Annotated in this window: 46 protein-coding genes and 1 pseudogene (1 of these 47 running past the window's edge); 19 read left to right on the forward strand and 28 right to left on the reverse strand. The window is 66.2% G+C overall.

All coding sequences use genetic code 11. The annotated features are described in order from the left end of the window. The 3 genes from ASE28_RS01310 to ASE28_RS01320 all read left to right on the forward strand — a co-directional run. Positions 1-1,075 carry the 3' portion of an RDD family protein gene (locus ASE28_RS01310; RefSeq protein WP_057264348.1) on the forward strand. The gene continues 53 nt to the left of window position 1, outside the view, so the window shows 1,075 of its 1,128 coding nt (coding positions 54-1,128); its start codon lies off the left edge, out of view; it ends in the stop codon at positions 1,073-1,075. Positions 1,076-1,168: 93 nt separating this feature from the next. Then, the gene (locus ASE28_RS01315; protein WP_057263975.1) at positions 1,169-2,299 is read left to right on the forward strand and encodes a DNA topoisomerase IB; all 1,131 of its coding nucleotides are present in this window, start codon (positions 1,169-1,171) and stop codon (positions 2,297-2,299) included. A 140-nt stretch (positions 2,300-2,439) separates the two neighbouring features. Further along, positions 2,440-3,237 (forward strand): Crp/Fnr family transcriptional regulator, encoded by a 798-nt coding sequence (locus ASE28_RS01320; RefSeq protein WP_057263977.1) that lies wholly within the window; start codon positions 2,440-2,442, stop codon positions 3,235-3,237. Positions 3,238-3,291: 54 nt separating this feature from the next. Here the strand turns inward: ASE28_RS01320 and fumC are convergent, their stop codons facing one another. Next, entirely contained in the window at positions 3,292-4,677 is a 1,386-nt protein-coding gene (gene fumC / locus ASE28_RS01325) for a class II fumarate hydratase (protein WP_057206498.1), read from the reverse strand. A gap of 623 nt (positions 4,678-5,300) precedes the next feature. Between fumC and ASE28_RS01330 the strand changes: the two genes are divergently transcribed. Together ASE28_RS01330 and ASE28_RS01335 are read left to right on the forward strand one after the other, a co-directional pair. Then, positions 5,301-7,454 (forward strand): bifunctional diguanylate cyclase/phosphodiesterase, encoded by a 2,154-nt coding sequence (locus ASE28_RS01330; RefSeq protein ID WP_057264350.1) that lies wholly within the window; start codon positions 5,301-5,303, stop codon positions 7,452-7,454. Positions 7,455-7,635: 181 nt separating this feature from the next. Continuing rightward, positions 7,636-7,992 carry a hypothetical protein gene (locus tag ASE28_RS01335; RefSeq protein ID WP_057206499.1) on the forward strand — a complete coding sequence of 119 codons (357 nt, stop codon included), beginning with the start codon at positions 7,636-7,638 and terminating at the stop codon, positions 7,990-7,992. A gap of 18 nt (positions 7,993-8,010) precedes the next feature. Here ASE28_RS01335 and ASE28_RS01340 read toward each other — a convergent pair whose 3' ends face one another. Next, positions 8,011-8,835: an inositol monophosphatase gene (locus tag ASE28_RS01340; RefSeq protein WP_057263979.1), complete on the reverse strand. Its 825-nt coding sequence runs from the start codon at positions 8,833-8,835 to the stop codon at positions 8,011-8,013. 184 nt (positions 8,836-9,019) lie between these two features. Between ASE28_RS01340 and ASE28_RS01345 the strand changes: the two genes are divergently transcribed. From ASE28_RS01345 to ASE28_RS01355, 3 genes are all read left to right on the forward strand, one after another. Continuing rightward, positions 9,020-10,573, forward strand: coding sequence for a fumarate hydratase (locus tag ASE28_RS01345; protein ID WP_057263981.1), 1,554 nt, complete (start codon positions 9,020-9,022; stop codon positions 10,571-10,573). 189 nt (positions 10,574-10,762) lie between these two features. Continuing rightward, entirely contained in the window at positions 10,763-11,641 is an 879-nt protein-coding gene (gene murI, locus ASE28_RS01350; RefSeq protein ID WP_057263983.1) for a glutamate racemase, read from the forward strand. A 41-nt stretch (positions 11,642-11,682) separates the two neighbouring features. Further along, entirely contained in the window at positions 11,683-12,342 is a 660-nt protein-coding gene (locus ASE28_RS01355; protein ID WP_057263985.1) for a TonB family protein, read from the forward strand. Positions 12,343-12,499: 157 nt separating this feature from the next. Here ASE28_RS01355 and ASE28_RS01360 read toward each other — a convergent pair whose 3' ends face one another. Beyond that, positions 12,500-13,036, reverse strand: a complete 537-nt coding sequence (locus ASE28_RS01360) for a M48 family metallopeptidase (RefSeq protein WP_057263987.1) — start codon at positions 13,034-13,036, stop codon at positions 12,500-12,502. Between the two features lie 61 nt (positions 13,037-13,097). After that, entirely contained in the window at positions 13,098-13,739 is a 642-nt protein-coding gene (locus ASE28_RS01365; protein WP_057200943.1) for a DUF6806 family protein, read from the reverse strand. Positions 13,740-14,106: 367 nt separating this feature from the next. Between ASE28_RS01365 and ASE28_RS33400 the strand changes: the two genes are divergently transcribed. Then, positions 14,107-15,447, forward strand: coding sequence for a PAS domain-containing methyl-accepting chemotaxis protein (locus ASE28_RS33400; RefSeq protein WP_157421796.1), 1,341 nt, complete (start codon positions 14,107-14,109; stop codon positions 15,445-15,447). A gap of 212 nt (positions 15,448-15,659) precedes the next feature. Here the strand turns inward: ASE28_RS33400 and ASE28_RS01375 are convergent, their stop codons facing one another. Both ASE28_RS01375 and ASE28_RS01380 read right to left on the reverse strand, forming a co-directional pair. After that, a complete protein-coding gene (locus tag ASE28_RS01375) occupies positions 15,660-17,174 on the reverse strand; it encodes a tripartite tricarboxylate transporter permease (RefSeq protein WP_057263991.1) in 1,515 nt (504 codons plus the stop codon). 7 nt (positions 17,175-17,181) lie between these two features. Beyond that, positions 17,182-17,604, reverse strand: coding sequence for a tripartite tricarboxylate transporter TctB family protein (locus ASE28_RS01380; protein ID WP_057263993.1), 423 nt, complete (start codon positions 17,602-17,604; stop codon positions 17,182-17,184). Between the two features lie 148 nt (positions 17,605-17,752). Between ASE28_RS01380 and ASE28_RS01385 the strand changes: the two genes are divergently transcribed. From ASE28_RS01385 to ASE28_RS01400, 4 genes are all read left to right on the forward strand, one after another. Continuing rightward, entirely contained in the window at positions 17,753-18,454 is a 702-nt protein-coding gene (locus ASE28_RS01385; RefSeq protein ID WP_057263995.1) for a response regulator transcription factor, read from the forward strand. Further along, complete coding sequence (locus ASE28_RS01390) at positions 18,435-19,868, forward strand: sensor histidine kinase (RefSeq protein ID WP_057263997.1); 1,434 nt, start codon at positions 18,435-18,437, stop codon at positions 19,866-19,868. Before ASE28_RS01385 ends, ASE28_RS01390 begins: the two co-directional genes overlap by 20 nt. Before the next feature lie 296 nt (positions 19,869-20,164). Further along, on the forward strand, positions 20,165-20,443 hold the full coding sequence (locus tag ASE28_RS01395) for a hypothetical protein (RefSeq protein ID WP_057263999.1): 279 nt from the start codon (positions 20,165-20,167) through the stop codon (positions 20,441-20,443). Continuing rightward, on the forward strand, positions 20,440-20,727 hold the full coding sequence (locus ASE28_RS01400) for a phage protein NinX family protein (RefSeq protein WP_057264001.1): 288 nt from the start codon (positions 20,440-20,442) through the stop codon (positions 20,725-20,727). The genes ASE28_RS01395 and ASE28_RS01400 overlap by 4 nt, the downstream gene beginning before the upstream one ends. Before the next feature lie 240 nt (positions 20,728-20,967). On the opposite strand, the gene ASE28_RS01405 is transcribed toward ASE28_RS01400, so the two are convergent. Beyond that, positions 20,968-21,258 (reverse strand): hypothetical protein, encoded by a 291-nt coding sequence (locus ASE28_RS01405; RefSeq protein ID WP_057264352.1) that lies wholly within the window; start codon positions 21,256-21,258, stop codon positions 20,968-20,970. A 108-nt stretch (positions 21,259-21,366) separates the two neighbouring features. Between ASE28_RS01405 and ASE28_RS01410 the strand changes: the two genes are divergently transcribed. Both ASE28_RS01410 and ASE28_RS01415 read left to right on the forward strand, forming a co-directional pair. After that, positions 21,367-21,582: a hypothetical protein gene (locus ASE28_RS01410; RefSeq protein ID WP_057264003.1), complete on the forward strand. Its 216-nt coding sequence runs from the start codon at positions 21,367-21,369 to the stop codon at positions 21,580-21,582. Between the two features lie 360 nt (positions 21,583-21,942). After that, the gene (locus ASE28_RS01415; protein ID WP_057264005.1) at positions 21,943-22,701 is read left to right on the forward strand and encodes a hypothetical protein; all 759 of its coding nucleotides are present in this window, start codon (positions 21,943-21,945) and stop codon (positions 22,699-22,701) included. Positions 22,702-23,317: 616 nt separating this feature from the next. On the opposite strand, the gene ASE28_RS01420 is transcribed toward ASE28_RS01415, so the two are convergent. From ASE28_RS01420 to ASE28_RS01490, 15 genes are all read right to left on the reverse strand, one after another. Continuing rightward, positions 23,318-23,614, reverse strand: a complete 297-nt coding sequence (locus ASE28_RS01420; RefSeq protein WP_057264007.1) for a hypothetical protein — start codon at positions 23,612-23,614, stop codon at positions 23,318-23,320. After that, the gene (locus ASE28_RS01425; RefSeq protein ID WP_057264009.1) at positions 23,611-23,955 is read right to left on the reverse strand and encodes a hypothetical protein; all 345 of its coding nucleotides are present in this window, start codon (positions 23,953-23,955) and stop codon (positions 23,611-23,613) included. The genes ASE28_RS01420 and ASE28_RS01425 overlap by 4 nt, the downstream gene beginning before the upstream one ends. Next, positions 23,952-24,281: a hypothetical protein gene (locus ASE28_RS01430; protein WP_057264011.1), complete on the reverse strand. Its 330-nt coding sequence runs from the start codon at positions 24,279-24,281 to the stop codon at positions 23,952-23,954. The genes ASE28_RS01425 and ASE28_RS01430 overlap by 4 nt, the downstream gene beginning before the upstream one ends. Continuing rightward, complete coding sequence (locus ASE28_RS01435; protein WP_057264013.1) at positions 24,278-24,844, reverse strand: lysozyme; 567 nt, start codon at positions 24,842-24,844, stop codon at positions 24,278-24,280. The genes ASE28_RS01430 and ASE28_RS01435 overlap by 4 nt, the downstream gene beginning before the upstream one ends. Further along, the gene (locus ASE28_RS01440) at positions 24,837-25,109 is read right to left on the reverse strand and encodes a holin (protein WP_057264015.1); all 273 of its coding nucleotides are present in this window, start codon (positions 25,107-25,109) and stop codon (positions 24,837-24,839) included. The genes ASE28_RS01435 and ASE28_RS01440 overlap by 8 nt, the downstream gene beginning before the upstream one ends. After that, positions 25,106-25,552, reverse strand: a complete 447-nt coding sequence (locus ASE28_RS01445) for a hypothetical protein (protein WP_057264017.1) — start codon at positions 25,550-25,552, stop codon at positions 25,106-25,108. The genes ASE28_RS01440 and ASE28_RS01445 overlap by 4 nt, the downstream gene beginning before the upstream one ends. Further along, a complete protein-coding gene (locus ASE28_RS01450; RefSeq protein ID WP_157421797.1) occupies positions 25,552-26,079 on the reverse strand; it encodes a hypothetical protein in 528 nt (175 codons plus the stop codon). The genes ASE28_RS01445 and ASE28_RS01450 overlap by 1 nt, the downstream gene beginning before the upstream one ends. A gap of 5 nt (positions 26,080-26,084) precedes the next feature. Continuing rightward, positions 26,085-27,689: a hypothetical protein gene (locus ASE28_RS01455; protein WP_057264020.1), complete on the reverse strand. Its 1,605-nt coding sequence runs from the start codon at positions 27,687-27,689 to the stop codon at positions 26,085-26,087. Positions 27,690-27,691: 2 nt separating this feature from the next. Continuing rightward, positions 27,692-28,003, reverse strand: a complete 312-nt coding sequence (locus tag ASE28_RS01460) for a hypothetical protein (RefSeq protein WP_057264022.1) — start codon at positions 28,001-28,003, stop codon at positions 27,692-27,694. A gap of 5 nt (positions 28,004-28,008) precedes the next feature. Then, the gene (locus tag ASE28_RS01465; protein ID WP_057264024.1) at positions 28,009-28,452 is read right to left on the reverse strand and encodes a hypothetical protein; all 444 of its coding nucleotides are present in this window, start codon (positions 28,450-28,452) and stop codon (positions 28,009-28,011) included. Positions 28,453-28,455: 3 nt separating this feature from the next. Continuing rightward, positions 28,456-30,498 (reverse strand): hypothetical protein, encoded by a 2,043-nt coding sequence (locus ASE28_RS01470; RefSeq protein ID WP_157421798.1) that lies wholly within the window; start codon positions 30,496-30,498, stop codon positions 28,456-28,458. Further along, on the reverse strand, positions 30,495-31,187 hold the full coding sequence (locus ASE28_RS01475) for a hypothetical protein (RefSeq protein WP_057264029.1): 693 nt from the start codon (positions 31,185-31,187) through the stop codon (positions 30,495-30,497). The genes ASE28_RS01470 and ASE28_RS01475 overlap by 4 nt, the downstream gene beginning before the upstream one ends. Positions 31,188-31,202: 15 nt before the next feature. After that, positions 31,203-31,550 carry a hypothetical protein gene (locus tag ASE28_RS01480; protein WP_057264031.1) on the reverse strand — a complete coding sequence of 116 codons (348 nt, stop codon included), beginning with the start codon at positions 31,548-31,550 and terminating at the stop codon, positions 31,203-31,205. A 68-nt stretch (positions 31,551-31,618) separates the two neighbouring features. After that, on the reverse strand, positions 31,619-32,611 hold the full coding sequence (locus ASE28_RS01485; protein WP_057264033.1) for a N4-gp56 family major capsid protein: 993 nt from the start codon (positions 32,609-32,611) through the stop codon (positions 31,619-31,621). A gap of 26 nt (positions 32,612-32,637) precedes the next feature. Then, the gene (locus ASE28_RS01490) at positions 32,638-33,660 is read right to left on the reverse strand and encodes a hypothetical protein (protein WP_157421799.1); all 1,023 of its coding nucleotides are present in this window, start codon (positions 33,658-33,660) and stop codon (positions 32,638-32,640) included. A gap of 179 nt (positions 33,661-33,839) precedes the next feature. On the opposite strand from ASE28_RS01490, the gene ASE28_RS01495 reads away from it, so the two are divergent. From ASE28_RS01495 to ASE28_RS01505, 4 genes are all read left to right on the forward strand, one after another. After that, positions 33,840-34,655 carry a hypothetical protein gene (locus ASE28_RS01495; protein ID WP_057264037.1) on the forward strand — a complete coding sequence of 272 codons (816 nt, stop codon included), beginning with the start codon at positions 33,840-33,842 and terminating at the stop codon, positions 34,653-34,655. A gap of 11 nt (positions 34,656-34,666) precedes the next feature. Then, positions 34,667-34,873 carry a hypothetical protein gene (locus tag ASE28_RS31760; RefSeq protein ID WP_157421800.1) on the forward strand — a complete coding sequence of 69 codons (207 nt, stop codon included), beginning with the start codon at positions 34,667-34,669 and terminating at the stop codon, positions 34,871-34,873. 165 nt (positions 34,874-35,038) lie between these two features. Next, a complete protein-coding gene (locus ASE28_RS01500; protein ID WP_157421801.1) occupies positions 35,039-35,773 on the forward strand; it encodes a hypothetical protein in 735 nt (244 codons plus the stop codon). 15 nt (positions 35,774-35,788) lie between these two features. After that, complete coding sequence (locus tag ASE28_RS01505) at positions 35,789-36,067, forward strand: hypothetical protein (RefSeq protein WP_057264041.1); 279 nt, start codon at positions 35,789-35,791, stop codon at positions 36,065-36,067. On the opposite strand, the gene ASE28_RS33475 is transcribed toward ASE28_RS01505, so the two are convergent. From ASE28_RS33475 to ASE28_RS01535, 6 genes and pseudogenes are all read right to left on the reverse strand, one after another. Continuing rightward, the gene (locus tag ASE28_RS33475; protein ID WP_369818109.1) at positions 36,068-43,414 is read right to left on the reverse strand and encodes an LPD38 domain-containing protein; all 7,347 of its coding nucleotides are present in this window, start codon (positions 43,412-43,414) and stop codon (positions 36,068-36,070) included. A gap of 198 nt (positions 43,415-43,612) precedes the next feature. Next, positions 43,613-44,021 (reverse strand): annotated as a pseudogene (locus ASE28_RS33480) (transglycosylase SLT domain-containing protein); the annotation flags it as partial. Further along, positions 44,018-45,070: a hypothetical protein gene (locus ASE28_RS01520; protein WP_057264048.1), complete on the reverse strand. Its 1,053-nt coding sequence runs from the start codon at positions 45,068-45,070 to the stop codon at positions 44,018-44,020. The pseudogene ASE28_RS33480 and the gene ASE28_RS01520, both read right to left, overlap by 4 nt. Beyond that, positions 45,067-45,621, reverse strand: a complete 555-nt coding sequence (locus ASE28_RS01525) for a hypothetical protein (RefSeq protein WP_057264049.1) — start codon at positions 45,619-45,621, stop codon at positions 45,067-45,069. Before ASE28_RS01525 ends, ASE28_RS01520 begins: the two co-directional genes overlap by 4 nt. A 9-nt stretch (positions 45,622-45,630) precedes the next feature. Beyond that, a complete protein-coding gene (locus ASE28_RS01530) occupies positions 45,631-46,578 on the reverse strand; it encodes a hypothetical protein (protein WP_057264051.1) in 948 nt (315 codons plus the stop codon). A gap of 3 nt (positions 46,579-46,581) precedes the next feature. Beyond that, positions 46,582-46,843 (reverse strand): hypothetical protein (locus ASE28_RS01535; RefSeq protein ID WP_162262227.1); only part of this gene is annotated, 262 nt, incomplete at its 5' end.

Here is a 46,843-nt window from a genome sequence, read left to right on the forward strand (position 1 = left end):
CAGCTGCCAGGCGCCGCTGCCGGTGGCTGGCGCGCAGACAGGTGCAGCCCCTCTTTCCTCTTTCCCCACCGCCAACGCCCCTGCGCCGCCCCCCAAGCCCGCGCAAAAGCAGGCATACCAGGCTGAATTGGTCGAGGTGTTTCCCGGCACCCTGCCACGCCTGGGCGCCACACTGATCGACGGGTTCCTCATGCTGGTCCTGCCCATCGCGATGGTGCTGGCCTGGGTGTTCGCCCGCCCCGCCTTCGACGGGGCGCCCAACGCCGCCTACCCGGCCGCACTGGCGCTGGCCGTGCTGGGCCTGTTCTCGCCCGCGCTGATGGACGCCATGGGCCGGGGCTCGCCGGGCAAGCGCCTGCTGGGCATGCGCGTGGCCACGCGCACGGGTGAGCGCCCTGGCGTGGCGCGGTCGATGCTGCGGCATTTCCTCAAGTACACGCTGACCCTGGGGCTCACGCTGGCCGTGCCCTTTTTGCTGCACCGCGTGCTCACGGCCCTGTTCGGCGAGCGCGGCCTGCACGGCTCGATGACGGGCACCTTCGTCGTTTCCAGCCGCGCCAGCGACACCGCCATCCAGAAGGCCGTGGCCCTGGAGCGCGGGCCGGGCTGGTTCCTCAAGGCGATGGTGGTACTGGGAGCGCTGTCGGCCTTCAGCTTCGCGACCATGGTCGCCGTGGCCCTGTGGAACCAGGGCGACGAACCCGCCAACCCGCACCGCGAGCAGGTGCGCCAGCTCGACAAGGCCGCGCGCCCCGTGCTGCAGCTGGTGGAGAACCACTACCGCAACACCGGCAACTTCCCCGCCAACGCGGCGGCCATCGGCCTGGCCCAGGCCGGGCAGTTGCCGGCAGGCTTCAAGGCCCTGGCCATCGAGCCCGCCAATGGCGTGGTGCGCCTGACCATTGCCGACGGCGCGGGCAAGCCACTGGACGGCAAGCACCTGGTCTACCTGCCCACGATGAAGAAGCGCAAGGGCCAGAGCGACCTGGGCAAATGGCAGTGCGGCAGCGACGACATTGCGCGCGAGAACCTGTCCTTCGGCTGCCGGCACGCGGTGGCGGGCGCAGCGAAATAGCGCGAGCGACCCCGACTGGCTGCGGCGCCGTCCCACGCCGGTGTCGAGCGGGCTCCTACGGCCGTCCCCGACGGGCCGCGGTGTGATCGGGGCATGCCTTCGCCCGCCTCCTCCCCACGCAAGACCGCCTCCTCCCGCCCCCGCCTGCACGGCGGCCTGCGCTATGTCAGCACCGAGATGCCAGGCCTCACGCGCGTGAGGCGCGGCAAGGCCTTTCGCTACCGCAGCCCCGACGGGCAGTGGGTGGTGGACCCCGGCGAGGTGGCGCGCATCAACCAACTGGCGATCCCCCCGGCCTACACCAGCGTGTGGATCTGCCCGCTGCCCAATGGCCACCTGCAGGCCACGGGGCTGGACGTGCGCGGCCGGCTGCAGTACCGCTACCACCCCGACTGGCGGCTGCAGCGCGACGAGCACAAGTTCGACCGCATGCAGGCCTTTGGCCGCGCGCTGCCGCGCATCCGTGCGCGCGTGGCGCGAGACCTGAAGGAAGGCATGCGCGGCAAGTCTCTCTCGCGCACCCTGGTGCTGGCGACGCTGGTGCGCCTGCTGGACACCACCTACGTGCGCGTGGGCAATGAGGAGTACGCCAGCAGCAACAACTCCTTCGGCCTGACCACGCTGCGCACACGGCACGCCAAGCTGCACGGCAGCAAGCTCACACTGAGCTTCAGAGGCAAGAGCGGCGTGCCGCAGCAGGCCGCCCTGGACGACCCGCGCGTGGCCCGCGTGGTGCGCCGCTGCCAGCAACTGCCCGGGCAGGAGCTGTTCCAGTACGAAGGCGACGACGGCCAGCCCCGCGCAGTGGGCTCGGGCGACGTGAACGACTACCTGGCCGATATCACTGGTGCCGACCAGGCCGGCGCCGATGCCATGCGCTTTACCGCCAAGGACTTCCGCACCTGGCACGGCACGGTGCAGGCGCTGGAACTCACGCGCCTGGCGTGCGCGGGCCCGGCGGGGCCACAGGCCTACAGCGCCAAGGACATCCTGGCCGAGGTGGCGCGCCAGCTGGGCAACACGCCCGCCGTGTGCAAGAAGTCGTACGTGCACCCGGCGGTGCTGGAGCTGGGCTCGCGCCTGGCGTCCGACGCGGGGCCGGGCATGCAGTCGGTGTGGGAGCGCATCGGCGGCGCGGCATCGCCCCGGGGCCTGAGCGCGGCGGAGCGGCGGCTGCTGGCCTTTCTGCACAGGCCGCGCGGCAAGGCGGCGGCAAAAGCCTGAGTCCGTGTCGCCAAGGTGCCGCGCCGGGCCTCGGTTGGGGTGGTGGGTGGCTAAAATTGCTGCGGCGCGGCATAAACAGCGGTCCCTCCTGCCGCCATCGGCACATCCATCGACATCGCCCCCACGAGCAGCCCATCACCATGCTGGAATCCCTGAGCAACGGCGCGGACCGCAACGCGCAGCAGCGCCCCTTCCTGAGCCTGGAAGAGCGCGACGCCATCAACCGCGGCCGCTGGTTCGCGGCGCTCACGCCCTCGCTCAGGCACGACATCCTGCGCCTGGGCCGCGTCACGCGCTACGCGCACGGCAAGATGATCGTCGAGCAGGGCAAGCCGGCAACGGACTGGTTCACCTGCGCCAGTGGCGCCATCCGCTTTCGGCGCACCACGCCCTCGGGCAAGCAGGTCACGCTGGCCTATGTGGAGCCAGGCATCTGGGTCGGCGAGGCCGAGGTGCTGCACCAGGGCGCCAACACCTACGACGCCCACGCCCACGGCCCCACCACGGTGCTGAGCGTGGCCGAAGCGGTGTTCCGCCAGCTGCTGCGCGAGCACCCGCAGTTCGGAGAAGCCCTGCTCACCCTGCAGGCGCGGCGCATGCGCTACCTGTACTGGATGATGGAAGACATGGCCACCCTGCCCCTGCGCGCACGGCTGGCCAAGCAGCTGTTGCACATGCTGCGCCGCTTCGGCGAGCGCGCCGCCGTGCCCGGCACACGCGGTGCCATCGGCCTGTCGCTGGTGCAGGACGAACTGGCGCAGTTGCTGGGCGGCTCGCGCCAGCGCATCAACATGGAGCTCAAGTGGATGGAGCGCGAGGGCATCATCGGCATCCACCAGCGCGATATCGTGGTGCACAACCTGGCGCAGCTCGAAGCGCTGGCGCAGCAGGAGTCGCTGGCGTCGGGCGAGCCAGTGGGATCACAACGCGGCGCGTGAGCGTCCAGCGCAGCGGGCGCCAGGATCGAGCGCCCCCTGCTGCCCCTGCTGCGCTCAGCGGCCGACCATGTTGCCCGGCACCACCCACTGGTCGAACTGCTCGCCCGTCACATGGCCCGAGGCCACAGCGGCTTCGCGCAGGCTGGTGCCTTCCTTGTGCGCCTTCTTGGCAATGAAAGCGGCCTTGTCGTAGCCGATGTGGGTGTTGAGCGCCGTCACCAGCATCAGCGAGCGGTCCACCAGCTCGGTGATGCGCTCGCGGTTGGGCTCGATGCCCACGGCGCACTGGTCGTTGAAGCTGACCATGCCGTCGGCCAAGAGGCGCACGCTCTGCAGAAAGTTGTGCGCCACCATCGGGCGGAACACGTTGAGCTCGAAGTTGCCCGAGGCGCCGCCGAAATTGATGGCCACGTCGTTGCCGAACACCTGTGCGGCCAGCATGGTCACGGCCTCGCTCTGCGTGGGGTTGACCTTGCCGGGCATGATGGACGAGCCGGGCTCGTTCTCGGGGATGCTCAGCTCGCCGATGCCGCTGCGCGGGCCGCTGGCCAGCCAGCGCACGTCGTTGGCGATCTTCATCATGCTGGCGGCCAGGGTCTTCAGGGCTCCATGGGCGTGCACCAGGCCATCGACCGAGGCCAGGGCCTCGAACTTGTTGGGTGCGGTGACGAAAGGCAGGCCCGTGAGGCGCGCCAGCTCGGCGGCCGACTGCTCGGCATAGCCCTTGGGGGCGTTCAGGCCCGTGCCCACCGCCGTGCCGCCCAGGGCCAGCTCGTACAGGTGGGGCAGCGCGGCGCGCACGTGGCGCTCGCCATGGTCGAGCTGGGCCACGTAGCCCGAGAACTCCTGGCCCAGCGTGAGCGGGGTGGCGTCCTGCAGGTGGGTGCGGCCGATCTTGACGATGCCGTCGAAATCCCTGGCCTTCTTGTCCAGCGTGGCGCGCAGCTTGGCGATGGCGGGCAAGAGCTTGTGGGTAAGGGCTTCCACGGCGGCCACGTGCATGGCCGTGGGGAACACGTCGTTGCTCGACTGGCTGCGGTTCACGTCGTCGTTGGGGTGTACCAGACGGCCTTCGCCGCGCTCGCCGCCCAGAATCTCGCTGGCGCGGTTGGCCAGCACCTCGTTGACGTTCATGTTGGTCTGCGTGCCCGAGCCGGTCTGCCACACCACCAGCGGGAACTCGCCCGCGTGCTTGCCTGCGATGACTTCATCGGCGGCGGCGACGATGGCGTCGGTCTTCTTGGCGTCCTGCAGGCCCAGGGCCTGGTTCACCACGGCCGAGGCGCGCTTGACCTGGGCCAGCGCCTTGATGATCTCGCGCGGCTGCTGCTCGCCCGAGATGTCGAAGTTCTGCAGCGAGCGCTGCGTCTGCGCGCCCCACAGCTTGTCGGCCGGCACCTCAATGGGGCCAAAGGTGTCGCGTTCGGTACGGGAGGTCATGGAAAACGGTACTCCAGGGTAAACAACGGTCAGCACGGCCCGCTGCGGCAGCGGCGGGCCGAAAAAAGGGCTGCCAGGGGGAACCCGGCGCGCTCGGGAGCATAAGGCAAAACCGAACAATTCTCATTTACCAACCCAGAGACATGACCCAGAGTCAGGGAAATCGGACCGCCTGATGGCACGCGCACCCTCATTGGATTGTGCCGCCACTCCCACCCCGTGGCACATGGCCTGAAAGCCCGCGCTGCCGTGAAAGCCTAGAGCCCACACCTCAACAATTTTCGCTACAAATTGGTACACTTTGCCCAGAAAGAACCTGTTCACGGTCTTTTTCGGTACCGTTCTGGGCGCACCAAGCCCCCATGGACCCCAGGCAGCGGCGCTGCAGATGCCACCAACCGGCAGCTGGAGCAGCACCGCCGCCCCTCCCCTTCTTGCGCTGGGCATGCATGCCCTGGTTGGCCCCTGGGGCCTGCAATCGGGCGTGGCTGCGGCCTGCGCGCGCCGCTGAGAAAGACCGTGAACAGGCTCCGCTCCCCCCGCACAGGCACGCCCTCTTGACGGCGCGCCGGTGCTGGCGCAACCTGCCTATCCACAACCGCCTTTTTCTCCTGCTCCATTCCATGAACACGTTCATGCCTTTCAGCTACAACCTGTTCGTGGTGGCCGCCTCCTTTGCCATTGCCATGCTGGCCTCCTACGTCACGCTGGACCTGGCGCGGCGGGTGCGCACGGCGCAGCGCAGCGTGGGCCTGGCCTGGTGGGCCGCAGGCTCCATCGTCATGGGCACCGGCATCTGGTCCATGCACTTCCTGGGCATGCAGGCGTTCAAGCTGCCCATCGAGATCGGTTTCTCCGGCGGCGCCACCCTGCTGTCCTGGCTGGCGGCCGTGGCGGCGTCGGGCGTGGCGCTGGAGCTGGCCAGCCGCGAGCACTTCGGCAACACGCAGCTCACACTGGGGGCCCTGGTGATGGGTGCCGGCATCAGCGGCATGCACTACATCGGCATGGCGGCAATGGACATGAACCCCGGCATCGTCTGGGACTACCGGGTGGTCGTCCTGTCGGTGCTGATCGCGGTGCTGGCCTCGGCCTCGGCGCTGCTCATCTTCAAGCTGCTGCGCCGCGTGCGGCCCAGCCAGCGCGTGGGCTACCAGTTGGCCGCCTCGTTCGTGATGGCAGTGGCCATCTGCGGCATGCACTACACCGGCATGGCAGCGGCCCGCTTTGCGGTGGGCGCCGTGTGCCTGAGCGCGGGCGAGCTCGGTGGCCCGGGCATGACGGCGATGGTGCTCATCGCCACCGGCATGCTGCTGGTGAGCACGCTGTTCACCTCCATCCTGGACGCGCGGCTGCAGAGCACGGCGCAGCAGCTCACCCAATCGCTGCAGGAGAGCAACACCCGCCTGCAGGCCGCCAACGACGAACTGCAGCAGCGCGCCTTTGCCGACGCACTCACCGGCCTGCCCAACCGCCTGCTGTTCGAGGACCGCCTCATCCACGCCCTGCTGCGCCTCGATCGCACCAACCACCTGCGCGTGGAAGACCGGCTGGCCGTGCTGTTCGTGGACCTCGACGGCTTCAAGCCCATCAACGACTCGTTCGGCCATGCGGCCGGCGACGTGATTCTGCGCAGCGCAGCGGACCGGCTGCGCCAGGAGGCGCGCGAGAGCGACACGGTGGCCCGCGTGGGCGGAGACGAGTTCCTGATCCTGCTGGAAGATGTGACCGACGTGGCCGCCTGCGTCAGCATGGCCAACCGCGTGCTCGAATCGCTGTCACGGCCCTTCGAGGTGTCTGGCAAGAAGGTGCAGATCGCCTGCTCCATCGGCATCGTGGTGCACCCCGACCATGGCGATCGCAACAAGCTGGTGGCCAACGCCGATGCGGCCATGTACGCCGCCAAGCGTGCAGGCGGTGGCTGCTACGCGCTGTTCGAGCCCCACATGGGCTCGGACGCATCGGAACAACTGGAGCTGCTGAACGACCTGCGCCAGGCGCTGGACCGGGGCGAGCTGGCCCTGCACTACCAGCCCAAGATCGACGGCACGCGCGGCCAGATCAGCGGCGTGGAAGCCCTGCTGCGCTGGAGCCACCCCAAGCACGGCATGGTGCCCCCCATGGTGTTCATCACCCTGGCCGAGCGCTTTGGCCTGATCGGGCGCCTGGGCGCCTGGGTCATCAACGAGGCCTGCCGCCAGACGGCCGAATGGGCCCGCAGCGGCATGCGCATGCGCGTGGCCATCAACCTGTCGGTGCACCAGTTGCGCGAAAGCGGCCTGGCCGAGCGTATCGAGCATGCGCTGCAGTTCCACGGCCTGGATGCCTCGCAGCTGCTGTGCGAGATCACCGAGTCGGTGGCCATGGAGGACATCAAGGCCACGCAGCGCACCTTCGACGGGCTGGCACGCATTGGCGTGTTTTTGTCCATCGATGATTTCGGCACCGGCTACTCCAGCCTCAACTACCTGCGCCAACTGCCCGCGCAGCAGCTCAAGATCGACCGCAGCTTCGTCAACGACCTGGAAGACAGCGAGGACGCCCGCGCCGTGGTCAGCGCCGTGGTGAGCCTGGCGCACGCGCTGGGCCTGCGCGTGGTGGCCGAGGGCGTGGAAACCATCGGCCAGCGCGACATCCTGCTGGCCATGGACTGCGATGAACTGCAAGGCTTCTTCTTTGCCCGCCCCATGCCGGCGGATTCGCTCCTGGCCTGGTCGCAGGGCGAAAAGCCGGACGGTGCCGTGGACTTCACGCCGTCCGTGATCGGAAGTTTGTAAGAGCGCGGCAGCTGACAAAAAGCCCAGCGCAGCGGTCCCCGTGACCATCGGTAGCAATCGTCGGCATGTTCTTACACCGCGCAGCGCAGGGCGCGCGCACCATGGCACCACAGTGGCCGCACCGCCATTGCCGTGCCGACTCCCGTTGACCGGTGCGCACCCAGCCAGATCGGAGACTTCCATGGCCAACAGCAGCCTGCTCGGCATCGACGCCGACAACCTCCCGCCCACCCACAGCGCCACCGGCAATGACAGCATGGGCCCCAGCGATGCGTCCGACTCGGGCAGCGACAGCGCTGGCGTCTACAGCGCCGACCCGGAGATGGACACCGACCGCTACGGCACCGGCGAGCGCGCCAGCGTGGAGCCCGGCCTGCACCGCGAAGCGCGCGACATCCTGCCCGACCACATGGAATCCCTCGCATCCGCAGACGACACGGACGGCGACCTGCCCGCAGAGCCCCTGGTGGACGTGGATGCGGACATGTACCCAGAAGAAGACAGCGAAGAGCCCGGTACCGAGGACGAGCCCGCCTGATCCCGCCCCGCCAGCAGGCTATGCCAGCAAGGCCGCGCGCAGGGCGTCGAAGCTGCGCTGGTCGCTCGCACAGACCAGCCCGCCGGTCGTGTGGGATGCCAGGTAGCCACTGCCATCGAAGTGGCCCGCATACCCGCCCGCCTCACGGTGCAGTAGCCAGCCGGCGGCATGGTCCCAGGGCATGAGCCGGTTGTAGAACAGGGCGTGCACATGGCCGGCCGCCGCCAGCCGGTACTCGTGCGCCGCGCAGCGCAACCAGGTGCTCATGCCCAGGCGCGACAGCCGGGAGTTGACCTCTGTGCGCAGCGGCTCCGGCAGGAAGTTGGTGCCCACCACGCATTCCATCTGGCCCACCGGCACCGGCGGCGCCACCTGCAGCACTGTGGGCTCGCCGCCTGCCGATTGCATCCACGCGCCGCCGTCCTTGATGGCAAAGGCCGTATCCGCGCGCACGGGGTCGTGAATGGCCGCGGCGACCACCTCCCCCGCCACGGTCACGGCCGCCATCACGCCGAACAGCGGCAGGCCCGAGGCGAAGTTCTTGGTACCGTCCAGCGGATCGATGATGAATGCCAGATCGGCCGTGGCGATGGTGGCGAGCAGCGACGGATCGCGCCCGGCGGACTCCTCGCCGATGAAGGACGCGCCTGCGTACCGTGCCCTCAGGGCGGACAGGATGGCGGCCTCTGCGGCTTCATCCGCCTCCGTCACGATATCGAAGGCCGAGGTCTTTTGCCGGCGGTCCACCGCAGACAGGCGCGTGAAGCGGGGCATGATTTCCTCACGCGCTGCGGCCGCCAGAAGGGCACCGAGAAACTCAAGCTCTGTCGAGGCGTAGACCATGGGTGAAGGCGCCAGATGGTGAAGTTGCGCCATCCTATCTTTTGCGCCGCGGCTCAGCGAATGCGGGTCATTTCCCGTGCCAGTCCCCTGTCAGCACGCGGGTGGGATAATTGTGCCCGGCGCCGTCCCAGGCGGCAGCCAGCGTGCACAGACACGCACCCGTTCCGCCCACGACAGAAACACGATGACCACCACGATCAAGTACGACGATCTCGTCGAGTCCGTTGCTGCTGCGCTGCAGTACATCTCCTACTACCACCCCAGCGACTACATCGCCCACCTGGCGCGCGCCTACGAGCGCGAGCAGAGCGCCGCGGCCAAGGACGCCATCGCCCAGATCCTGACCAACAGCAAGATGAGCGCCACCGGCCAGCGCCCCATCTGCCAGGACACCGGCATCGTCAACGTGTTTTTGAAGGTGGGCATGGACGTGCGCTGGGAAGGCTTCCCCGGCGGCCTGGAAGACGCCATCAACGAAGGCGTGCGCCGTGGCTACAACCACCCCGACAACACCTTGCGCGCCAGCGTGGTGGCCGACCCCGAGTTCGACCGCAAGAACACCAAGGACAACACGCCTGCGGTGATCTTCGCGCAGATCGTGCCGGGGAGCAGCCTGGACATCACCGTCGCGGCCAAGGGCGGCGGCAGCGAGAACAAGAGCAAGATGATCATGCTCAACCCCGGCGACAGCGTCATCGACTGGGTGCTCAAGACCGTGCCCACCATGGGCGCCGGCTGGTGCCCGCCGGGCATGCTCGGCATCGGCATCGGCGGCACGGCCGAGAAGGCGGTGCTGCTGGCCAAGGAAAGCCTGATGGACGACCTCGATATGTACGAGCTGCAGGCCAAGTCCTCGCGCGGCGAGAAGCTCGACAAGGTCGAGGAAATGCGCCTGGAGCTGTACCACAGGGTCAATGCCCTGGGTATCGGTGCGCAGGGCCTGGGCGGGCTGACCACGGTGCTGGACGTGAAGATCAAGATGTACCCCACGCACGCGGCCAGCAAGCCCGTGGCCATGATCCCCAACTGCGCGGCCACGCGCCATGCGCACTTCGTGATGGATGGCTCGGGCCCGGTGTACATGACCCCGCCCTCGCTGGACCTGTGGCCCAACGTGAACTGGGCACCCGACTACAACAAGAGCAAGAAGGTCAACCTGGACACCCTGACCAAGGAAGAAGTGGCCAGTTGGAAGCCCGGCGACACCCTGCTGCTCAACGGCAAGATGCTCACCGGCCGCGATGCCGCGCACAAGCGCATCAAGGACATGCTGGCCAAGGGCGAGAAGCTGCCTGTGGACTTCACCAACCGCGTGATCTACTACGTGGGCCCGGTGGACCCGGTGCGTGACGAAGCCGTGGGCCCCGCCGGACCGACCACCGCCACGCGCATGGACGGTTTTACCGAGATGATGCTGGGCGAGACCGGCCTGATCGCGATGATCGGCAAGTCCGAACGCGGCCCGGTGGCCATCGAGGCGATCAAGAAGCACCAGAGTGCTTACCTGATGGCCGTGGGGGGCGCCGCCTACCTGGTGAGCAAGGCCATCAAGACCGCCAAGGTGCTGGGCTTTGCGGACCTGGGAATGGAAGCGATCTACGAATTCGACGTGGTGGACATGCCGGTGACAGTGGCGGTGGATGCGGGGGGGACGAGTGCCCACATCACCGGGCCGGCGGAGTGGCAAAAGCGGATTGCGACCGGTGAGTTCCGCGGTATCGAGGTAGCGGCGGCCTGACCGGCTGACGGCGCCGGCTGAAGAGCCCGGCCAAGACCACGATCCCCCGCAGTGCATCAGGCATGGCCGGGGGATTTTTCTTGGCACGCAACAGGTTTTCCTACCAGCGCCCGTGCGCCGCAGGCGCGGTGGAGTTACATTGCTCGGCACGCTTTTCTTTTCCACCGCCCGCCCCGTCCCATCCCGCCAATGACCTCCCCGAATTCCCAGCCCATCGGCGTCTTTGACAGCGGCGTGGGCGGCCTCAGCGTGCTGCGGGCGCTGCGCGCCGAGTTGCCGCACGAGCGCTTCGTCTACCTGGCCGACAGCGCGCATGCCCCCTATGGCGAGCGCGGCGATGCCTATGTGGGTGCGCGCACGCATGCCATCACGCGCCACCTGCTGGAGCAGCATGGCATCAAGGCGCTGGTGGTGGCCTGCAACACGGCCACGGCAGCGGCCATCCACGAGGTGCGCAGCCGCTACCCGGCGCTGCCGCTGGTGGGGCTGGAGCCGGCCATCAAGCCCGCCCTGGCCGTGACGCAGACCGGGCGGGTGGGCGTGATCGGCACGCGCGGCACCCTGACCAGCGCCAAGTTCGGCAAGCTGCTGGCCAGCCTGCAGGGCCAGGCCGAGTTCGTGGTGCAGCCCTGCGATGGCCTGGCCCACGCCATCGAACGCAGCGTGGACCGCCCCGTGCCCGCAAGCCCCCAGGGCACCGAGACCTGGGAACTGTGCGAACGCTATATCGACGCCATGGGCGCCTTCGGCACCGGCGCCGGTGCCATCGACACGCTGGTGCTGGGCTGCACGCACTACATCTTTGCCGAGCGCGACCTGCGCACGCTGGTGGGCCCTGCGGTGCGCTTCATCGAGACTGGCGAGCCCGTGGCGCGCCAGACGCGGCGCCTACTCGAAAGCGCCGGCCTGCTGGCAGCCGCCAGCACGGGGGCGCCGCAGGCGCAGCTCTTCACCACCGGCGGCCTGCCCCAGTTGCAGGCGGCGGCACAGCGCTGGCTGGACCTGCCCGCCGACCGCTGCCAGACGGTGGCGATTGCATCTCACACCACCGAACACAGCGCAGCCTAGGCGCGCTGGCTTTTTTGGCGCTTCTTGACGACCGACCCGGCATGACCACCTCCATGCGAGCCCTACGGCTCATCACCCTCGTGCCGCTGCTGGCAGTCGCCTGCGCCGTGGCGCAGACGGCCCCTCCTTCCGCACCCTCGCCACAGGACCTGGCACAGGAACAGATCGCGGAGCTTGAAAAAGCCCAGCGCGCGATGATCCAGGACCTCAAGCGCCAGTTGGCGGAGATGCCGGAGACCGTGCGCAAGCAGCGGCTGCGCGCCCGCATCGCGGAGATCGAAGGCCGCGCCAACCTTCCCCGGGATCTGTACATATCACCGAGCGCGAAGATGAGCGCGCCCATGAAGACCTACTACGAGCGCATGAAGATGCGCATCGAAGATTGCGGCACGCGCTATTTCCCGAGCCAGGACGGGCGCAAGCTGTACGGCCAGGGCGTGGTGGGCGTCACCCTGGGCAACGACGGCTCGGTGATCCAGGCAGACGTGCTGCAGTCATCGCAGGACAAGGCGCTGGATGAGCACATGCTCAAGCTGGTGCACGCCTCGGCCCCGTTCGGCACACCACCGGCCAGGCCCATGGCCAATGGTTCGCCGGTCTACCGCCGCCTGGTGGTGATCACCGGCTTCGATTTCAACCGCGACAGCGAGAAACCCGCGCCCGAGCCCGTGCCGGCCCAGGAGCGCTGCAAGTGGGGATGAGCTGATACGGATTTGCCTTTAACCGTATAGCGTCGTTGGTTCGCCTTGCCGTGCTACAGCACTGTCTGCGGCTCCCGCCTAGCTATACGATCAAATGCAAATCCGTATGAGCCCCGCCAGCGCTCGGCAACCCACCCCCTCGCTTTCGCCCACATCGTTACGCAGGCGCCCCACCCCACAGCCGCTCGCCCGAGTGCTCGACATGCGTGAGGTACAGGCGCAGATCGAACTCGTACTGGTGGTACTGCGGCTCCATGTGCTGGCACAGCTGGTAGAAGGCCTTGCCGTGGTCCTTCTCGCGCAGGTGCGCGAGTTCGTGCACGACGATCATGCGCAAGAATTCATCGGGCCCTTGCTTGAACATCGCGGCGATGCGGATTTCATGTTTGGTGGCGAGGCGATTGCCCTGCACCCGTGACACGGTGGTGTGCAGCCCCAGGGCATGCCGCACCACGTGGATCTTGTTGTCGAAGATAACTTTGTTGATGGTGCCCGCATTGCGCAGGTGGCGGCTTTTCAGCTCCTGCGCATAGTCGTACAGCGCCTTGTCGCTGCGCACGGCATGGGCCTCGGGGTACTTCTTGAGCAGTGCCACACCCAGCCGGCCCTGGGCGAGCAGGTCGCGGGCCTGCTGCTGCAAGGGGGCGGGGTAGGACTGCAGGTAGGGCAGCAGCGCCGGGGCGGTCGTCGTCATGCGTCACGCTCCCCACTTCCCTGAAGGGCCGTTGGGAGACTGATGCTGGGGAACCGAAGGATCAGTGCAGGTGGCGCGGACGGCGCCCGCCGCCACCATGGCCGCTGCCGCCCGAACCGCCGCCACCGGGGCCGCGCGGGGGCTTGCCGATCTCCAGCGAGTTCACCAGGGCATCGAAGCGCTGGCTGAACAGCTTGTCGATCTCGGCCACCACACCACCCAGCTCGGCACCGTCGAAATGGCGTTCCATCATGTTCACCACATCCTGCACCAGCAGGTCGCGCTGCACCTGCATGATGGCGGCCGGCGTGGGGCCCACGAAGAGCATCAGGAAGTCGTCGCGCGACTCGGCGCCCTCTTCGCCGTCTTCGTCTTCATCGAAGTCGGCGTCGTAGAAGGTGACCTCGATGGCAGCGCCCAGCTCGGACAGCTCGTTGAGACTCATGCACATCTCATCCAGCGACTGGCGGAAGTCCTCATCGCCGCGCACGGTCCAGCACATCTGCAGCAAATGCTCCTGCGCGTCGAACTTGATGCCCGGCTCTTCTTCATAGGCACTGGCGGCGCCATCGGCCAGCGAACGCGCGCCAGCATACTTCCACAAGGGCTTCAAGGCCTCCTGGATCTGGTCGAAGCTGGCATCGGCGCGCAGTTGGACCTGGCCGTGGACGTGGATTTCGAAGGGTGCGTTGTAACTTGACATGACTGGATCGTAATAGTGCCCGTAACCGGGGTCGGCAAGCCTCATGCCTGCTGGCTTGCCCTGGAATGGGGGAAAGATGGAGCCTTGTCGGCGCTGGTGCAGCCTTTCAGCCCCACGATAGCGCTATTTTCTCATGGCGCCAAGGCCATTTGGATGGCGTGGCGCAGAAGCCATTGCACATAGCCCCGCGCAGGGGGCACACGGCACAAGCTGCACGCCATCAATGGGGCAGGCCCATCCGATCGTAGTGTTGGCGCAAAGGCGCGACTACCGGCAAAAGCGTGCAGCCAGACGGCGCAATTGACTACAGAGAAGATGCAACCGCGCAAATACTCTATCGCCTCCAGAAGTGCAACCAGGTGTTTCCATGAGAAAGTCCATTCCCTCGGGGTTCTTGCGAACCGTCTTTGGCAGCCGCATGATGCGGCGCCAGCTCCGCGCCTTGTACGGGAATCAAGCTGTCATCGAATTCACTCCCGAGGGCGTGATCCTGGCCGCAAACGACAATTTCCTGCACGCGATGGGCTATGCATTGAAAGACATTGCCGGCCAGCCCCACCGGATTTTTGTGGATCCCCAGGAAGCGCAATCCGCCGAGTATTCGGACTTCTGGAAGAAGCTCAAGCGGGGCGAGGCTTTCATTGGCCGCTGCCGGCGCCTGCGCGGTGATGGCCGCGACATTTGGCTGCAAGCCAACTACAGCCCCGTGGTGCGCGAGGACGGTACGGTCCTCAAGGTCGTGAAGTACGCGATGGACATCACCGCACAGGCACTGGGAGATGCCGAAGCACAAAGCCAGTTGATGGCAATCAACCGTGCACAGGCCGTCATCGAGTTCGGACTGGACGGGACCATCATGCGAGCCAACCGCAACTTTCTCGACGCCATGGGGTATCGGGACGAGCGCGAGATCGTAGGGCAGCACCATCGCATATTCGTGCCCCCAGAACAGCGCAATACGTCCGACTACCTGGCCTTCTGGCACCGCCTTGGTTCTGGCAATGTCCATTCAGGCCAATTCCAGCGGGTGGGCAAGAACGGGCAATCGGTATGGATCGAAGCGAGCTACAACCCGGTCATGGACAGCACGGGCCGGCCATTCAAGGTCGTCAAGTACGCGACCGACATCACGGCGCGCTTCGAAGCCACCCATACCCTGCAGATCGCGTTCGAGCAGCTCAATGCACTGGTGTCCGAGAGCGCCAGCAAGGCCAACGAAGCGCACCAGCAAACCCAGAAAATGCTGCAGGTGGCCCACGCTGGAACCAGCGCCACCGCCGACGCAGTAGAGACGATGGGTGCCATACGCAGTGACTCGCAGCGCATTGCAGAGATCGTCGGCTTGATAGACGGCATTGCGTTCCAGACCAACCTGCTGGCACTCAATGCGGCGGTGGAAGCTGCACGTGCCGGCGACCAGGGAAGAGGCTTCGCCGTGGTGGCCAACGAGGTCCGCGGCCTGGCCCAGAGAAGCGCTGGCGCTGCCCAGGAGATCAAGACCTTGATTGCGGCATCGTCCCAGCGGGTGCGCGATGGCGACGCCCACGTGCAGGCCACAGGCAGCATCATGGACGTCATTCAGGCATCGGCCACGCACGCTTCGAATGCCATGGGCGACATCGTGCAAGCAGCCCACGCCCAAAGCAAACGGATGGGTGCCGTGCACAAAGCGATGGGATTGCTGGAAACAGCTGTTTCTCGCCACTAATGCGGCTTTGCCTTCAAACGTATAAAGTCATTCGGTCGCCTTGCCGTGCGAAAGCACTGTCTGCGGCTCCCCGCCTGGCTATCCGATTGAATGCAAATCCGCATGAAAACACGGAGCGCGAAGTGACCGAACGCCATCATCCACAAGACGCGAAAAACAAGGGCTGGCCGCATGGCGGCCAGCCCTTGCCTTCACCAAGCGGGGGGTGAAGCTCAGGTGACCGCTGGCTCTATAGCCAACGGCTTGGCATTGGCGCCGCGCTGACGGAAGAAAGCCACCGTCTGCCACAGGATGAAAGCAGCGATGAGGCCCAGCAGCGTGCCGCTGATCGGGCGGCTCACGAACACATCGAAGCTGCCGCGCGACAGCAGCATGGATCGGCGGAAGTTCTCCTCCAGCATGGGGCCCAGGATGAAGCCCAGCATCAGCGGTGAAGGGTCCATCGCCAGCCGCATGAAGAGGTAGCCCAGCGCGCCGAAGGCCACGGTGATGAACACGTCGTCCAGGTTGTTGTTGATGCTGTAGGTGCCGATGCAGCAAAAGAACAGGATGGCCGGGAACAGCACGTTGTACGGGATCTTGAACACCGACAGCCAGTAGCGCACCAGCGGCACGTTCAGGATCAGCAAAAAGCAGTTGCCAACCCACATGCTGGCCACCAGGCCCCAGAAGAGCTCGGGATGGCCGGCGATCATGTTCGGGCCGGGCTGGATGCCCTTGATGATGAAGGCGGCCATCATCAGTGCCATCACGGCGTTCTCGGGGATGCCGATGCTCATCAGCGGGATGAAGCTGGTGCGCGCGGCGGCCTCGTCGGCAGCGGCCTGGCCGGCCACGCCCTCGATGCAGCCGGTACCGATCTCGTGGCGGTACTTGCTGACCTTCTTGTCCAGCGCATAGGCCGCAAACTGTGCAATCACCGGCCCGCCACCGGGCAGAATGCCCAGGATGGAGCCCACCACGCTGCCACGCAGGGCGCTGGGGATGATGCGCTTGAACTCGGGCCAGGTGGGCATCAGCTTGATCTTGCCGTTGAAGGGCGAACGCTCTTCGCGCGCATCCAGGTTCTTGGTGATCTCGGCAATGCCGAAGCAGCCGAGCGCAATGCTCACGATGCCCACGCCGTCTGCCAGGAAGGGCATGTCGAAGGTGAAGCGCGCCAGGCCGCTGCTGACGTCGGTGCCGATCGAGCCCAGCAGCACGCCCACCATGCACATGGCCAGGCCATTGAGCAGGCTGCCGGTGGTGACGAAGCTCACGCACACGAAGCCGACCAGCATCAGCGCACAGTAGTCCGCAGGGCCAAACAGAAAGGCCACTTCGCCCAGGCTGGGGGCCAGGAACGCCAGCACCACAATGGCCACCGTGCCGCCGATGAAGCTGGAGACCCCCGCCGTGAACAGCGCCAGGCCCGTCTTGCCCTTCAAGGTCATCTGGTACCCGTCGATGCACGCCACGATCGAGCTGGCGTGCGGGATCTTCATGGTGATGGCGCTCACGCTGTCGCCGTACTGCGCTCCGTAGTAGATGCCGGCCAGCATGATCAGCGCGCCGGTCGTGTCGATGGAATAGGTCAGCGGCAGCAGCAGGCTGATGGTGGCCAGCGGGCCCAGGCCTGGCAACAGGCCCACCAGGGTGCCCACGGTGCAGCCCAGGGCGCAGAACATCAGGTTCTGCAGTGTCAGTGCGTGGCTGAAGCCGAACGCGAGGTTGTGAAGAACGTCCATGGCGACCTCAGTACAGCGGCAGGTTGACGCCCAGAAGCTTCTGGAACATGAAGGCGATGCCGACCAGCACCGCGGCGATCTTGAGGTTGCGCACCACCGAGTACGACGTGCCGGCAAACCCCGAGCAGAACACCAGGAAGACGATGCCCGCAATCATGTTCACGAAGTGCGACAGGGCCGCAAAGCCGCACAGGCTGCCCAGGATGATGCCGATGTTGCGCACCTGGAAATCCATCGGCACCGGCGCCACCAGGCGCGCGCGCACCACGGTGATGACCCCGATGGCGAACAGCATGCAGCTGACGATGAACGGGAACAGCCCCGGGCCGGCACGGCTGAGCTGGCCCAGCGAGTAACCCATCGACGGCAGGCCGAAGCCCAGCGCCAGGGCCATGAGGGCAAAGCCCCGGACCATATTGCGGTTGACCATGAAATTTGTCTCCATGAAGATTTTTGGGATACCCCAGATGGCCTGTCGATGCCGCACAGGGCTGGGGTATGCTGGTGAGGACTATCTCCATCGAACCTGATCGCAGGCTGATCCCGGCCATGCGTAATTCCACGTAGCCCCTCCTCCCATGCGCCTCCTCCTGGTGGAAGACGACCCCGTGCTGAGCCGCACCATGGCCCGGGGCCTTGAGAACGCGGGCCACCGCGTCGAGCTGGCCCACACCGTGGAAGACGCCCAGCACTGGTGGGCCGTGCAGGCCTTCGATGCCGTGCTGCTGGACCTGAACCTGCCCCATGCGGCGCACGCCCGCAGTGGCCTGGGCAGCGGGCTCACCGCCCTGCGCAGCGCCCGCGCGCGCGGTGACCGCACCCCCGTGCTGGTGCTCAGCGCACGCGACAGCACCGAGGAACGCATCGCCGGGCTGGACGCCGGGGCCGACGACTACCTGGGCAAGCCCTACGAACTGAAAGAGGTCGAGGCCCGCCTGCGCGCCCTGCTGCGGCGCGCCAGCGGCACGGCCGACTTGGTCTCCGTGGGCCGGCTGGCGCTGGACCGGCAGGCGCGCCGCGTCAGCGTGGCCGGGCAGCCGCTGGAGCTGCCTGCGCGCGAGTTCGATCTGCTGTGGGAGCTGATGACGCCCCCTGGCCGCGTGCTGAGCAAGGGCGACCTTTCCGCGCGCCTGTCGGATGCGGGCGAGGCGGTGGGCGACAACGCACTGGAAGCCTCCTTCTCGCGCCTGCGGCGCAGGATTGCGGGCAGCGGCGCTGCCATACGCACCTTGCGCGGGCTGGGCTACGTGCTGGAGGACGATGCCACTGGCCCCGCATAGCCACCGCCCGCCCGCGCTGCGCCAGCGCATCGGGCGCCGCGTGCTGCTGTCGCTGCTGCTGATCTGGGGGCTGGGCAGCGCCGTGGTGCTGGGCGTGGGCAACCACTTCGTGGCGCAGGCCTTTGACCGCGCCCTGCTGGACGACGCCCATGCGCTGGCGGCGCTGGTGCACGGCGGCGGCCACAACGACCGCAGCGGCCAGGGCGCCGGCACGCTGCGGATCGACCTGACGCCCCGCGAGGTGGACCTGCTGCGCTTCGACCAGAGCGAGACGGTGTGGTTTGCGGTGTACGGGCCCGACGGCAGCTTCATCGCTGGCGACCATGGGCTGGCGGCAGGCACGGTGGCCCCGGGCAGCACCCATGCGTTTTCGCGGCTCGCGCGCGAGGGGCTGGAGCTGCGCCGCGTGACCTTGCTCACCCAGGGAACGCCCTCCTTCACGGTGGTCATGGCGCAGACCACGGCCGAGCGCACGCACCTGCTGCGCAGGCTGCTGGTGTACTCGGGCCTGGCCCAGCTGTGGCTGCTGGTGGTGCTGGGCTCCTGGCTGCTGCGCGGCATCGAACGCGACCTGCGGCCACTGACCGCCCTGCAGGATGCCGTCGACCAGCGCGACGCGGCCGACCTGCAGCCCCTGCCCCAGGCGCTGACGCAGCAGGCGGGCAGCAGCGATGTGCAACGCCTGGGCGTGGCCCTGGATGGCCTGCTGGCGCGGGTGCAGCACAGCCTGCATGCCCAGCGCGAGTTCGCCGGCAATGTGGCGCACGAGCTGCGCACGCCGCTCGCAGGCATCCGCGCGCAGGCCTCCCACGCGCTGGCGCAGGACGACCCCGCCGTCTGGCGCAGCGAGCTCCAAGGCATCACCGAGGCCGAGCAGCGGGCCAGCCGCACGGTGGACCAGTTGCTGGCGCTGGCACGCGCGGCCGAAGGCGGCATTGCCCTGGTACTGCAGACGATGGAGCTCAACACCCTGGTGCGCGATGTCGTGCTGCGCCTCCTGCCGCGCGCAGACTTTATGGGCGTGGACCTGGGCGCAGAAGGCCTGGACCAGACCGTGCAGGTGCGCGCAGATGCCGCACTCATTGAGGGCATCCTGAACAACCTGCTGGACAACGCGCTGCGCTACGGGCACGGCAGCCCGCCGCGCATCACCGTGGCACTGCAGGTGCGCGGCGGGCATGCGGTGCTGAGCGTGGCCGACAACGGCCCTGGTGTGGACGCCGAGCTGGCCCAGCGCCTGCTGCAGCGCTGGGCGCAGGGCGATCAAGGCGTGCGCCTGGGCCAGGGTGCGGGGCTGGGCCTGTCCATCGTGGCGCGCTATGCGCAGTTGATGGGCGGAGGGCTGGAATTGGCGCCTGCGCAGGACGGCCCGGGTCTGGTCGCCAGCGTATGGCTGCCGACCGCCGGGGAGTGATACGGCTGAGGACAACGGGCAGTGGCGCCTGCGGAAATGATTCGAGAATTGCGAAAAAGACAGCTATGCAATTGATAGCTGTAAACCGTTATCTGGTGCCCCGAGCCGGGGTCGAACCGGCACGCCCCTTTTCAGGAAAGCGGCGGATTTTAAGTNTGGGCTGATTCCTTGCGAATCAACAGGTTACGTGCAAAATCGTTCCGCAAAATTGGTCGCGCCACACTCGGCAAAGCCAGCGTTGGCGCGGGCCGCTTTTTCTTTGCGGAACAGATTTTGCCCCTGCGACAATCTCTGCCATGGCCCACATCTACTCCGCAATCCAGCAGGCGCTGTCCGCCCATTGGGCAGCCCACGACAAGAAATATCCGCAGAAGGTCATCATCACTCTAGACCAGCACCAGGCGCTGAACGACATGCGCGCCACCGTCAGCACCGGTCAGCCTACCAAGGGGCCGAAGCCCGTGGTGGGCGAGAAATTCATGGGCGTGCTGATCGAGCACGACATCAACACCCCCGGCGTGATGATCGGCGTGGACGGGGTGCAGATACCCCTGCAGGCACCGCCGGCCTCATGAAAACCGCCGACCTCGCCGGCAAGCTGCTCGACCGCTGGGTGGCCAAGGCCATCGGCCAACCCCCTGGGCCGGCCTACTCAAGTGACTGGGCCGCCGCCGGCCCATTGCTCGAAAAGGAGCGGGTCATGATCTCCCCCATGCCCGGCAAAGGGTGGATCTGGTGCGCCGCCGTCGTGTCGCTCACGGGCAACCCGCGCTACCAGGAAGGCCTCACGCCACTCCAGGCGGCCATGCGGGCATTGGTCGTGTACCGAATTGGGGTGGAAGTGTCAGACGAGGAGTAGCCCTACTGGCTCTTGAACTGCCCGTGCGGCGCCATCAACCTCTGCGCCAAGCCCTCGTGGCCCATCTCTGGCTCCAATCTGGGCTACGGTGTAAACTCCGGCCCGCCGGTTGAAGTGCCGGACGTGATGACCCTGCTTGTGCCGTGTCAATGGCGGTTCGCGAGAACCGTGAAAGTACGAGAGGTGGAAATCGGTGCCACCCCCTGCAGGGCCGTCCAGAGGAAGCCCCTGATCGCAAGGTCAGGGGCTTTGTCTTTTTTGGGGCAGTAGGGTAACGGTGTCCACGCCTTCCCCCTTCTGGGGGCTGGGCCGAATCCAGTGGATCCACACGCCATGCATCCATGCCCCGCAGTAGATCACGCACAGCAGCAGGATCCCCCACTGCTGGGCCGTCCACGCGGCATAGAACCACCCGGGCTGCCCCAGCATGCCGAAGATGCAGGCCCAGCGGCGAAGGCGGTCCGTGCGGGTCTGCGACAGCCAGGCCGCGAGGGCGCCGAACAGCGCGATGGTGATCTGGTCCCATGTCATGGCCGAAATTGTGCGCCACTGGATAAACAATCAGTAAGAATACTTCCACCAAGGGTGTGAGCTGGAACTGAAGGTCAGCCCCGCCAAACCAGCCAAAGGAGAACTTCAATGACCATGTGGAAAACAGAAAACCATTTCGTCCAAGGAAAGATTGAGACCACGCGGGTTGTGCTTGGCAGCGTCACCTGCATGCGCACCAAAGAGACCTACTTCAACTTCATGCAGCATCACGGCGCATTCGCCGAATTTGAGGTCGTGTGCCCAGGGTGCAAAATCCCGGAGACCTTTGGACCCAAAGACGTTCTCAGGGAAGATGAAGACTGAGCGACACTGACGCGGTGCGCGCCACCAACGCCGCGCGGAGCTGCACCACGTAGCCTTCGCGCCGGTCGATCTCAGCCAGTTCCCCGCGTACCAGCACCCTGGGGTGAGCTCCAGGCCTGAGTGCCATGCTCGCAGTCTTCTCTTCCCCCAGCGGCGGGGGCGGCACTCTACTGGGGCTCATCCGTCTGACGCTGCCCACGATGCGCCGGCGATACAGTCCACACCGCCGCTCGGCCTTTTACTTCTTGCGTTGTAAGCACTGCGGTGTACTATCGGATCGATGTCAGGTTACTTTTTCGTTACATATCGCCCTCAGCCACGGGCTTTTTTTGTGTCCACAGGGTCGTGCCTGTGAGACCTGTGCCGCTTTCCGCTGCCGATGTTCTTTCGGCGGACTTCGATGTTTTCCACGACACCGTGGGGTCCTGGGACAACTACGATCGGGCCGCTTTTTCCGCGCTTCACGCGCGAGCGGTGGAGCTTTCTAAAACTGATGTCGCCGATGGGAATCTCATATTGGCGAAGTTGGCATCCGTTTTGGGAAAAGACGAAGAGGTGGAGCGCTGGTGTCGCAATCTGGAGCACAACAACTTCAGGGAGCAAGCCATGCACATGCGATTCCAGCATTTTGTGAACATGGGATTTGCGACGAAAGGCCAAGATATCTTGCCCAAGATCATCGCCAATCGCTCAGACCAAAACCTGGTTCACCTGATGCACGGAGCGATCGCGCTGGGTGCGTTCAATGCTGCAAAAAATGCTTTGGAGAATGCGGATATGCGTAAAGAAAACCTCGGACCAACGAACTACATCGACAAGATAAAGGCGAATCATCCTGTCGTGTTGGAATTGGGACTTGAGGACGCTCACGTCGCAAGAATGTTTGACGAGGCGGGTGCTGTCTTGCGCGAAGCACGACGGAACTGGGCCAGCTACGACCTCTCGATCATTGCGCTCCCTCGCGCAGCCGGTGGTCCTGCAATGTCCGTGGAGTGGCCAATTTTGGTGAGCCCAGCAGAGGCTGCCCGTTTGACTTGGCTTCTGACGGATCGCTTGGTCGAGAAAGAGTTGGACCTTCCCGGGTTCAGCGTGGGCTTTTTGGGCCTGACACTGCAATGACCATCGCTGCCCACGATATCCTGACAACCGCAGAAAAAATCTGCGGCTTCTCAAATGAGGCTGGCTATCGTAGTGCGATCTCGCGCGCCTACTATTCAGTCTTCCATTGCTGTCTTGAGTGGGAAAAATCTTTGGCCATACCAGGCTCTGGAAGCGGGCATGAAGGTGGACATCACCAACAGCTAATAAATCGCCTTCGGAATCCGGCGCCAGAGGTCAAAGACCCAGCGACCCGCATGCTCTCGAAGAAAATTGCGGCGCGGGTTGAAGCACTACGCACAAAACGCGTAGCCGCTGACTACCTGCTGTCCTCAGCAGGTCACGCCGCGGTGGACGCGCAAAACTGTTGCGCTCAAGCAACCGATGTGCTCCAGCAAATTACGGCCACTTTGGTGGCGCCCCCAGCGCAAGCGCTGCCGTCGACACCAGCTGCAGCTCAGGCAGCGTCTACTCCTATCCCGCCACCTGCCTCGCCAGGAGGCGGACGCCCAGGGTTGAAGCGGATCCGCTGACCTCCTGCGCTGGTCGCCGCACGCCTGTGCACCACTCATCGAAGTAGAAATCGGAACATTCAGCCCCGCACACTGGATCATCGTCCTGCACGTGCGACAACGCTTCACCACCCCCAAAACTCGACAGCCTCAGACACTGAAGTGACAGGCGCAGTGCATGTCACCAGCGCCGCGCGCAGCTGCACCTCGTAACCCTCGCGCCGGTCGATCTCGGCCAGGGCCGCGCGCAGCAGTACCCACGGGTGCGCGCCGGGCAGCAGCAGCTCGGTTGGCATGGCGGGCCGGGCGGGCACAGGCTCGCGGCACTCCACCGGCACGGGCACCAGCGTTCGGCCGGCGGGAGCGGGGTTCGCGCAGCCCACCAGCGCCAACACGCCCAGCAGCAGGAAAGCTGCCCTCATGGTCGCACCCTCCCCTGCAGCCACTCGTCGCCCAGCGCCTGCATGCTCGCGCACAGGTCGGTAGGCTTGCTCGGCTGCAGGCCCAGGGTGTGGTCGGCGCGCTGTTGGTGGGTGCGCGCGGTGTTGGCGGCAACGGCGCGGGCTGGCGCCGCGGCGGCGGCGCGCTTGGCGGCAAGCTCGCGCAGCGCTTCGGTTGCATCGCTACAGGCGAGGGCATCGGCGCGCGCGGTGTCTCGCTGTTCGATCGCCTTGGCGAGCACATCACGCTGGCCGAGGTAGGCCCAGCCCAGGGCGGCATTGGCCAGCAAGCTCAGCACCAGGACGGCGGCCCCGGCGCTCATTGGCCCCACCTCGCGCAGATCGGCCGCCCGTCGAACCAGCGCGCGCAGTGCATGACCTGCACCCAGCGGTCGCCGTCCTTGCGCCACACCGTCAGCTGCAGGTCTGCCATGTCGGCGGCAGACAGCTCGCCGCGCAGCAGCTGCGTGCGCTGGCCCGGCACCGTGCTGCAGCGATCGAAGCATAGGTGCGGTTGCACCCAGCCATCCCAGCCCCTGTAGGCCAGGCTCACGCCCGGAAGCGCATAGGCCGTGGCAATGTACTGCTCGGGGGCGGGCGCGGCCGGAGCGGTCAGGAAGACCATGCCCAAGATCGTTTCGATGATCATTGCGCCAGGCCCTCCAAGCAGGTTTTGGTCTCGTCGGCCCGGCGGTTCGCCAGACCCTGCACGAACCTCATCTCCGGTCGGCCATCGGCCAGCATGCGCCCCGTGCGCACGTACGACCACACCAACTTGCCGGCGTTCGACCTGCTCAGCCGCTCGCACCCCAACTCCCAATCCCCCACGTTCCACGCGACCATGGCCTGGCTGGCACAGGTGTTGCCCACGCCGTTGTTCCAGGCGTGGCTGGTTGCCATGTCGAACACGGCCTGCGGCGGCAGCCGCGTGAAGCAGTTGGCCAGGCGCAGTTGCAGCGCCTCGATCGCTGCGCCCTCCTCCTGCGCGCACTGCTGTACGGTCCAGCGCTGGCCCACCACCAACGGCCTGGTAGTGACGTGCTTGGTGAGGCCCTTGCACACGGTGGGCAGGCCGCCGGCAAGCTGGTCGGCGTAGACCAGGCCCGGGTCGCGCTGGTCGGGCTCCCACTTTCCCAGGAACGCCATCACGGCGCCGGTGGCCAGCAGCAGGCTGCCCGCCAGATGCGGGAAGTACTTGGAGCGATCAGTCATCGTCGGCCCCCAAGGCTCCCAAGTCGGTGTCGCTGTGCAAGCCCTTGCGCAGGCGGGCCACGCGCAGCTGGTGCTCGACCTCCTGGCGCGCATTGCTCTTGCGCTTGTAGTACCAGGTGAGAACCAGGCCAGCCACGGCGATAGCTGCGCCGAAGAGTCCCAGGAACTCGTTCGATGTGAACCAGCTCCAGCTGGTCAGGGCTGCACCCGTCACGATGGTCTTACTGCCGGCAGCGCCAAGCTGATCGATGGTTTCGTTTTTCATGGGCCCACGGCCTCCGGTTCAAGGTCCACCAGCGGGGCGTATGCCGCCCACAAGGTGCAGGGGTCAAAACGCCAGGCATCGGGCCGGCGCAGCATCGCTGCCACGGCCTCGCTGCACACCCAGCGGGTCTGGTCATGGCCAAGCACGCGCAGAACGAAGCCAGCCAGACCCAGCAGGTCATAGCCCTGGCCTTCGTGTGCGCGAATCCAGGCCCATGCCTCTCCGACGTCGCCAGCCACGTCCACCAGGTCCCAGTGCTCGGGCTTCAAGGTCATGTGCTTGACGCGCACACCGTGGTCCAGGAATGAGCTGCTGGCGCAAATGGCCTGGCCGATCTGGCTTGTGCCCAGCACCAACTCGCAGTGGCTGTAGGGGCCGCGAAGCCACCAACTGGTTAGCCGGTTGAAGAGGCGCGTCTTGCCTTTGTAGAACGCGATCTGCATCAGACGCCCCCCAGTCCAAGCTGCGCACGCGCGGCTGCCACAAAGCCCGTCCACGTCGCCATGGTCGCGGCCAGCCCTGCAGGGCCAACGGCGCCCCGCGCTTGTTCCTTGCGCAGCAGCCGTTGCGTGCGGATCAGCTCCTGGGCGCCACGCCACTGCGTGGCAACTACCAGGATGTCTTCTGCTGCCGCTGCCGGCGGCCAGCCCTTGGCGTTGGCCCAGCTCTGGACCATGCCAGGCACAGGCGGCTCGTAGCCGGCATCGACGAAGGCTTGCGCCTGGCGCTCGGCCATCTCGTATTCGGCCTGGCGCAGGCCGATGGCGGCGCTGTAGATCGCATCCACGTCCGCATCGATGCGAGCAACCGCCACCGCGACTTGGGCCGGCCAGTCGTCGTAGGTCAGCTCCTTGTGAGGGTCACCCAGAAGCTGGTTGTCGGTCACCCAACCACGCAACTCGGGCACAAAGCTGCAGGGCAGCGTGCCGGACAGGACCACGGCACCTGTGGAGTCTTTAAGGGTCCACATGGTGCTTACCCCACGAAGCCAGCCAGGATGGCTGTGGTCCCAGCTGCAGACCCCTTGGTGCCTGGGGGTGTGGACGCGCGGCGGTCAAACGCAGGCGAGGTCAGGTTCTGGTTCATCAGCAGCTTGCCCGCCGTGGACACCTTGCCGCTGGCACCCAGCGCCGCAGCTTCCTGTGCTACCCCGATCACCGAGGCGGCGCCGGCAAGGCCCATCGTCTGGGTGTGCGTCGCGGTACTGCCCTGCGTACACATGGCCACCAGGAAGCCGGGGCTCAGAATTTCGAACCAGGACACGCTTGGGGTCCATGCTGCCCCGGTGAACACCGTCAAGCCAGTGCCAGATTCCCGGGCAAAGTCAGAACCGTGGACCCAGGCCGAGTAGCTACTGGAATTGCTGGCAACCCATGACATGGTAATGGTGACAGGGCCAGCTCCTGGTCGGTCCAGAATCGCTACTACGGATGACGCGGTGCTGGACGGAGCGGTGCGGACCAGGTTCCCGGCGTTGTCGTACTCCTGCATGCAGTTACCCACCACCGCATTCGACGCCAGCCAAAAGCCTCCACCCTGTTTGGCAGTAATCTGGCTTGTGTGTTGGTCCACCCCCGAAGACAGCGCTTGCGGCAGCAGCACAGTGGTCAGCAGGGTCAGGGTGGGGTCATAGACCTTGAAGCTCTGGGTCGTCAGGCTGGTGCATTCGGTGGTGACGATATTGCCGTTTGCAACCTCGATCAACTTGCCTTCCAGGCGCCCGCAGTAGAAACCAGTCCCACCGCCGTCGTACAGGTTGGAACCCGTGGTGATCTGCACCACAGAACCCTGCAGTACGCCCGAGGCATTGAACCGGGCCATGCGCTGGCCTTGGGCAGCAGCGGTCTTTGCCCAACGGACGATGAAGCCTCCCCCGGTCTGCGCAAGGACAACCACAAAGTTTGGTGTCTGCGTGACTTCAGCCGTGGTCATTGCGCCCTGCAGCACGCCCGAGGCGTTGAACCGCTTGAAGACCATGTTGCCGCTGTCGGGGTAGGCAATCACGAAATCACCGTTCGCCAGCGTCGTGACGTTCCAGTCGTAGCCGCTGTTGCTGGCCACAGTTCCGACAGTCACAGGGGCAAGCACAGTAGCGCCCGTGGTGGCGTTGTACACCCCCATGGTCAGCACGGTGCCTTCGCTCCAGATGACTGCCACGTTACTGGCCCCGGCACGTGTCACCCGGTTTGGCCCACAGGTGGCCGCAGACATGGTGACCTTAAACTTCAGCGCACCGCCGGCGCTGAAAAAGCCAAGGTTCATGCCCGTGAGGTTGTTGGCGCCATTGCCCGTATAGGAGTACAAAAACTCACCGTTGGGCATGGGCAGGATGTGCCGAGAAAACAGCCCACTTGTGGCATTCATGCCCCAGGTACTGCCGCCAGAGGGGTTGTTTGCAGCCACCAAGGCAGTTACACCAGCAGCAGAGTTCTGAACCGCCAGTGGGAAGGCATCGGACACCTTGCGCATCCAGCCGCCTGTGTCGACCTTCACCAGGTCACCGGCCGCGATTGCTGCCGCCGCCGTGATGTTCAGGGGCTGGTCTACAGCGTCAACGGTCGAAGAAATAGTGCGTCCCATGCTTATGCCTCCTGAAAGCCAAAGCCAACTGCAGACACGCCCGCCGCACTCGCGCGGGCAACCAGAAACTGACCAGACCCCATGACGATGGCAGTGCGCTCCAGCACTCCGGCGGGCGCCAGGTAGGTGTCGTACTCGATCCAGTCTCCAGATGTGGGCATCGCCGTGGCCGCCAGCGCCACCCTCACCGTGACCGCAACCGCCGTTCGGTTGCAAAGCGAGAGCGTCAGCGTTGTGGTGACCCCGGCCGGGTTGTAGAGCGTGGTGTCCGCGCCGGCCGCCAGGTCCAGGCCAAAGAGTTTTCCTTGAGGCATATCGATCAAGCTCCAGAAAGAAAGAAGACCTTGGCGCGCGACTGCACGGGGGCCCATTGGTAGACGCCGGCAATCACGAACAGCGCCAGGGGCTGGGCCTGGACAGGCGCCACCGGCAGCCCGAGCTGCAGGCCGGTCAGCGAGCTGACGTAGCCCTGCACCCAGTTCGTACTGGCCAACTTCTGGCTGTTGTCGGCGAGGGGCAAAACTTCGGCCGCTGTCACGGCACCAGTCATGGCCAGGGCACCGGCGATGGTTTGATCGCCGATAAAGGCGTTCCCGCCGGCAAGGTTGGCTTTGGTGGCCAGGCCCGTGGCAAGCTGACCGGTCTGGCCGGCCACGCCGTCGAAGCCCAGTTCGATGCGCTGGAACTCGTCCTTGAGGACCTGTTCGTCCACCCGCTGGCCGGGCAGCGGGTTGAAGACACGGTGGTAGAAGGTGTTGGCCATGGTTTACCTGTCCAGGCGGCGGGGGGTGTAGAGCACCGACACGCTCTGCAACGTGTGGGGCAGCTCGGAGGCGGAGCGGCTGACAAATGCCAGGCACAAGGTGGTGCCGACGCCGTCCACGCGGATCTTGCTGAGCGCGTTGCGTGGCACGCTGTAGTAGCTTTGGCCGTAGTTGCTGATGCTGTAGTACGCGCCGTTGGCGGCCGGTGCCACATCCACCACATCGGTCAGCCCGATCTCGGGATCCCCCAGGCTGTACTCGCCCTGGACCTGCAGGCCGCACGCGCTGCGGTTGCGGCTCTCCAGGTCGCAGCGTCGGAACCGCTTCTTCTCCATCGGGCTCTTCACGTGGTTGAACGCCAGCTTGAGGTAGGCCACGATCTCGGCGCCGTCGAAGCTGCGGCCGCGATCGACCTCGTACACCATGCCGTTGTCGCTGCCGAAGAAGGTGCGGCTCTCGCCTGCGATCACATCGGCGCATGTGCATGACACCACGCGGCCGTAGTTGATGGGCAGGAAGGCCAGCGTTCCGCCTTCCGCCGTCGGTATGGGCGTGATGCTCAGCGCATCGCCGGTGGCGAAAAACAGGCGCATGCGGTTGTCCGCCCGGTTGACCACCGAGGCCACCACCTTGCGCGACGTGAGCAGGGCCTGGATGCGAGCCGACACCGGCGATCTCGTAAAGTTGCCGAAGGCCTGCGTGGCGCTGACCACGGCAACGCCCAACGTGTCGAACACCAGCACGCGCCCCAGGCTCTGCACACTCCAGCGCTGCGCGCCCACGTCGTCGGCGAAGTTCACGAAGCGCCAGTCCGCGCTGCTACTGCCGTACAGCACCCAGGTGCGTGCGGCGGCAAACACCATCAGCGCACCGCCGTCGGCGTCCGATGGCAGTACCTGGAACCCCGTGACCACATCGCCGGCCGCGATCTCGGCGGCACCCACCACGGCCGACCAGCGATAGGGGTCCGTGATCGCGCTGTGCTGCACCGAACCCTCGAAGCTGAAGAACAGGTGGCCCTTGTGCGCCACGCAATGCACTGGCTTGTCGACGGTCATGCCGGTGCTGATCGGCACCAGTACCTCACCGTCGAACTCAAAGCCGCGGTTCACACCATCGGCGCCATAGATCCGCTGCACGCCGGCCCGGCCAGTGAAGTTGTAGACCACGGCATCGAGGCGGCCGCCCGGCAACTGGGCTATGGCCGTCTCGGCGCCGCTGGCGGTGGCAGTTACGCCGGCGGTAAAGGCGCCAACCGTGAAAGCCCCTCCGCTCGGCGCCGTGACGATGAAGCGCCCCTTGGCCGTGCCGGCTTGCCAGGTGCCGGACTCTGTCACCACGCGCTTCACGATCGCCGACACCGCGCCCTTGGTGATGTTGGCGCCCACAGCAGGCTCTGTGCCGCTGCCGCCGCTGAAGGCCAGCTCGTAGTTGTGGAAGACCTGCGACCACCCGGCCGCCGTACTCTTGAAGACGTTGCACACGGTCGCGGCCACGTTGTCACGCCAGGCGTACATCGTGCCATTCAATACGGCAATGCCACGTACCGCCCCGGAGCCCGGCACGGCATCAATGTCCGCGCGGTAGTGGTCGGCCGCCAGTGCCATGAAGGTGTTGTCATCGAAGCCTGTGATGTCCGAGGCGTTGCCGTCGAACACACCCACTGCATTGCCCGCCACGGTCAGCGACTCGCCCACGGCGAAAACACCGGTCACGCGCGTGACCACGATCTGGGCAGCGGTGCGTATCGCGATGACCCGGGCCGTTGCCGTCGACGTAGCGCCGGTCACGGTGTCGCCCACCACCACGCCCATAAAGGCGACGGCGGCGCGCAAGCACCGGTAGGCGGCGTCACTGGGGCGCGCGCGGCCGTCGAAGCGCTCGTAGCCGCCCACTCGCTCGTAGCCCTCAAGGGCCGAGCTCTCGTAGTTGATGGCGCTGATCACCACGCCCGGCCGCAGCGTGAGCTGGGCAGACTCGGTGTCCAATCCCCCGGCCAGCGGGAAGTACTGGGTCTTCAGCGGCGGCATCTTCATCTCGCTCATGCCAACGGCCTCGCGCCAAAGCCGGGTCGGGGCAACTGCGATTGCGCCAGCGCGGAGAAGCCCATGCTGTAGTTCTGCTCGGCGCGCTGGTAGACCTCGCTGGCCGCGTCGAAGCCGCCGTACTCGCGTAGCGCACGCCAGGCAATCAGGTTGTGGAAGCGCGCTGGCAGTGGCGGCTCGTCGGCATCCAGCGTCATGTCCACCACGTCGCGGACATAGGAAGCGCGCACCTGGTGGACGCTGTCCGGCGTGGGCCCGACCAGCAGCTCCCCGCCGGGCGCAATGCTCCAGCAGCGAAGCGGCCCAGGAGAATGCGCGCCGACCAAAAAGCGCGAACGGAACTGGTCGTACGGCAAGAATTGCAGCCCGCGCTCCGAGGCCTGGCCATCGGCCACACGCCAGGCGCTTGGCCGGTACTCGGGGTTCTGCTGCTTCCAGCTGGCCCAGTCCGTGAGCGCGAACCCCGGCAGCGCCGCATCAGGCGGCAGCGTGATCCCAGTGGCCTGGCCAAGCGCCTCACCTCGGCGGAACAGCCAGGACTCGTGCGCCAGCGCGATGTCGCGCCATGCCCAGTTCACCCACTCGAACACGCGCGCATCGTCCCCACTGGCGGTGGTGACGGATGCCGGCGGGCCGCCCGACAAGCCGCTCTCGCGCTTGACGGCCCGGGCCAGTTGCAGGAAGTTCACGCCGCGGCCCCTGGATCAGTCTTTGCGCTGCAGAGGGAAGCGTGGCTTGTCCACCCAGCGGGCCTTGAAAGGGTCGTCGGGGAACTCGGGGTCGGGCTCGCGCACCGAGTAGGTCAGTCCTTCGATGTGGTCGGCCATCTCCACCGGCACGCGCACCCACTTCTCGCGCTGGACCTGGATCTGGTAGTTGTTGATGCCGAAGAAGGGCTGCGTCGGCTCGTTCGCCTCGCCCTTGAAGAGCTTGATTTCGACCGTCTGGCCCGAAAAGCCATGCTGCTGTACCTGCACGTCGATGTCGGTATTGCTGCCAGCGGCTTCTTCGGCAGCGGCCGCTGCTGCGGCCTTGGGTTGTGCTTTTGCCATGGTGGTTTCCTTGATGAAGGGGCCGGCAGACCACCGGCCCCTGGTTTGCTGATCGCCAGTGCGCCTTGTTAGGCGCTGACGCCGTGCTCGATGCGCGTCATCCAGGCGTCGTTCAAGATCGCCGCCGCAGACCACAGCTTGAAAGCCACATGGCCGCGCTGGCCCATGGGGTCGCTGTCGCTGGGCTTGGGGTTCACCACGATGGGCGTGAGGCCCGAGCCGGAGGCGGATAGCTGCACCGTGGCGTAGGCTTCCTTGCCAACGACCACCGACTGGTACACGTCCACGTTGGTGCCACCCAGCATGCCGTTCAGCGTCGCGCTACCGGCGTTAGCCAGGGCCGCGTACAGCGTGGACGACATGAAGCGGATGTTCTCGAACGAGCCGACTTCAGCATCGCTGATCGCCTTGAACGAGCCGTAGTTCTGGATGCGCGTGTACCCGTTAGGGAACAGCGTCAGGTTCTGCAGGTCCAGCTCCACGTTGGGGTGGATGAAGCAGATGTAGCACTGCGGGATAGGCGTGGTGCCCACGCCGTCGCTGGCCGCCACCATCGTGGTCAGCGGGCGGGCATCCTGGGCCTTGAGCTGGCGGATGGCCCGGCGCGCCACGTTGGCGGTCATTGCGGTGTTCAGCGTGTTGCGCGCCACACCGTTGGCGTACATCACCTGGGAGCCGGCCTTGATGGTGTTGTACAGGATCATCTCCTGCGTCTGGCCGGCGGTCTCGCCCAGCGATTCGCTCAGCTCGGACAGCACGGGGTCTTCGTGCGTGTCTTGGATCACGTCGGTGATCTGCACGCGCTGGCCGTACTGGTCCAGAGTGGCCGACACGTCGGTGCTCGTGATGTTGCCGGCGGCAGGCGTCACGCCTTCGGTCAGCGGGGTGGTGGTCGGCGCCAGGCGGCCGTAGCGACGCCACTTGACCACCTTGGTCTTGCCCTTGGGCACGGCAGTGACCACGGCGAACTTCGCCATGTTCAGCATGGGCTGGGCACGCTCCAGCATCTTGTCCACCGCATAGGCGGCGGTACGGGGGGTGATATCACCGTAAACGGTCATGAACTACTCCTGATTCGATTGATTGGTCAGGCCGCCGGTTGCCGGGCGAGCCGCTGTCGGCGGAAGTACTCCACGTTCGCCTCGAAGTCGTCTTCAGGCGGCAGGCCTCCCTTGTTGCCGCTGTGGCGGCTGGGCAGACCTGCGGCGGACTGAAGGCGCGCGGCATTGGTGCTCGCGCGCTGGGCGGCCGGCTGTTGAGCGGGCGGCGCATTGCTTGCGGCAGGTTGTGGGTACACCGCAATGGGTGCTTTGCCTGCGCGGCGCAGGTGCGCGTCGTAGGCGTCCATCACGGCGATGGCTTCGCCAGGGTCTTGCCCTTGGTAGAAGGCCGCCTGTATGGGCTGCGGCTGGGTGCGGATCCAGGAGTTGAAATCCTGGCTGCGCACCAACTCCACCGCGTTCGGGTAAGTGTTCTGGAACGTCTGCATCGCGGCCTCGAAGGCGGCGGCGCGCTGTTCCTGCTGGCGCTGGTTGTGCTCTGCACGCAGGTCGTGCAGCGGCTCGACCATGCGGGCGGCGGTCTGCTCGGCCACCGTCGCGGCCTTCGCATCCACTGCCTGCAGGGCTTGCTGCACTGCGCCCACCAGGCCTTCCAGCTCGGGGAAGCCCTTGGCCTTTTCTGCCAGAGCCGCCAGCTTGGTTGCGGCGTCTTCACCGAGCGGCTGCTCGGGTGATGGCGCGGCCTTCTTCAAGGTGGCGTTCTCCTGCTCCAGCCGCTCAAGCTTGGCGCGGGCCTCGGACAGGTTGCGGTTGAGCGCGCCGACGCGGCCAAGCTCACTGCGGGCATGCTGCAGCTGCTGCTGCGTCTGCCGCAGTATCTCGGCGGGGTCGGCGGCCGGTGCTGGCGCGTTTCCGGCGTCAGTGGATTGCGCGGGAGCGGCAGCTGCTGCACCATCTGCTGGCGCGGGCGCTTCCGCTGGTGCGGGTGCCGGCGCTGGTGCAGTGGATGCCTCGGCCGCACGTTCCTGGCGCAACTCGTCGAGAGCTGCTGCCATCTGGTCTTCGGGGTCGAGGTTTTCCGTTCCTGCTGCTGGTGCTGCTGCGCTCATGTTGATCCTTCGGCGTGCCCCTTGCGGGGTAGAGGCGGTTGACACCGGGCACGTCGCCCGTGGTGGCAATGTCGAAGGGATCAAGGAAAAGGCGAACGCTTGGCATTAATGCCGTTGCGCCGTTTTAAGTTTTGTCTTTTGGGTTGCCGCTGCTACATTGATCCGAGGAGGGACAACGAATGACCATAGTGGTAACGATCAAGGTCAACGACGGCATGGTGCTGGCGTCTGACAGTGCAACAACCTTTTCCGACAGCGCCGGGACAACAGTGAAGGTCTACAACAACGCCAACAAGATCTTCAACCTGGTCAAAGGGCTGCCACTCGGCGCGATGACATACGGATCAGGCTCGATCGGAACGGCCTCAATCGCTACACTTTCCAAAGACTTACGCTTGGAGTTTGGCAAGCCCTCAAGCCCGTACCACTTTGATTTCCAAGACTACACCGTTGAGCAGGTCGCGAAGCTTGCCCACCAATTCTTCAAAGACAAGTTTCGGGAGGCATACCCGGACGGCAGGCCGAACGCCAGAATGGGCTACAGAATTACGGGATACGGGGCCACCGATAGCCTTGCCCAAGGATGGGAATTTTATGTAGGAGATGGCTCCGATGATCCGCCAGCGCGGTTCTACACCGAGGACTCCTACGGCCCCCGATGGGCGGGTGATGGCGAAGCGCTCGACCGACTTGTTTTGGGCTACAGCGCCCAAATCTATGATGGGTTGATTGAAGGCGGTTTGTCACCCGACGCCTGGGACTCGGCTCAGGAGTTGTTCGTGAAGCATGCGTATCGCGTGTTGTCGTTGCCAGCAATGCATATTCAAGATGCAATTGAGCTGGCGAAGTATCTGGCGGAAACAGCTGCAAAGTTCTCGCATTTCAGCCTTTTGGCCGCCACTATTGGTGGTCCAATTGAGATCGCTACAATCACGAAACACGAAGGTTTCAAATGGGTAGCAAGAAAACACTACTTTCCATCAACGCTGAATTAAGGAGTCGAGTCATGAATGACTACAACGCGACGAATGATCCAGCCCTGACAAAAAAGGCGGACTTGCTCAAACGTCAGGGTGACGGTGTAGTTGATTACGCTTACCAGAAATCTGCTCCGCTGAAGCCTCTTACGCGTCAGGTGCCAACGCCCGGCCGCAATAGTGACTCCTCAAAAGTGTTCCAAGGGGTCGGCTCCCGAGAAAAGGCCATTTGCTAATTCATGACCAAGGCCCGCAATCGCGGGCCTTGTCACATCTGGGCTTCTGCTAAATTTCGCCCATGCGCACCCTCGCCCTCCTCCTCGCCGCCCTGGCCAAGTAGTTCGATAAACCCTGAAACGTTTGCGCTAGCATGTTGGCTCCAACAACAGAGAGGGACACCCATGAAACGAATTGCAGTACTGGGCCTGGCGGTTGCGGCCTTGGCGGGATGTGGCGGTGGTGGTGGCGACAGCCCATCCACCCCATCGAACCCAGCTCCAGCGCAGGTTGAAGCCCAGAACATCTGGAAGAGCATCCTGTCGGCTGACAGGACCTACACCACCCGGGGCACGGGCTCCGATGGCGCGGCCTACGAAATCAGCACCAACATTCGCGTGCGGGGGCCCATCCAGTTCGCAAACAATACGACCACCGCGCCCAGCACTCACAACTCTGTCGAGGTGAACACCGCTGTCAAGCGGAACAACGTGGCCTACTCCAACACCAGCCTGCTGCTGGCTGTCCGGCCTGCAGACCTGAGCCTGGCCGGCGCATTGGATCCCGTGAATGGGACCTGCGTCGCACCTGATTCGAGTACCCAGACCCCACCTGTGCCAACAACCGCCGCGCTGAACGCATCAGGCAGCCTGTTGAGCGGGGCGGAGTACGTCTACAGCTCCACCAGCAGCCAGTGCACGCGAAACAACGTCCTGCGAGCACCCGCGCACAACCTCACCTGGTCCTACGAAGCGGACGCTGGCCGCCCGCTTTTCTGCATCAACTACGCAACCACGAACCCGGGCGACAACCGGATGCAGACCAACTGCATCGAGGTTGCGCAGGGCAACAACGTAGCGGGCACAGCGCGTGTCACGCTGTCGGCTGGCCAGTTGACGCTGACTGCGAAGAACTATTGAGGCCAAAATAGCGCCATGCGCATCCTTTCCGCTGCCATCATTGCCGCGCTGACCAGCGCCGCTGCCTGGGCCCAGTTGCCAGATCGTGGCAGCTGGATGGCCGGCGGGGATGACGGCGGCAGCGGGCTGCCGGGTGGCGGCTTCAGCTGGTTCGTCGTCGGCTATTTCGTGGTGTTCGCCGTACTCGCTTACCTGGTGCCCCGTCGCTTCACGCAGTGGGTGGTCGGGGTCGCAGTGGCGATCCCCTTCCTGTACTGGGGCAGCGTGTGGGCAATGGCCGCTCTCCAGCGGTAGTTACTTGCCAGCTTCGGCCTGGTCCTCCGCAACCGCATCGATGAACTCCCGGTAGATGCCGGACTCCTCGGCCTCCAGTTTCTTCACCTGGGCCCGCTTGAAGGCCATCGAAGTGCTGTCGTCCAGCATGATCTCTTCGACCTCGTCACGGATTTCCTTGATGTGCTTGCTGCTGCGCTCCATCATCTTGACCAGGCCGAGCAGCTCGCCGCGCTGCTCTTCAACGCGCTCCCAGCCAACCTCGTCGCCCATTTTCTTGGCGCGGTCACGGTCCTGATCGGCTCGGCGCACGCCCTTGGCGGCGGTCCAGTACTGCCTGCGGTCATCACCGATCCTGTCCTCCCGCGCGAAACCCCGAGCGATGGGCATCTCCGACAGGTCCGGCATCAGCGCCGCGCGGTCTGGATCGTCGGGGGAGTCATAGTGCTCTTTGCCCAGACGGAGCAGGCCTGCCAGGTCCGCGGCAAACACCCCCGCCCCACCCGTCAGCGTGCGCGTCCAGTACTTCAGCGTCTCTGGGCTCACGTCCACCAGCCCGGCCTGCGTCTGCGTGCCCCCTGAAGCTGCATTGAGCTGGTCGGCGATGGTCTGGTACACCGAGGTTCGCGTGCTGCGGTACGCCCGCAGGTGTTCCGGCCGGCTCTCGTCGAACTTGCTGTCGGGCACGATGTCGCCGCCCAGGCCCGAGCGGTTCACACCGGCACGCAACGCGGCGCGCATCAGCTCGCCGCCGGCGACGCCGGGCACCAGCTCCACCAGGCCGCGCGTGTCGCCGCCGTCGGCATAGGGTTTGACCGGCAGGAACTGGTCAGCGAACAGCAGCGCCAGATCAAGCGCCACCTTGTCCACATCCTTGCCCTGCTGCAGGTCATGCGCCGCGTTGCCGATACCGAAGAACGCCCCCAGGCCGTAGGGCATGGGCAGCGTGATGTAGCTGTCCGCCCCCGTCCGGATGATCAGGTTCTTGGCCTTCACGTCTGGGCTGATGCGCTCCCATGCCTTCTTGTCTTCGTCGTCGCCCCCGAACTGTGCCTGGGCCAGTGCGTAGAAGAGCCCGGCCATGCCGGCCACCATGGCCCAGCCCTGCTCGCGGTGCTTGCCGTGCACCATGGCATCGGCCAGCGCGGCCGTGCCCTGGATGCTGGCGTTCAGGAACAGATACCAGCCGCCCACGGTGCGCGTGGCCTCGCCGTTGCGGTTGAAGTTCAGCAGCTCTTTGGCGGCGCTGGCGCTGGCCCGCAGGTCGTTGCCCTCCTGCTGCATGGCCTCGAAGACTGACAGCCGCATGGCCGACTCGCCGGCGCCGTTCAGGACCTCGATCAGCTTCAGGCCGCTCTTGATCGACTTGCGCATGGCCGTGCGCACGCCGCGCACCGTGCCGTCACCCCGGGCCGTGGCGAAGGCGCCGCGGGCATCATCGAAGGTGGCCTGCACGTCCTCGCCGATGCGCGCCAGGTCGCCCAGGTACGCGGCCCCCGTGCTGCCGCCCGACAGGCGGTATTGCGCCACCGACCCCGTGGCCTTGCCTGTGAAACCGTAGCGGATCAGCTTGGCCATCGCCATCGGGTAGTTCTTCACCGCCCGGGCCGACACGCCAGCGCCGTACTTGGCCGTGGTGATGGCCAGGCCTGCCGTGAAGTCGCGGGCGATGTTCTTCAGCAGGAACTCGGGGTTGTACGCCGTGTACGCCTTGGACAGAGCGCCGTTGATCTCGCGGTTCACCTTCATCAGCGTGGTCAACGACTCGACGCCCATGTGCTTGTAGGCCCTGGCCAAGCCCTCGTCGTTGAGCTGCACGCGCACGGCGTGGCCCTTCACGTAGACCTGGGCCTCGTTCGGCTGCAGCATGGGTGTAGCCATCGACACCACCATCGGGTCGGCCTTCACAGGCTTCACCTGCAGCTTCATCCCGGGGTTCGCACCCACAAACTGCAGCGCTTGGTTCGACGTGGTGAAAGTGTCCACCACGATGCCATCGGGCGTGCGCACCTCGTACATCGTCCCCTGCTTGAGCACCCGGCGGCGCTCGGGCTGGTTGATGGTGGCGATGTCTGGGTTGTTGAGCTCGTCCACCAGCACCAGCATGGCCTGGCCCACCTTGTTCTTTTCGGCGAGCATGATCGCCCGCTCGTGGTCGCGCAGGATGTTCTCGATGATCTTCTCATCCCGCGCGCCGTGGCCCAGGGCGCGCTTCTGGCGGCCGTCCACAGACAGGCCCTTGCCCACCCCGCCCTTCTTGGCTTCGTCGCCGCCCTTGAGCGGCACGTAGTTCTTGTAGGCGGCGCCCCAAGCATCGGCCATCTCCTGGCTGATGATCCCCGCATCGAGCAGGATCTGCCGCGTGCTATCGGTGATGGCCTGCACCTCGGTGGCCAGCGCCGCCAGGCCCTGGGGCGCCTTGGCCAGGATGGCCTGGGCCTCGGCATTCGTCATACCGGAACCATTCTGGATCTTCGGGTCGATGCTCTCGATCTGGGCGTTGCGCTCCTCGGCGTGCGCCGCGTGCAGGTACTCGGCCACCTGCTCGGTGGTGAAGCCTGCCTTCTGGATCCGGTCGATCACCGGCTTGACCGTGCCCTCGCGGAAGTCTTCCACCCGCGTGGCCACGGTGCCGTGCATGCGCGCCTCGTAGCCCCACACGTCGGCCTCGCTCGACAGCTGGATGCCGTTGTCACGGGCCCAGTTGCTCAGCACGGTGATGCGGTTCAGCTTGTCCTGCATCACGCGTTGCACCTTGCGGAAACCCGTCTCGGCCGGCAGCGGCGATCGCGCGGGCGTAGCACCGGCAGCGGTCGCCGGCTGACCCTGTGCTGCTGGCGGAGCCGCGCGGCTGAACATCGGGCCAGCTTCACCGCTCGACGGCAAATCCGCCTCTGTTTTATAATTGGCGCGGAAGCCGACAGCTCGCCGTACCACCCCAGGCAATTGGAGCCTGGCAGTCGTGGCGAGTTGTCGGCTTTCCTCTTTGTGGGCGTACAACAGGAGGCCCTTGCTCAGCCAGCCCGAAATGGCAGCATCGGCGTTGTCCTTGGGGTATGCAGTGGGGACGTACACCACTTCTGCCCGGCCCTGCCGGCCATTGGGCTCGACAGCCACCACGACGGGCTTTCCGCTCACCACCAGGCTCGTCACCATGGTGAACCGTCCGGGCTGTGTGTCGCTCTTGAAAACCAGCACGGGGTTGGCCATCAAGCTGCCCAGGTTGTTCAAGTCCGCGCGTGGCACGCCGTGCTCGATGTGCATCTTGGCGATCAAGTCGCGGTTCGTGAAAACAGGCTTTCGTGCCACCCCCAACATCTGCAGGACAGCAGGGGTTTCGATGCCGAGCGGGACCTGTACGCGTAGCGCGTCTCGGTCATCCTTGACCCCCGCCGTGATGGCTGCGCGCACTTCGGCCGCAAAGTCCACTGCTTCGCCGTCCCGGCTGTACTGCACGTCACCGGCGATTTGGTCCCCAGCATCCGCAGCACCGTCCAGCTCGCCAGCATGGTCAGGGTTCTCGCGCTGCGCGATCGCGAATCCCAGGTCCACCAGGTCCTGGGCGGCGAAAGCCTCGGGGTTGCTCATAAGCTTGCCGAACACCTGCTGGATGGCGTGGCGGACGCGCGCCATCCAGCCCTGCACCGTGGTGATGGGCCGCATGGCCGTGGGCGTGATGCCCATCTCGGTGGCCACCTGCAGGGCATAGGGGAACAGCTCCTGCGTGGAGTACTTGCCGGCGTCGGCGCCAGCGGGCCGCGAAGACTGCACGCGCGCGGCGGCTTCGTCGTACACCTGGCGCTCAAGGCTGCCCTCTGCCGCAGTGGCCCAGCCGCCGATGGTGTCGTGCAGCAGGTCCCAACCCTTCTTGCCCAGCACCGCCTGGCCGTGCTTGTGCATCAGCTCATGGGCGGCCACGGCCACTTCTTGGCCGGCCTTGATGTGGTCGGCGATCAGGAACACCGTGCGGCTGAGCGGGTCGTAGAACCCCGCAGCCCGGCCGCCCTGCTCGGCGCCCATGGCCACGGGGCCGATCAGCGGCTCCCAGTCGGCCTTGATCTGGCTCGAGGTGGCTACCACCACGCTGCCGAGGCCCCCAGGCAACCGACCGTTGCTGCCCACCAGTTGCTCTACGGCCGCCTGCACCGACTCGATAGTGGCGGTACCTGTGGCCCTCAGGATGGCGGCGGACAAGTCCGGCGCCATCTCGCGCGAGTACTGCGAGTCGTCAGTACCGTAGAGGTCCAGCCCTCCCTGTCGGCGGTCTGCTTCGCGTCCCGTGTTGATGTCTTGTGACCCGAGCTCGAAGCCCTCAGGGCCCGGCGCAGCATTGCGTTGTTCGCGCTCCTGCTCGGCACGGCGCAAGCGCTCGTCGTGCGCGGCCTGCTGGTTGGTATTGGGGGTGTCGCCCAGCAGATCGCTGCCGGGCTGGCCGGTCAGGTCTTGCGCTGCTGCGCTGCCGCTTCGGCCTGGCGCTCCCGCTCGTGACGACTCAGCAGCATCGCCGCCGCGATCTTCACTGCGGCTGGCGATGGCTTCTTCGAGCCTGGCTTGGGCTGCTCGGTTGTATGCGTCTTGGCTGGAGTTTGCATGGTCGCGAACAATATCGGTCAATACCTCAGCGGCGTCAAGGCCCTTGGCCTCGAGCATCGCCAACAATGCGTTCACTTCGGCCTGCAGAGCCGGATCGGCATCGCTGAAGCCACTGGCGTCGTAGTCCTCAGCGGTGAAGGCGGTGGCCTGGTCGAAGGGATCGGGCTCACCGTTCCACTCCGCTTCTTCCTGCATGGCCAGAAAGTCCTCGAAGCGTGCGCTCTCCTCGGCCTGCGCAACGCGCTCCCACCCCTCCGGCGTGTACTGCGGCTGGGACAAGCTGCGCTTGACCAGCGCCAGGGCATCGTTGTTGCTCGCGCCACGCTGCAAATAGCCCTGGGCAACCAGCTTTTCCGTGGCCTGTTCGATGGTCAGCCCCTTGCCTTTGCCTGCGTACAGCGTGCGGTTTCCCACACGAGGATTGCCCTCGACCCCCAGGTCAGCCCGGGCCGCCTGGTTCATGCCGCCCTCAGCGGCGATGAAGGCATGAGCAGGAATAGGCGCACCCTTCGCGCTGGTGTTGGGGTTTCGCAGCCGCTTTGCCGCATTGGCCTGGGCGGCCAGCTGCGCGGGCGTCTTCTCGGCCAGCGCGTAGCCGCCATCTACGGCGACAACCCGCATGGTCGGCTGCAGCTTCTTGGCGGCCGCCGCTGCATTGCGTGTGGCGAAGGGCTTGCCGCCACCATCCAGCGGCACGTTGTCCAGCCCCAGGCGGCCGGCTGTGCTGCTGGGTACTGGCGCCCGGGAGGTCGCAGGGCCTGACGCTCGCGCGAACGCTATGTCAGCCACGTCGGTGGTTCGGGCTCGCGCTCCGGGTACAGGGGCGGCCGGTACTGCCGCATCAGATCGCGCGATCGCGGGCGCGGTGCCGGCGCCTGGGGTGGCGGTGGGCTGGGATGCTTGCGCTTGGCGGGCATTTGCTGCCTCCGGTGCGGTGACTGCTGGGGCGGGCGCCGGGGCGGCGGGCAGACGGAACGCATGGCGCGCCTGGGTTGCTACGGTCTTGCTCACGATCACGCCCTTGGGCGCACCACGGATGGCCCCCGCCGGCACGCCAGAGGCAACCAGGTGCGCGCGCACCGCCTTCGCATCGCCGCGCAGCTCAACCTGGCCGCTGGGGAGGTCGACCATCTCCACCGGCGGCGGGGGCGCAGGCGATGGCTGCGGCTCGGCACGTTCCTTGATCTGCGCTTCCAGGCTGCTGTTGTCGGCGCCGCGATCCGGCACCGTGACCGCAGGCGTGTTCTCGCTGGGCAGGTTCGGCGCCACGAAGGCCTGGGCCCGTCCCAGCAGCTCGGCGGTGCGCTCGCGCTCTGCGGCCGTCAGCGGGGCTTGGCCCAACGTCTGCAGCTGCCTATCGATGGCTGGCAGAGTGCGGCTCGCCGCGTACCCGTTAGCCTCGCCATAGCTCGCCGTCAGGTCATCCAGCACACGCTGGCGGGCCTTTACGGCCAGGGTGTCGGCCTGGCCCTGCTGCGTTTCGGCGGAGCTTGCCTGCGCGGTGGCAGCGGCCCGGCCCTGGGCGGACTGCTCATCGGCTGCCACCATGGCTTCGATTTGGCGTGTCTCGTCGGCATCTCGCGCGGCCCGTGCCTCGGTGGCCAGGCGCTGCACGTCCGCCTGCGTGGTGGCCGGCTCGGTCTGTACCTGGGGCGCAGCACCCGGCTCGGCATCCAGCAGGGCCTGCGTGCGGGCGCGGGCAATCTCCTGCTTTTGCTGGGGAGACAGCGGGCCAGTGGCTGGCTGGGCGTCCACGGCCGGCGCTGCCGGCGCCACCGTGGCGGCCTGGGCTGGCGCCTGCCCGGGGGCGGCGGGCTGGCCGGGGCCGCCCAGTTCGGAGCGCGCCATGTCCACCGCAGAGGCGATGCTGATCTCGCCCTCTCCGGCGGGCTCAACACGGTCCGCACGTGGCGCTGGCGGGACTGGAGGCGCTTTGGGCGTGGTGGACTGGTCTTCCACGCGCGGCGCGCCGAAGTTCCCCGCCACGTCCACGCCACCACCAACCACCGCCCCCAGCGTGCCGGCCACGGCCAGGCGCTTGCCAGCGTTGGTGAAATTGGGCGTCTCACCGGTGCCCACGGCCTCGCCCGTCACCTGGCCAAGCTCCTCGCCAACCTCCTGCAGACCCTCGCGCGCCGCACCCTTAGCCACGCCCATGGCGCCGCCCTTGACGACCTGCCCAGCCGCCTGCCGCGCCAGCGCAACCTCGGCGCCCCCCCCGGTCAGTTTGCCGGCGATCACGCTGAAGGGCACGGTGATGCCGGCCGCCTTGTAGGCATCCTCCATGGGCACGCCCTTGTCCACCAGCCCGGCGAACACATCGGCGGCGTTCTGCGCTGCTGTGGCGCTGATGCCGGCGGCCTTCTGCGCAGTGGCCACGCGCGAGGCGAGCGCGGCCGTGTCGAGCGCCGCAGCTGCCTTGCCGGCCGTTGCTGCCTTCCCGGCCAGACCAGCCGCGCCCACCGGCAGCAGCATGCTCCCCAGCGTGGGCAGCACCTGGTCAGCCAGCGCGCCCTTATTGTTCAGGAGAGCGTCCTTGATGCCCACATTGGGGTCGGCCATGTCCCGCTGGAAATTCTCGCGCTGCGCCGCCGCGCGATCAGACCCGACCATCGACCGGATGACGCCAAGCCGCTCCTCCATGGAGTCCGAAAGGTCCTTGCCCACCGCGTCTCCCGTGGCAAAGCGGGCCAGGTCGGCCAAGCCCTTGACGGCTGTGCCGCCGACTTGCAGCACGCCAGCCGTGGTGTCCTGCAGCACCGATCCCACGGTCATGCCGGGCACCTCGCGGCGCGCGGGCGCCTTTGCGGCCACTGCAGCGGCGGCCGGTGCCGGTGCTGCCTCCGGCGCGGGGGCTGGCTGCGGCGCTCGGAGCTTCAGGTCATCGGCCACCGAGAACACCGTGTTCAGGTAGCCCTGCGTCTCGGCGGGCGCGCGCCCCCGCCAGTCGTCGGCATCGAAGGCCTTGTGGTNCCGCTACGGCCTTGCCGTAGTCGCCGCCGAACTTCTCCAGGTTGGAGCGCATGTAAGCAGCCATACCGAAGATCGACTGGATAGGGTCCGTGGGGTCGATGCCGAAGCGCTCGGCCGTCGCCGGCATGAACTGGGCAATGCCCACTGCGCCGGTGCGACTCTTCACCTTTCCGCTGATCACATCGGGGCGGAAGCCGCTCTCTGCGAAGACCATGCCACGCAGCACGTCCGAGTCCACGCCGTATTCCTGGCCGGCGGCATCGAACACAGCATCGAACTCGGCTGGCACGCTGGCCTTGCCGCGTGCTGGTGCCGGCCCGTGATCCATAGGGGCGCGGACGGGCGCCACTTCCTCGTCGGGCAGCGCGTCGAGGGAAACGCCACGGGTAGCGAGCTGAAACAGGTTCATGGCTTCTTCAGGAAGGATCCGGGCTGGTACTGGAACGCCTTGGCGGCTTCGGCGGGGGAACGTGGCTTGGGCAGCACGGTGGTCGGGCTGGGGGCCTTGGCGGTGGCACCCGGCTGGTAGTCGTTCAAGGCCGGTGCCAGGGCGGCGCCGTCCATGGCATCGCGGCGCGATTCCATTTCCTGGATCCGCGTCTGCAGCGCTGGCTTGTCTTTCGGGCGCGCCTCGCCCAGTTGCTTGTAGGCGCCAGCGATCTGGCGGTCCAGCGCCCGCGCGTCTTGCGCCTGGCGGTTTGCGCCGGCATTGGTCACCGTGGCTGCTGTACGCTCGCGCGTGGCGTCTATGCGTTGCTGTGCCAGGTCTTCCTTCCCGCTCTCGTCCTTCGTACCGCTGTACTTCTGGAACGCCCCTGAGGCTTCGGGCAATGACCCGCCGCGCTGCATGACCTGGGCGGCGTTGGCCGTGCCCAGGTCGTTCAGGCCGAACTGGCGCTCAGCCTTTGCGTGGTCGTCCAGCTTGGCCGGGTCAAGGAAGGCCGTGTAAGCCCGCTGCAGTGCCTGCGTTCCCTTGTCGGCGTCGTACCGCGCGCGCTCCAGCGTGGTGGTCGGAGGTGCGGCCTCCATGTCGCCAGCGCGGTCGTAGCGTGCGAAGTCGCCGGGCGTGGCTGCAACGCCCACCATCCGTGGCCGGTTGAACATCTTGTCGGCCATGCGATCGGCCGCGTTGTCCCCGTGGAAAGTGCGCGTCGCCGCGACCACGCGATCCTGTTCCTCGGGCGTCTTCGCCTGCATGGCTAGGGCCGCCAGGTTGATGCCCTTGCCCCCACCGCCGCCCCCCGCTCCACCGCCCAGCTCAGACCGCATCTGCATCATCTGCTCCTGCTGCATCAGCTTGTCCTCGGCGCGCTGGCGCTGCAGATCAAGCGCTCCCTGCTGCCGCTCCTGCATGAGCGCGCGCTGGCTGGCCAGCCGTTCCTCATCGGCCGCCATGGCCGACATGCCAGAGCCCACGCCCTGCAGCGTGCCGCCCAACAGATTCGCGAAGAAGCTCATTGCATACCCCCTTGCTGCGCCATCTGCGCCAGGTTCATGCCCGCAGGGCCTGGCGCTGGTGGTGGCTGCTGGCCGGCGGCCTGCGCGCCTTGTTGCGCCTGTTCAGGCGACGGCAGCAGACCCTCTTCCGCATCCATGCGCATGTACTCGGCAATCGACTCCTGCATGACCTGCTGCAGGAAGCCTTCGATCTGATCGTCGGGCACCATGCCGGTGTCGTTGGCCAGGCCGGCGATGTCCTTCACGAACTGCACGCCCACATGCAACATCACCGCAGGATCGATGGGCTGGCCGGCCTTCTCCGACTCCATCGCCAGGAAGCGCAGGGTCTGAGTGCCGAACTTCACCGCCGCGCCTGCAGGGTCGATGTCCATGGCGGCCTTCCATTCCTCTGCCGATTCACCCAGAAGCTGGCGCGCGCGGCCCAGCAGCATGTCGAACTGGGCCTGCTGCTCGGGGGTGGCCGGGGTCTTGCCACCGGTGGTACCAACGGTCGGGTCTGCTGCGGGATCTTGCTCAGGCGCACCCTGGGCCATTTCGTTGAGGTTCATGGTGGTCCTTTACTGCACGATGCGGGTGGTGGCGGTGCTGGTGTAGCGCTTCTTCTGCCAGTCGAGCTTGTCCTTCTCGGCCTTGGCATTGGCCGCGCCGCTGATGCCGCCGCCCACGCCCTTGATCAGCTCGCCCACGGCCTTGTCGTTGCTGAGCAGCTTGTCGAAGAAGCTGCCGGGCTTGGTGGCTGGCGTGCTGCCGGTCGTCTTGGGCGGCTCCACGCCCTTGCTGATATCGCCGGCCTTGAGTTGCTGACCTGTAGTGGCTTTGGCTCCAGCAGCATTGGTGCCTGTGGCATCCTGGTTGGTGACCACGTTTTGAGTCGCGGAGGCCTTCGCTCCTGCGGCGTCAGAGGCGGCTGCGCCAGTCTGCGCGGTGCTGGAAGTGTTGGTCGCTGCTGTAATGGCCTTGGTATCCGTTCCCACTGGGGCGGTGCTGTCCAACAGGTTCACGCCCTTGGCTGGTCCAATGGAGTTGAGCTCCACCGAATTCATGTCGCCTGGGCTGTAGGTGCTGTTGCCCAAGCTGTCCGTGGTGCCCGAGAAGTCGCCCGTGGTCAGTGCCCCGACGCCATCCGCCAGGTCGAAGGCACCCGCCGCCGAGTTCGCGCCGAAGGCGTTGGTCCCGTCCAGCATGGCCTTGGTACTCAGCGCGCCGCCTGCCTCGGTCAGGCCCGCAGCCCCCTCTGCCCCGCTGCCAAAATCAAATCCGCCGTTCACAGCGCCATACACCGCCCCCGCGACGTTGGCGATCATCACAAGATCCTCGCCGAACACTTTGGAGGCTGCTTTGTTGATTTTGTTGTTGACGCCGCTCACCTGGAAAGCCACCGAAACGGCGGCGGAAACGATGGTGGTCGCAGCCGCGGCCCCCACTGCAGCAGTCAGACCTACAGCCCCCGCAATGCCGGCAGCAGCACCCGTGTAGCTCAAAAGAATGGGGACGATGATGGCCATGGATCAGCTCTCCAGTGCGGACACGTAAGCCGTGCCCATGACGCCAAAGCCGCGGCGGGCCATGACCTTTTTGAAACGTGCCGCATCGGCGATGCCGGCGTAGTCGTGCACCACGAACTGCACAGCACGCATGCGCGTGGCCCAGCCCTGCAGCGCTGCCAGCAGGCGCAGGCCCGAGCCGTCCTCGGCGTACCAGAGCAGTTCGTAGGCGGTCTGCCGGCGGTTGAAAAGACCGGGCTGCACGATGCCCGCGATCAGGCCGCGC

Source organism: Acidovorax sp. Root219 (assembly GCF_001428665.1).
Classification (GTDB): Bacteria; Pseudomonadota; Gammaproteobacteria; order Burkholderiales; family Burkholderiaceae_C; genus Acidovorax.

Bases quoted from the DNA above. Each gene is read 5' to 3' on its own strand.
- ASE28_RS01405 (WP_057264352.1), bottom strand. From the start codon at position 21,258: ATGACATGGGACCAGATCACCATCGCGCTGTTCGGCGCCCTCGCGGCC.
- ASE28_RS01385 (WP_057263995.1), top strand. From the start codon at position 17,753: ATGCGCCTCCTCCTGGTGGAAGACGACCCCGTGCTGAGCCGCACCATG.
- ASE28_RS01500 (WP_157421801.1), top strand. From the start codon at position 35,039: ATGAAACGAATTGCAGTACTGGGCCTGGCGGTTGCGGCCTTGGCGGGA.
- ASE28_RS01495 (WP_057264037.1), top strand. From the start codon at position 33,840: ATGACCATAGTGGTAACGATCAAGGTCAACGACGGCATGGTGCTGGCG.
- ASE28_RS01400 (WP_057264001.1), top strand. From the start codon at position 20,440: ATGAAAACCGCCGACCTCGCCGGCAAGCTGCTCGACCGCTGGGTGGCC.
- ASE28_RS01480 (WP_057264031.1), bottom strand. From the start codon at position 31,550: ATGGCAAAAGCACAACCCAAGGCCGCAGCAGCGGCCGCTGCCGAAGAA.
- ASE28_RS01490 (WP_157421799.1), bottom strand. From the start codon at position 33,660: ATGAGCGCAGCAGCACCAGCAGCAGGAACGGAAAACCTCGACCCCGAA.
- ASE28_RS01315 (WP_057263975.1), top strand. From the start codon at position 1,169: ATGCCTTCGCCCGCCTCCTCCCCACGCAAGACCGCCTCCTCCCGCCCC.
- ASE28_RS01340 (WP_057263979.1), bottom strand. From the start codon at position 8,835: ATGGTCTACGCCTCGACAGAGCTTGAGTTTCTCGGTGCCCTTCTGGCG.
- ASE28_RS01445 (WP_057264017.1), bottom strand. From the start codon at position 25,552: ATGCAGATCGCGTTCTACAAAGGCAAGACGCGCCTCTTCAACCGGCTA.
- ASE28_RS01365 (WP_057200943.1), bottom strand. From the start codon at position 13,739: ATGTCAAGTTACAACGCACCCTTCGAAATCCACGTCCACGGCCAGGTC.
- ASE28_RS01435 (WP_057264013.1), bottom strand. From the start codon at position 24,844: ATGACTGATCGCTCCAAGTACTTCCCGCATCTGGCGGGCAGCCTGCTG.
- ASE28_RS01425 (WP_057264009.1), bottom strand. From the start codon at position 23,955: ATGAGCGCCGGGGCCGCCGTCCTGGTGCTGAGCTTGCTGGCCAATGCC.
- ASE28_RS01380 (WP_057263993.1), bottom strand. From the start codon at position 17,604: ATGGTCAACCGCAATATGGTCCGGGGCTTTGCCCTCATGGCCCTGGCG.
- ASE28_RS01525 (WP_057264049.1), bottom strand. From the start codon at position 45,621: ATGAACCTCAACGAAATGGCCCAGGGTGCGCCTGAGCAAGATCCCGCA.
- ASE28_RS01440 (WP_057264015.1), bottom strand. From the start codon at position 25,109: ATGAAAAACGAAACCATCGATCAGCTTGGCGCTGCCGGCAGTAAGACC.
- ASE28_RS01330 (WP_057264350.1), top strand. From the start codon at position 5,301: ATGAACACGTTCATGCCTTTCAGCTACAACCTGTTCGTGGTGGCCGCC.
- ASE28_RS33400 (WP_157421796.1), top strand. From the start codon at position 14,107: ATGAGAAAGTCCATTCCCTCGGGGTTCTTGCGAACCGTCTTTGGCAGC.
- ASE28_RS01410 (WP_057264003.1), top strand. From the start codon at position 21,367: ATGACCATGTGGAAAACAGAAAACCATTTCGTCCAAGGAAAGATTGAG.
- murI (WP_057263983.1), top strand. From the start codon at position 10,763: ATGACCTCCCCGAATTCCCAGCCCATCGGCGTCTTTGACAGCGGCGTG.
- ASE28_RS33475 (WP_369818109.1), bottom strand. From the start codon at position 43,414: ATGACCGTGGGATCGGTGCTGCAGGACACCACGGCTGGCGTGCTGCAA.
- ASE28_RS01530 (WP_057264051.1), bottom strand. From the start codon at position 46,578: ATGGCCATCATCGTCCCCATTCTTTTGAGCTACACGGGTGCTGCTGCC.
- ASE28_RS01470 (WP_157421798.1), bottom strand. From the start codon at position 30,498: ATGAGCGAGATGAAGATGCCGCCGCTGAAGACCCAGTACTTCCCGCTG.
- ASE28_RS01465 (WP_057264024.1), bottom strand. From the start codon at position 28,452: ATGGCCAACACCTTCTACCACCGTGTCTTCAACCCGCTGCCCGGCCAG.
- fumC (WP_057206498.1), bottom strand. From the start codon at position 4,677: ATGACCTCCCGTACCGAACGCGACACCTTTGGCCCCATTGAGGTGCCG.
- ASE28_RS01345 (WP_057263981.1), top strand. From the start codon at position 9,020: ATGACCACCACGATCAAGTACGACGATCTCGTCGAGTCCGTTGCTGCT.
- ASE28_RS31760 (WP_157421800.1), top strand. From the start codon at position 34,667: ATGAATGACTACAACGCGACGAATGATCCAGCCCTGACAAAAAAGGCG.
- ASE28_RS01455 (WP_057264020.1), bottom strand. From the start codon at position 27,689: ATGGGACGCACTATTTCTTCGACCGTTGACGCTGTAGACCAGCCCCTG.
- ASE28_RS01395 (WP_057263999.1), top strand. From the start codon at position 20,165: ATGGCCCACATCTACTCCGCAATCCAGCAGGCGCTGTCCGCCCATTGG.
- ASE28_RS01430 (WP_057264011.1), bottom strand. From the start codon at position 24,281: ATGATCATCGAAACGATCTTGGGCATGGTCTTCCTGACCGCTCCGGCC.
- ASE28_RS01450 (WP_157421797.1), bottom strand. From the start codon at position 26,079: ATGTGGACCCTTAAAGACTCCACAGGTGCCGTGGTCCTGTCCGGCACG.
- ASE28_RS01320 (WP_057263977.1), top strand. From the start codon at position 2,440: ATGCTGGAATCCCTGAGCAACGGCGCGGACCGCAACGCGCAGCAGCGC.
- ASE28_RS01335 (WP_057206499.1), top strand. From the start codon at position 7,636: ATGGCCAACAGCAGCCTGCTCGGCATCGACGCCGACAACCTCCCGCCC.
- ASE28_RS01355 (WP_057263985.1), top strand. From the start codon at position 11,683: ATGACCACCTCCATGCGAGCCCTACGGCTCATCACCCTCGTGCCGCTG.
- ASE28_RS01390 (WP_057263997.1), top strand. From the start codon at position 18,435: ATGCCACTGGCCCCGCATAGCCACCGCCCGCCCGCGCTGCGCCAGCGC.
- ASE28_RS01485 (WP_057264033.1), bottom strand. From the start codon at position 32,611: ATGACCGTTTACGGTGATATCACCCCCCGTACCGCCGCCTATGCGGTG.
- ASE28_RS01460 (WP_057264022.1), bottom strand. From the start codon at position 28,003: ATGCCTCAAGGAAAACTCTTTGGCCTGGACCTGGCGGCCGGCGCGGAC.
- ASE28_RS01420 (WP_057264007.1), bottom strand. From the start codon at position 23,614: ATGAGGGCAGCTTTCCTGCTGCTGGGCGTGTTGGCGCTGGTGGGCTGC.
- ASE28_RS01360 (WP_057263987.1), bottom strand. From the start codon at position 13,036: ATGACGACGACCGCCCCGGCGCTGCTGCCCTACCTGCAGTCCTACCCC.
- ASE28_RS01520 (WP_057264048.1), bottom strand. From the start codon at position 45,070: ATGAGCTTCTTCGCGAATCTGTTGGGCGGCACGCTGCAGGGCGTGGGC.
- ASE28_RS01505 (WP_057264041.1), top strand. From the start codon at position 35,789: ATGCGCATCCTTTCCGCTGCCATCATTGCCGCGCTGACCAGCGCCGCT.
- ASE28_RS01375 (WP_057263991.1), bottom strand. From the start codon at position 17,174: ATGGACGTTCTTCACAACCTCGCGTTCGGCTTCAGCCACGCACTGACA.